59 protein-coding genes, 2 tRNA genes and 2 pseudogenes (2 of these 63 cut by a window edge) are annotated in these 54,690 nt (G+C 63.2%); 32 read left to right on the forward strand and 31 right to left on the reverse strand.

What is annotated here, in order from left to right:
• Together rnr and rlmB are read left to right on the forward strand one after the other, a co-directional pair.
• On the forward strand, positions 1-2,282 hold the 3' portion of the coding sequence (rnr, locus tag GWC77_RS06540) for a ribonuclease R (protein WP_173256166.1). 223 nt of this gene lie to the left of the window's left edge; the window shows 2,282 of its 2,505 coding nt (coding positions 224-2,505); the start codon falls outside the window, past its left edge; its stop codon occupies positions 2,280-2,282.
• Positions 2,283-2,450: 168 nt separating this feature from the next.
• Positions 2,451-3,194 carry a 23S rRNA (guanosine(2251)-2'-O)-methyltransferase RlmB gene (gene rlmB, locus GWC77_RS06545; RefSeq protein WP_173256082.1) on the forward strand — a complete coding sequence of 248 codons (744 nt, stop codon included), beginning with the start codon at positions 2,451-2,453 and terminating at the stop codon, positions 3,192-3,194.
• A 62-nt stretch (positions 3,195-3,256) separates the two neighbouring features.
• On the opposite strand, the gene GWC77_RS06550 is transcribed toward rlmB, so the two are convergent.
• The 7 genes from GWC77_RS06550 to GWC77_RS06580 form a co-directional block, all read right to left on the reverse strand.
• A complete protein-coding gene (locus GWC77_RS06550) occupies positions 3,257-4,207 on the reverse strand; it encodes an ABC transporter substrate-binding protein (RefSeq protein WP_254366850.1) in 951 nt (316 codons plus the stop codon).
• Between the two features lie 110 nt (positions 4,208-4,317).
• Positions 4,318-5,457, reverse strand: coding sequence for an FAD-binding oxidoreductase (locus GWC77_RS06555; RefSeq protein WP_173256084.1), 1,140 nt, complete (start codon positions 5,455-5,457; stop codon positions 4,318-4,320).
• Complete coding sequence (locus GWC77_RS06560) at positions 5,450-6,910, reverse strand: NAD(P)/FAD-dependent oxidoreductase (RefSeq protein WP_173256085.1); 1,461 nt, start codon at positions 6,908-6,910, stop codon at positions 5,450-5,452. The genes GWC77_RS06555 and GWC77_RS06560 overlap by 8 nt, the downstream gene beginning before the upstream one ends.
• Positions 6,907-7,305 carry a (2Fe-2S)-binding protein gene (locus GWC77_RS06565; protein ID WP_173256086.1) on the reverse strand — a complete coding sequence of 133 codons (399 nt, stop codon included), beginning with the start codon at positions 7,303-7,305 and terminating at the stop codon, positions 6,907-6,909. The genes GWC77_RS06560 and GWC77_RS06565 overlap by 4 nt, the downstream gene beginning before the upstream one ends.
• Entirely contained in the window at positions 7,305-8,099 is a 795-nt protein-coding gene (locus GWC77_RS06570; RefSeq protein ID WP_173256087.1) for an ABC transporter permease, read from the reverse strand. The genes GWC77_RS06565 and GWC77_RS06570 overlap by 1 nt, the downstream gene beginning before the upstream one ends.
• A gap of 15 nt (positions 8,100-8,114) precedes the next feature.
• Positions 8,115-9,059, reverse strand: a complete 945-nt coding sequence (locus GWC77_RS06575; RefSeq protein ID WP_173256088.1) for an ABC transporter permease — start codon at positions 9,057-9,059, stop codon at positions 8,115-8,117.
• Positions 9,056-10,144: an ABC transporter ATP-binding protein gene (locus GWC77_RS06580; protein ID WP_173256089.1), complete on the reverse strand. Its 1,089-nt coding sequence runs from the start codon at positions 10,142-10,144 to the stop codon at positions 9,056-9,058. Before GWC77_RS06580 ends, GWC77_RS06575 begins: the two co-directional genes overlap by 4 nt.
• Before the next feature lie 310 nt (positions 10,145-10,454).
• Here GWC77_RS06580 and GWC77_RS06585 point away from each other — a divergent pair, with 310 nt between their 5' ends.
• The 3 genes from GWC77_RS06585 (at position 10,455) to GWC77_RS06595 (ending at position 12,558) form a co-directional block, all read left to right on the forward strand.
• Positions 10,455-11,342 carry an IclR family transcriptional regulator gene (locus GWC77_RS06585; RefSeq protein WP_173256090.1) on the forward strand — a complete coding sequence of 296 codons (888 nt, stop codon included), beginning with the start codon at positions 10,455-10,457 and terminating at the stop codon, positions 11,340-11,342.
• Between the two features lie 73 nt (positions 11,343-11,415).
• A complete protein-coding gene (gene rpiA, locus GWC77_RS06590) occupies positions 11,416-12,114 on the forward strand; it encodes a ribose-5-phosphate isomerase RpiA (RefSeq protein ID WP_173256091.1) in 699 nt (232 codons plus the stop codon).
• Positions 12,115-12,306: 192 nt separating this feature from the next.
• Positions 12,307-12,558 (forward strand): hypothetical protein, encoded by a 252-nt coding sequence (locus GWC77_RS06595; RefSeq protein ID WP_173256092.1) that lies wholly within the window; start codon positions 12,307-12,309, stop codon positions 12,556-12,558.
• 59 nt (positions 12,559-12,617) lie between these two features.
• On the opposite strand, the gene GWC77_RS06600 is transcribed toward GWC77_RS06595, so the two are convergent.
• Positions 12,618-13,352 carry a Crp/Fnr family transcriptional regulator gene (locus GWC77_RS06600; RefSeq protein WP_173256093.1) on the reverse strand — a complete coding sequence of 245 codons (735 nt, stop codon included), beginning with the start codon at positions 13,350-13,352 and terminating at the stop codon, positions 12,618-12,620.
• Positions 13,353-14,458: 1,106 nt separating this feature from the next.
• Between GWC77_RS06600 and GWC77_RS06605 the strand changes: the two genes are divergently transcribed.
• Positions 14,459-15,175: a FadR/GntR family transcriptional regulator gene (locus tag GWC77_RS06605; RefSeq protein WP_173256094.1), complete on the forward strand. Its 717-nt coding sequence runs from the start codon at positions 14,459-14,461 to the stop codon at positions 15,173-15,175.
• Between the two features lie 38 nt (positions 15,176-15,213).
• On the opposite strand, the gene GWC77_RS06610 is transcribed toward GWC77_RS06605, so the two are convergent.
• The 9 genes from GWC77_RS06610 to GWC77_RS06650 form a co-directional block, all read right to left on the reverse strand.
• Positions 15,214-15,876, reverse strand: coding sequence for an amino acid ABC transporter permease (locus tag GWC77_RS06610; RefSeq protein ID WP_173256095.1), 663 nt, complete (start codon positions 15,874-15,876; stop codon positions 15,214-15,216).
• A gap of 139 nt (positions 15,877-16,015) precedes the next feature.
• On the reverse strand, positions 16,016-16,813 hold the full coding sequence (locus tag GWC77_RS06615; protein WP_173256096.1) for a transporter substrate-binding domain-containing protein: 798 nt from the start codon (positions 16,811-16,813) through the stop codon (positions 16,016-16,018).
• An 88-nt stretch (positions 16,814-16,901) separates the two neighbouring features.
• Positions 16,902-17,945, reverse strand: coding sequence for a quinone-dependent dihydroorotate dehydrogenase (locus tag GWC77_RS06620; protein ID WP_173256097.1), 1,044 nt, complete (start codon positions 17,943-17,945; stop codon positions 16,902-16,904).
• A 97-nt stretch (positions 17,946-18,042) separates the two neighbouring features.
• Positions 18,043-18,861 (reverse strand): arginyltransferase, encoded by an 819-nt coding sequence (locus GWC77_RS06625; RefSeq protein ID WP_173256098.1) that lies wholly within the window; start codon positions 18,859-18,861, stop codon positions 18,043-18,045.
• 52 nt (positions 18,862-18,913) lie between these two features.
• Positions 18,914-19,678 carry a leucyl/phenylalanyl-tRNA--protein transferase gene (gene aat, locus GWC77_RS06630; protein WP_173256099.1) on the reverse strand — a complete coding sequence of 255 codons (765 nt, stop codon included), beginning with the start codon at positions 19,676-19,678 and terminating at the stop codon, positions 18,914-18,916.
• Between the two features lie 16 nt (positions 19,679-19,694).
• Positions 19,695-20,240, reverse strand: coding sequence for an NUDIX hydrolase (locus GWC77_RS06635; protein ID WP_173256100.1), 546 nt, complete (start codon positions 20,238-20,240; stop codon positions 19,695-19,697).
• Between the two features lie 207 nt (positions 20,241-20,447).
• A complete protein-coding gene (locus GWC77_RS06640; RefSeq protein WP_173256101.1) occupies positions 20,448-20,579 on the reverse strand; it encodes an oxalate:formate antiporter in 132 nt (43 codons plus the stop codon).
• An 11-nt stretch (positions 20,580-20,590) separates the two neighbouring features.
• On the reverse strand, positions 20,591-21,988 hold the full coding sequence (locus GWC77_RS06645; protein WP_173256102.1) for an OFA family MFS transporter: 1,398 nt from the start codon (positions 21,986-21,988) through the stop codon (positions 20,591-20,593).
• A gap of 352 nt (positions 21,989-22,340) precedes the next feature.
• A tRNA-Met gene (locus GWC77_RS06650) sits at positions 22,341-22,417 on the reverse strand.
• 210 nt (positions 22,418-22,627) lie between these two features.
• Between GWC77_RS06650 and GWC77_RS06655 the strand changes: the two genes are divergently transcribed.
• From GWC77_RS06655 to GWC77_RS06665, 3 genes are all read left to right on the forward strand, one after another.
• On the forward strand, positions 22,628-23,125 hold the full coding sequence (locus GWC77_RS06655) for a heme-degrading domain-containing protein (RefSeq protein ID WP_173256103.1): 498 nt from the start codon (positions 22,628-22,630) through the stop codon (positions 23,123-23,125).
• Positions 23,126-23,130: 5 nt separating this feature from the next.
• Positions 23,131-23,478, forward strand: coding sequence for a multidrug efflux SMR transporter (locus tag GWC77_RS06660; protein ID WP_173256104.1), 348 nt, complete (start codon positions 23,131-23,133; stop codon positions 23,476-23,478).
• A 79-nt stretch (positions 23,479-23,557) separates the two neighbouring features.
• Positions 23,558-24,703, forward strand: coding sequence for an enoyl-CoA hydratase/isomerase family protein (locus GWC77_RS06665; RefSeq protein ID WP_173256105.1), 1,146 nt, complete (start codon positions 23,558-23,560; stop codon positions 24,701-24,703).
• Positions 24,704-24,754: 51 nt separating this feature from the next.
• On the opposite strand, the gene GWC77_RS06670 is transcribed toward GWC77_RS06665, so the two are convergent.
• Entirely contained in the window at positions 24,755-25,186 is a 432-nt protein-coding gene (locus tag GWC77_RS06670; protein WP_173256106.1) for a hypothetical protein, read from the reverse strand.
• A gap of 227 nt (positions 25,187-25,413) precedes the next feature.
• Between GWC77_RS06670 and GWC77_RS06675 the strand changes: the two genes are divergently transcribed.
• Together GWC77_RS06675 and GWC77_RS06680 are read left to right on the forward strand one after the other, a co-directional pair.
• Entirely contained in the window at positions 25,414-25,611 is a 198-nt protein-coding gene (locus GWC77_RS06675; RefSeq protein WP_173256107.1) for a hypothetical protein, read from the forward strand.
• A gap of 55 nt (positions 25,612-25,666) precedes the next feature.
• Positions 25,667-25,909 (forward strand): DUF6566 family protein, encoded by a 243-nt coding sequence (locus tag GWC77_RS06680; RefSeq protein ID WP_173256108.1) that lies wholly within the window; start codon positions 25,667-25,669, stop codon positions 25,907-25,909.
• 32 nt (positions 25,910-25,941) lie between these two features.
• On the opposite strand, the gene GWC77_RS06685 is transcribed toward GWC77_RS06680, so the two are convergent.
• Both GWC77_RS06685 and GWC77_RS06690 read right to left on the reverse strand, forming a co-directional pair.
• Positions 25,942-27,198: an MFS transporter gene (locus GWC77_RS06685; protein WP_173256109.1), complete on the reverse strand. Its 1,257-nt coding sequence runs from the start codon at positions 27,196-27,198 to the stop codon at positions 25,942-25,944.
• 11 nt (positions 27,199-27,209) lie between these two features.
• On the reverse strand, positions 27,210-28,205 hold the full coding sequence (locus tag GWC77_RS06690; protein ID WP_173256110.1) for a PRC-barrel domain-containing protein: 996 nt from the start codon (positions 28,203-28,205) through the stop codon (positions 27,210-27,212).
• Between the two features lie 181 nt (positions 28,206-28,386).
• Here GWC77_RS06690 and dusA point away from each other — a divergent pair, with 181 nt between their 5' ends.
• Both dusA and GWC77_RS06700 read left to right on the forward strand, forming a co-directional pair.
• Positions 28,387-29,400: a tRNA dihydrouridine(20/20a) synthase DusA gene (gene dusA, locus GWC77_RS06695; protein WP_173256111.1), complete on the forward strand. Its 1,014-nt coding sequence runs from the start codon at positions 28,387-28,389 to the stop codon at positions 29,398-29,400.
• A gap of 89 nt (positions 29,401-29,489) precedes the next feature.
• Positions 29,490-29,565, forward strand: a tRNA-His gene (locus GWC77_RS06700).
• A 76-nt stretch (positions 29,566-29,641) separates the two neighbouring features.
• Here GWC77_RS06700 and GWC77_RS06705 read toward each other — a convergent pair.
• The gene (locus GWC77_RS06705) at positions 29,642-30,631 is read right to left on the reverse strand and encodes a tyrosine-type recombinase/integrase (RefSeq protein ID WP_173256112.1); all 990 of its coding nucleotides are present in this window, start codon (positions 30,629-30,631) and stop codon (positions 29,642-29,644) included.
• A gap of 27 nt (positions 30,632-30,658) precedes the next feature.
• Between GWC77_RS06705 and GWC77_RS06710 the strand changes: the two genes are divergently transcribed.
• Genes GWC77_RS06710 through GWC77_RS06720 form a run of 3 tightly spaced genes read left to right on the forward strand, consistent with a single transcriptional unit; the run spans position 30,659 to position 31,907 of the window.
• The gene (locus GWC77_RS06710; protein WP_173256113.1) at positions 30,659-30,946 is read left to right on the forward strand and encodes a 3TM-type holin; all 288 of its coding nucleotides are present in this window, start codon (positions 30,659-30,661) and stop codon (positions 30,944-30,946) included.
• Complete coding sequence (locus tag GWC77_RS06715) at positions 30,943-31,167, forward strand: hypothetical protein (protein ID WP_173256114.1); 225 nt, start codon at positions 30,943-30,945, stop codon at positions 31,165-31,167. Before GWC77_RS06710 ends, GWC77_RS06715 begins: the two co-directional genes overlap by 4 nt.
• A gap of 2 nt (positions 31,168-31,169) precedes the next feature.
• Positions 31,170-31,907, forward strand: coding sequence for a hypothetical protein (locus tag GWC77_RS06720; protein ID WP_173256115.1), 738 nt, complete (start codon positions 31,170-31,172; stop codon positions 31,905-31,907).
• On the opposite strand, the gene GWC77_RS29540 is transcribed toward GWC77_RS06720, so the two are convergent.
• Together GWC77_RS29540 and GWC77_RS06730 are read right to left on the reverse strand one after the other, a co-directional pair.
• On the reverse strand, positions 31,904-32,956 hold the full coding sequence (locus tag GWC77_RS29540; RefSeq protein WP_254366847.1) for a hypothetical protein: 1,053 nt from the start codon (positions 32,954-32,956) through the stop codon (positions 31,904-31,906). The two genes, GWC77_RS06720 and GWC77_RS29540, sit on opposite strands and share 4 nt — an antisense overlap.
• 447 nt (positions 32,957-33,403) lie before the next feature.
• On the reverse strand, positions 33,404-34,114 hold the full coding sequence (locus GWC77_RS06730; RefSeq protein ID WP_173256116.1) for a thioesterase family protein: 711 nt from the start codon (positions 34,112-34,114) through the stop codon (positions 33,404-33,406).
• Positions 34,115-34,491: 377 nt separating this feature from the next.
• On the opposite strand from GWC77_RS06730, the gene GWC77_RS06735 reads away from it, so the two are divergent.
• Complete coding sequence (locus GWC77_RS06735) at positions 34,492-34,917, forward strand: hypothetical protein (RefSeq protein ID WP_173256117.1); 426 nt, start codon at positions 34,492-34,494, stop codon at positions 34,915-34,917.
• A gap of 17 nt (positions 34,918-34,934) precedes the next feature.
• Here GWC77_RS06735 and GWC77_RS06740 read toward each other — a convergent pair whose 3' ends face one another.
• Both GWC77_RS06740 and nodI read right to left on the reverse strand, forming a co-directional pair.
• Positions 34,935-35,780, reverse strand: coding sequence for an ABC transporter permease (locus GWC77_RS06740; RefSeq protein ID WP_173256118.1), 846 nt, complete (start codon positions 35,778-35,780; stop codon positions 34,935-34,937).
• Positions 35,781-35,811: 31 nt separating this feature from the next.
• The gene (gene nodI, locus GWC77_RS06745; protein ID WP_173256119.1) at positions 35,812-36,726 is read right to left on the reverse strand and encodes a nodulation factor ABC transporter ATP-binding protein NodI; all 915 of its coding nucleotides are present in this window, start codon (positions 36,724-36,726) and stop codon (positions 35,812-35,814) included.
• Between the two features lie 199 nt (positions 36,727-36,925).
• On the opposite strand from nodI, the gene GWC77_RS06750 reads away from it, so the two are divergent.
• The gene (locus GWC77_RS06750) at positions 36,926-37,423 is read left to right on the forward strand and encodes a universal stress protein (RefSeq protein ID WP_173256120.1); all 498 of its coding nucleotides are present in this window, start codon (positions 36,926-36,928) and stop codon (positions 37,421-37,423) included.
• Between the two features lie 58 nt (positions 37,424-37,481).
• On the opposite strand, the gene GWC77_RS06755 is transcribed toward GWC77_RS06750, so the two are convergent.
• From GWC77_RS06755 to lexA, 3 genes are all read right to left on the reverse strand, one after another.
• A complete protein-coding gene (locus tag GWC77_RS06755) occupies positions 37,482-38,108 on the reverse strand; it encodes a DUF2939 domain-containing protein (protein ID WP_254366848.1) in 627 nt (208 codons plus the stop codon).
• A gap of 108 nt (positions 38,109-38,216) precedes the next feature.
• Positions 38,217-38,561 carry a hypothetical protein gene (locus GWC77_RS06760; RefSeq protein WP_173256121.1) on the reverse strand — a complete coding sequence of 115 codons (345 nt, stop codon included), beginning with the start codon at positions 38,559-38,561 and terminating at the stop codon, positions 38,217-38,219.
• 23 nt (positions 38,562-38,584) lie between these two features.
• On the reverse strand, positions 38,585-39,232 hold the full coding sequence (gene lexA, locus GWC77_RS06765) for a transcriptional repressor LexA (RefSeq protein ID WP_173256122.1): 648 nt from the start codon (positions 39,230-39,232) through the stop codon (positions 38,585-38,587).
• 208 nt (positions 39,233-39,440) lie between these two features.
• Between lexA and GWC77_RS06770 the strand changes: the two genes are divergently transcribed.
• From GWC77_RS06770 to GWC77_RS06795, 6 genes and pseudogenes are all read left to right on the forward strand, one after another.
• Positions 39,441-40,478, forward strand: coding sequence for a sulfate ABC transporter substrate-binding protein (locus GWC77_RS06770; protein ID WP_173256123.1), 1,038 nt, complete (start codon positions 39,441-39,443; stop codon positions 40,476-40,478).
• 26 nt (positions 40,479-40,504) lie between these two features.
• Positions 40,505-41,398 carry a sulfate ABC transporter permease subunit CysT gene (gene cysT, locus GWC77_RS06775; RefSeq protein WP_173256124.1) on the forward strand — a complete coding sequence of 298 codons (894 nt, stop codon included), beginning with the start codon at positions 40,505-40,507 and terminating at the stop codon, positions 41,396-41,398.
• Entirely contained in the window at positions 41,395-42,369 is a 975-nt protein-coding gene (cysW, locus tag GWC77_RS06780) for a sulfate ABC transporter permease subunit CysW (protein WP_173256125.1), read from the forward strand. The genes cysT and cysW overlap by 4 nt, the downstream gene beginning before the upstream one ends.
• A gap of 10 nt (positions 42,370-42,379) precedes the next feature.
• A pseudogene (locus tag GWC77_RS06785) lies at positions 42,380-43,090 on the forward strand (sulfate/molybdate ABC transporter ATP-binding protein); the annotation flags it as partial.
• A 72-nt stretch (positions 43,091-43,162) separates the two neighbouring features.
• Positions 43,163-44,089 carry a CysB family HTH-type transcriptional regulator gene (locus GWC77_RS06790; RefSeq protein WP_173256126.1) on the forward strand — a complete coding sequence of 309 codons (927 nt, stop codon included), beginning with the start codon at positions 43,163-43,165 and terminating at the stop codon, positions 44,087-44,089.
• 101 nt (positions 44,090-44,190) lie between these two features.
• Positions 44,191-45,213: an asparaginase gene (locus GWC77_RS06795; protein ID WP_173256127.1), complete on the forward strand. Its 1,023-nt coding sequence runs from the start codon at positions 44,191-44,193 to the stop codon at positions 45,211-45,213.
• A gap of 351 nt (positions 45,214-45,564) precedes the next feature.
• Here the strand turns inward: GWC77_RS06795 and GWC77_RS06800 are convergent.
• From GWC77_RS06800 to gcl, 3 genes and pseudogenes are all read right to left on the reverse strand, one after another.
• A pseudogene (locus GWC77_RS06800) lies at positions 45,565-46,545 on the reverse strand (2-hydroxy-3-oxopropionate reductase); the annotation flags it as partial.
• 27 nt (positions 46,546-46,572) lie between these two features.
• Positions 46,573-47,355 carry a hydroxypyruvate isomerase gene (hyi, locus tag GWC77_RS06805; protein WP_173256129.1) on the reverse strand — a complete coding sequence of 261 codons (783 nt, stop codon included), beginning with the start codon at positions 47,353-47,355 and terminating at the stop codon, positions 46,573-46,575.
• A 59-nt stretch (positions 47,356-47,414) separates the two neighbouring features.
• The gene (gene gcl / locus GWC77_RS06810; protein ID WP_173256130.1) at positions 47,415-49,190 is read right to left on the reverse strand and encodes a glyoxylate carboligase; all 1,776 of its coding nucleotides are present in this window, start codon (positions 49,188-49,190) and stop codon (positions 47,415-47,417) included.
• 179 nt (positions 49,191-49,369) lie between these two features.
• On the opposite strand from gcl, the gene GWC77_RS06815 reads away from it, so the two are divergent.
• The 8 genes from GWC77_RS06815 to GWC77_RS06850 all read left to right on the forward strand — a co-directional run.
• A complete protein-coding gene (locus GWC77_RS06815; RefSeq protein WP_173256131.1) occupies positions 49,370-50,287 on the forward strand; it encodes a LysR family transcriptional regulator in 918 nt (305 codons plus the stop codon).
• A 171-nt stretch (positions 50,288-50,458) separates the two neighbouring features.
• Positions 50,459-50,836, forward strand: a complete 378-nt coding sequence (rpsF, locus tag GWC77_RS06820) for a 30S ribosomal protein S6 (protein ID WP_173256132.1) — start codon at positions 50,459-50,461, stop codon at positions 50,834-50,836.
• A gap of 50 nt (positions 50,837-50,886) precedes the next feature.
• The gene (gene priB, locus GWC77_RS06825; protein ID WP_173256133.1) at positions 50,887-51,186 is read left to right on the forward strand and encodes a primosomal replication protein N; all 300 of its coding nucleotides are present in this window, start codon (positions 50,887-50,889) and stop codon (positions 51,184-51,186) included.
• Positions 51,187-51,188: 2 nt separating this feature from the next.
• The gene (gene rpsR / locus GWC77_RS06830) at positions 51,189-51,464 is read left to right on the forward strand and encodes a 30S ribosomal protein S18 (RefSeq protein WP_018442035.1); all 276 of its coding nucleotides are present in this window, start codon (positions 51,189-51,191) and stop codon (positions 51,462-51,464) included.
• Positions 51,465-51,491: 27 nt separating this feature from the next.
• Positions 51,492-51,944, forward strand: a complete 453-nt coding sequence (gene rplI / locus GWC77_RS06835; RefSeq protein WP_173256134.1) for a 50S ribosomal protein L9 — start codon at positions 51,492-51,494, stop codon at positions 51,942-51,944.
• 121 nt (positions 51,945-52,065) lie between these two features.
• On the forward strand, positions 52,066-53,454 hold the full coding sequence (locus GWC77_RS06840; protein WP_173256135.1) for a replicative DNA helicase: 1,389 nt from the start codon (positions 52,066-52,068) through the stop codon (positions 53,452-53,454).
• Positions 53,455-53,586: 132 nt separating this feature from the next.
• On the forward strand, positions 53,587-54,213 hold the full coding sequence (locus tag GWC77_RS06845; RefSeq protein ID WP_173256136.1) for a DUF47 domain-containing protein: 627 nt from the start codon (positions 53,587-53,589) through the stop codon (positions 54,211-54,213).
• Between the two features lie 22 nt (positions 54,214-54,235).
• Positions 54,236-54,690, forward strand: the beginning of a protein-coding gene (locus tag GWC77_RS06850) for an inorganic phosphate transporter (RefSeq protein WP_173256137.1). Its footprint extends 556 nt past the window's final position; only the first 455 of its 1,011 coding nucleotides appear in the window; it begins with the start codon at positions 54,236-54,238; its stop codon lies off the right edge, out of view.

Here is a 54,690-nt window from a genome sequence, read left to right on the forward strand (position 1 = left end):
ACAAGCGCGGCTACTACCAGCTGACTCATCCGTCGAATTTTGTCGCCGGCCGCGTACAGGGTCATCGTGACGGATACGGCTTCGTCGTGCGCGATGACGGCCAGGACGATCTGTTCCTGCCCAACGCGGAAATGCAGAAGGTCATGCATAACGATCGCGTACTCGCGCGCGTCGTCGGCTATGACCGGCGCGGGCGGCCGGAAGGGCACATCGTCGAGGTCACAGACCGCGCCAACAAGCGGGTGATCGGCAGACTGCTGAGCGAAAACGGCGCGCTGATCGTCGCACCCGAGGACAAGCGGATCGGTCACGACATTCTGATCACGCAAAGCACGAAAAAAGCGAAGGTCGGGCAAGTCGTGGTGGTCGAGCTCACCGATTTCCCGAGCCGGCATTCGCAGCCGCTCGGCCGCGTGTCCGAGATACTCGGCGACATAGACGACCCGGGCATGGAAATCGAAATCGCGGTGCGCAAGTACGGCGTGCCGCACGAGTTCAATCCGCAGGCGCTCGCCGAAGCCGCGAAGCTGCCCGACGAAGTCAGGCCGGCCGATCTGCGCCATCGCGTGGACTTGCGCGATGTGCCGCTCGTGACGATCGATGGCGAAGATGCGCGCGACTTCGACGATGCCGTCTACTGCGAACCGATGAAAGTCGGCCGCGGCGACGGCTTTCGCCTCATCGTGGCGATTGCCGATGTCTCGCACTACGTCCAGCCCGAGACGGCGCTCGATGCCGATGCAATCGAACGCAGCACGTCCGTCTATTTCCCGCGGCGCGTGATCCCGATGCTGCCCGAGAAGCTGTCGAACGGTCTTTGCTCGCTGAACCCGCAGGTGGACCGGTGCGTGCTAGTGTGCGACATGGTCATCACGGGCCGGGGCGAGATCAAGGCCTATCAGTTCTATCCGGCCGTCATGCACTCGGCCGCGCGCCTGACCTACACCGAAGTTGCCGCGATACTCACCAACACGAAAGGTCCCGAGGCCGCACGGCGAATCGCACTGGTGCCGCAGTTGCAGAACCTCTACGGCGTATTCAAATCTCTGCTTGCGGCGCGCCAAAAGCGCGGGGCAATCGATTTCGATACGACGGAAACGTATATCGTCTGCAATGCGCAAGGCAAGATCGAGCAGATTTTGCCGCGTCAGCGAAACGACGCGCACAAGCTCATCGAAGAGTGCATGTTGGCGGCGAACGTCTGTGCCGCCGACTTTTTGAAGCGCAACAAGCATCCGGGGCTTTACCGCGTTCACGCGGGCCCGACCGCCGAAAAGCTCGAGAACCTGCGCACGTTCCTGCGTGGCATGGGGCTCTCGCTCGGCGGCGGCGAAACCCCGCACGCGAGCGATTACGCGGCGCTCATGGCACAAGTCCGCGACCGGCCCGACGCCCAGATGCTGCAAACGATGCTGCTGCGCTCGATGCAGCAGGCCGTCTACAGCCCCGATAACATCGGACACTTCGGTCTGGCCTACGAGGCTTACGCGCATTTCACGAGTCCCATTCGACGCTATCCGGATCTGCTCACGCATCGCGCGATCTATGCCATTCTGGCGGGCCGTAAATATCGGCCGCAGCCGCCGCTCGGCGTCACGCTGAATACGGCACTCTCGCCGAAAGCGCGTGCGTTGCAGCAGGCTGACGAATCGGCGCCGCGCAACAACGGTGGGCCGAATACGGCAATCTGGGAAGAACTCGGTTTGCACTGCTCGTCCAACGAGCGGCGTGCCGACGAAGCTTCGCGCGACGTCGAGACCTGGCTCAAGTGCTACTTCATGCGCGACAAGCTCGGCGAGGAATACGGTGGGATGGTGAGCGGTGTGACGTCGTTCGGCATCTTCGTGCAACTCGATGCGCTCTTCATCGAAGGGCTCGTGCATGTGACCGAACTGGGCGCGGACTATTTCCAATACGACGAGATCAAGAACGAGCTGCGCGGCGAGCGCACTGGTATTCGCTATCGATTGTCCGATCGCGTGCGCGTACAAGTAAGCCGTGTCGATCTCGACGCCCGCAAGATCGACTTCCGGCTCGTACGCGATACGGTGACCAAGACGGCAGTCGTGCAACACCGCGCGGCGCTGGCCGAGCGAGCGGCCGCAGAGCCGGCTGGCGCGCGCGTGCGAACGCTTGCAAATGGCGAATCCACGGCGCGCAAGAAGGCCGCGCCGGGCAAGACGCCGGCTGTGAAAGAGGCGCGAGCCGCACGCGGGCAAGCAGCCAGGAAACGTGGCGCTGCGACGAAGCCAGCTTCGAATTCGCGCGTGCGCAAGAAGTAACCGCGGTAGCTGCCGGCGCGGCGCGCGGCGGCTTACCGTCCACGCATGTCGGATGCTTCGGTGCCGGGCATCCCACCGTCGCATGTCAGCATGTCCGCATGCCCGTGATAGCGAGCGGCTTTTATCGGCTGCTCGCATCGCACATTCACACGATTTATCGATTCAGCTATGGCACGTCTCAAGGTTCTCTACGGATTTCACGCGGTGACGGCGCGTTTGCGTCACGACGCATCGACAGTCGAGGAAGTGTTTTACGATGCAACGCGGCGTGACCGTCGCATGCAGGATTTCCTGCACACGGCGAAGGAAGCGGGCGTCCGGTTGATTGCGGCTGACGAGACACGTCTTTGGGGCCTTGCGCATACCGAGCGTCATCAAGGCGTCGTGGCGCGCGCAAGCGATTTGCCGCTCGCGCAAAACCTTGCCGAATTGCTCGACGGGATTCAGGGCTCGGCGCTCTTGCTCGTGCTCGATGGCGTGACCGATCCTCACAATCTCGGCGCGTGTCTTCGCGTGGCCGATGCGGCCGGTGCGCATGCGGTCATTGCACCGCGCGACCGCGCGGTCGGGCTCAACGCGACTGCGGCCAAAGTCGCGAGCGGCGCGGCCGACACAGTGCCCTACATCACGGTGACCAACCTCGCACGCGCATTGCGCGAACTGAAGGATGCGGGCGTATGGGTGGTCGGCACGTCGGGCGATGCGTCGGCGAGCCTTTACGACACCAAGCTCGACGGGCCCGTGGCACTCGTCATGGGCGCGGAGGGTGAGGGCATGCGGCGTCTCACGCGCGATACCTGCGACGAAGTCATGCAGATTCCGATGGCGGGGACGGTGGAGAGCCTCAATGTCTCCGTGGCGAGCGGTGTCTGTTTGTTCGAAGCGGTGAGACAGCGGACGGCTAAGCGCTGACGTCGTCAAATGGCACGCCACCGAGCCACTGTAAGTGGCAGCGTTGGCGTGCGGATCCCTTATCAGCGCTCGATCTGCTGATTCCAGCGCTTATCCCATTCGGGCCGGCGCGCATTGATCGAATCCCAATCGACGACGGTGACCTTGCTCAGCAAGCTCTCGACGTTCCCGAGGCTCTTTTGCATCGATGCCGGCATCGTAGCCAGCCGGTTGGTCGGAATCTGTTTGCCCGCCTCCGCCGCTTTTTCCTGCGCGGGCTTCGACAGCAGGAACTGCGCAAGCTTCTGCGCGAGTTGCGGATCGGGGTTGTGCTTGACGACGCATACATCGACGAGCAGCAACACCGGCCCTTCCTTGGGCGAAACGTAGGCCACGGGCAAGCCCTTGTCTTGCAGATCGGCCACGGCGGTCGGTGTCAGCGGAAAGAGGCCGGCTTCGCCCGTTTGCACCATCTCCGAAATCTTCGCGGAATTCGGGACGTACTCGACGACGTTGGGCCCGACGGTATTCGGCCATTTGGTAAATCCCGGCTCGACGTTTTTCTCGCTGCCGCCCCAGAGGCGATTGAGCGCGAGAAAACCGTGCAGCCCGAACGTGCTGCTCGATTCGGACTGGAACACCACTTTGCCCTTGTATTTCGGATCGGCGAAATCGAGCCACGAGCTGGGGGCGGTCCATCCCTTCTGCGTAAACAGTTTCGTGTTATACGCGATGCCGGTCATGCCGAGTTGAACGCCCGCGCCGACATCGTCTTTCATTCGCGCAAACGGATAGAGCTCCTTGAGCACGGGCGAATCGTCGAGCTTTTCGCACAGGCCCATGCTGACGGCTCGCGCCATGACACCGTCGTCGAGAAAGGCGACATGAATCTGCGGCTTATCGCGATTGGCGAGCAGCTTCGCGAGAATGTCGGACGAAGTGCCGGGCGCGACAACCACCTTCGCATTGTTGGCCTGCTCGAACATCGGCAGGACCTGGCTCGTATAGGCCTTTTCCATCGGCCCGCCATTCATGCCGATATACAGCGTTTTCGATTGGGCGTGAACGGCTGTCGCGGCAGCGGCGAAGCACAGAGTGACGGCAACAGACGACAAGATCGACGACGGTTTCACGGCGGGTCTCCTCATGACGAAGTAATGCTGGGCAGCGAAGCTGCAGCGGGAACGAATCGGTCGACATCGAACGCGGCAAGCGGCGTTGCGGTTTCCCCGGAGATCACGAGCTCGGCAACCACTTCGCCGACGCCCGGGGCAAGCAAAAAGCCGCCGCCAGAAAAACCGAACGCATGTAACAGGCGCGGTACCCGGTGGCTCGCACCGATGATCGGGTTGTGATCGGGCGTGCATCCCTCGACGCCGCTCCATGAGCGGATCAAAAGCGCTTCCCGCAGCATCGGCAGCAACGCACACGCATCGCGCATGACCGTGCGCGTAGTGTCGGAACAAGGCTGTGCATATTGACCGTCGCCATAACCGCGGCCGCCTCCAATGATGCAGTTGCCGCGCGCGACTTGGCGTGCGTAGATGCCACCGCCGTAGACGCCCAGGTTGTGCGTGATGAATTGCGGTAGCGGTTCCGTCACCCACATGTTCGGGTAGATCGGCTGCATCGGGACTGCGTCGCCGAAGCGTTGCGCGATCGTATTGGCCCACGCGCCGGCGGCATTGACGAGCCAATCCGCGCTGAACCGCCGGCCGTTTGCCGACAATTGAAAACGCGCGCCGTCATACGTCACATCGTCGAGCGGGGTCAGCTCGAGTACATCGGCGCCCGCGCGGCGTGCCGCCTGCGCAAACGCCGGAGACACGAGCCGCGGATTGGCGTGCCCGTCGGTCTCGCAGAGCGATCCGCCGATTGCGGCTGAGCCGAGCCACGGATAACGCGTGCGAAACGCCCGGCCTGCGATGAGCTCGAGATGCAGTCCGTGCTCGGCGGCCATGCGCGCGTACTCGGCGAGTCCCGCCAGGTCGGCTTCGCTGCGGGCGAGCCGCAGATGGCCCGAGACGACGAACTCGCCATCGATACCGATCGATTCGGGCAAACGTCGCCAGACCTCGCGCGCGCGCATCGCGAGCGGCAATTGCTCGGCGGGCCGGCCTTGGCAACGTACGCCACCGTAATTGACACCGCTGGCCTGAGCGCCGCAGTAGCGGCGCTCGAACAGCACGACGCGCAAGCCGGCCCGTGCGAGCGCGAGTGCCGCCGAAGCCCCGACGAGCCCGCCGCCCGCTATCGCCACGTCATAGTGATGGAGCTCACTCATCGCGCGCATGCTCCGGAATGGCGGCGAGCGCAGCGTCCCCGAGCGCGGCTGCGAGCGGAATCGGCTTGACGGGCGCCTGCGCCCGCAAGCGCCCCACGGTTTGCATCGAACGATCGGTCTCGTAGGCGATCAGCGCAAGCGCTGCTTCACCGCACATGCGCCCTTGGCAGCGACCCATACCGACACGCGTCAACGCTTTCAGACGATTGATCTCCGTGGCGTCACCCGCGCGCACGCAGCGTCGCAGCGTGCCTGCGTCGATCTGCTCGCAACGGCACACGATCGTGTCATCCGGCCAAGATGCAGCACGACCAAAAGGCGGCGGGAACGCGGCTTCCAATCCCGAGCGGAACACAGCGATCCGCTTCAATGCGCGTTCGAGCGAGGCCGCTTCTTCACGATGCGCATCAGGCGAGGCTTCGCACTGCAAATCTTCGAGCACCGCGAGCGCCGCGCGCCGGCCGGCAAGTTCCGCAGCATCGGCTCCGGCTATCCCCGCACCGTCGCCCGCGAGATAGATCCCCGCAATTGAACTGCGTCCTGCCGCATCGCGCTCGGGCAGCCAGCACTGGGTGGTGTCGTCGAAGCGGAAGCTGCAACCCGCAATGTCGGCCAGTTGGGTTTCGGGACGCAGCCCAAAGCCGAGCGCGAGTGCGTCGCACCGGATCGTTTCGGCGATGGCCTGGTCGCCGTTCCCTGCGTCAGTTCGACGCCATGCGAGCCCCGTGACGGACCGCTCTCCGTGCACGCGCTCCAGCGTCACGTTGCGCTCGATCCGCACGCCGTGCGCCTGGAGCCAGCCGACGTAGTAGAGGCCTTTCGCCAACGTGGCTGGCTGGCGAGCGAGCTTCGGCAGCGCTCGAGCTTGCGCGGCGAGCGGGCTCGTATCGAGCACGGCGGCGACGCGCGCACCGGCTTTTGCATATTGGTATGCGACGAGGTAAAGGAGCGGCCCCGTACCGGCGAATACGATCTGTGAGCCGATCGCGCAACCTTGCGCCTTGAGCGCTGTTTGGGCACCGCCCAGCGTATAGACGCCGGGCAGCGTCCATCCGGGTATCGGCAAGACACGATCGGTCGCGCCTGTTGCGAGGATCAGGTGGGAGAAAGGCACGTTCTGCTCGCGTGCGTCATGCAGCGCCACGAGCCGGCCGCCTTGTCCATTGCGCGCTTCGCAGTCCCAGACCAGCGTATCGGACTGATAGTCGATATGGGGGAGCAGCGCCGCCATCGTCGAATGGAGCGCATGGGCTTTGGCTGCCTCGAACCCGTAGAGCGTACGCTTCGAGCGTTCGAAACCGGCACCGGCGGCCGGCTGCCGATAGACCTGCCCGCCGCAACGCGATTGCTCGTCGAGCACGAGCGGACGCAATCCAGCTGCCACGAGCGTTTCGGCCGCCCGCACGCCCGCGGGACCCGCGCCGACGATGACGATGCGCGCAGCGTCGGTCATCGTTCGCCGTTCCGCGTCATGCCGTCACCGGGCGCGGCCGCACGGTCCCCGTCGCATTTCATGCCGCTGGCCCTGACACGCGTGACGAGGCGCATGCCTGCCGCGATCGGCGTCGAGCATCCGCGTATGCGCTCGCCGGTTTCGGTGTGCAGCCAGCAGTCCTGGCATGCGCCGATGAGACAAAAGCCGGCACGCGGCTCGTCGTTGAATTCGCTGTGGCGCACGAACCGCTGCTGCAAAAGCACCGCGGTGAGCACCGTATCGCCGACCAGCGCTTGTGCCTCGCGGCCGTCGAGAAAGAAGGAGACGCTCGCACGACGCGTCTCGGCGATCCGAACGAATTGCGGATCGCTGCGGTCGCAGGCGTCGGCTTGCCGATCAGGAGTGCCAAGCATCAATGATTGCCGATCAGGACGCGGTTGAGCCCGTATATGCGGTCAAGCAGCAGCATCGCCGCGGCAGAGATCGCGATTACGAGCGTGGAGACGGATGCCATCATCGGATCGATGGATTCCGTCGCATACATGTACATGCGCACCGGCAAGGTGACGGTTTGCGGCGACGTGACGAAGATCGACATGGTCAGTTCGTCGAAGCTGTTGATGAATGCGAGCAACCAGCCGCCGGTGATGCCGGGCAGAATCATCGGCAACGTGATGCGACGGAACGTGGTCCATGCGCTCGCCCCGAGCGAGAACGCGGCGTGCTCGACGCTGCGATCGAGCCCGCTCGCGGCGGCCAGGATCAGACGCAATACGAACGGCGTGACGATGACCACGTGCGCGATGACGAGCCAGGCAAACGAGCCCGTCGCACCGATCACGGCAAAGAACCGCAAAAACGCGATACCGAGCACGAGCCCGGGAATGACGAGCGGCGAGAGCATCAACGCGTTCAGAAAGTTCCGCCCCGGAAAACGCGCGCGGGCAATCGCGAGTCCGGCCGGCAGTGCGATCGCGAGCGAGAGCGTTGACGCAAGGAACGCGAGTTTCACGCTGTTGAAGAACGCGCCAATGAAATCGGGGTAGTTGAGGATGGCGCGAAACCAGCGCAGCGAAAGCCCGTGCGTCGGCAACGTCAGTGTCTCGTCGGGCGTGAATGCCACGAGCACGACGATGGCGAGCGGTGCAAGCACGAACAGGATCACGAGCGTATGAAACGCGAGTGCGAGAGGTCCGTTACGTCTCATGGCGAAATTCCGGTCTCAACCCATGCTGCGCGCGTAACGGCGCTCGAGCACGCGGTAGTAAGTGAGCATGACGGCGAGATTGGCGGCAAGCAGCAAGAGCGCGATCGTTGCGCCGAGCGGCCAGTCGAGCGAGCCGAGAAATTGATCGTAGACCGCGGTGGCGGCCATTTTCAGGCGCCGCCCTCCCAGCAGGCCCGGAATCGCGAACGCACTCGCCGATAGACCGAACACCATCAGGCTGCCGGACAGAATGCCGGGCATCACCTGCGGCAGCACGATGCGATAAAGCGTGACCCAGGGCGTTGCCATCAGCGAGAGCGCGGCTTGCTCGGTTTGCGGATCGAGCCTTTGCAGGGCCGTCCAGACGGGAATGACCATGAACGGCAGCATGACGTGCACGAGTGCGATGACGATCGCGAACGTCGTATATTCGAGTTTGAAGGGCCCGAGGCCGAACAACGCGAACGCCTGGTTGACGAGGCCGTTCGTGTTCAGCAGCATGCTCCAGCCGAACGCCCGGACGACGACGGAGACGAGCAGGGGCGCCAGAATCGCGAGCAGGAACAACGAGCGCCATGGGTCGCGCATGCGCGAGAGCACGTAGGCTTCGGGCGCGCCGATCGCGACGCATGCCACCGTCGTCACGAGCGCGATGGCGAACGTGCGCGCGAAGATGGTCTGATAGTAAGGAGAGCTGACGACTTCGATGTAGTTGCCGAACTGAAACGCGGCGATGGGCCCGCTCGACGGGTCGAAGCGATAGAACGTCAGCACGAGCGTCATCGCGAGCGGCACGAACACGAGGGTCGCAAACAGCATGAATGCTGGCGCGCTCGCGAGCCACAGCGGCACATAAGCTCGCCATGGCGTGCCGGTCGACGGCAACGCCGGCGATGCGGCGACGGTCGATGTCGTGCGCGCCGGTGCGGGCTGCGAGGGCTTCGATGCAGCGATCGTCATTGTCGCGTCTCCGTCTCGACGAAACGGATTGCGTCGTTGGTCCAATCGACACCCACCTGCTGTCCCTCGGCGATCGGCTCCCCGCCCTCGTTCTGGCAACACACGAGCACCTCCCCAAGCGGGGAAGCCACCCGATAAAGCCATTGGCTCCCGAGAAAGAAACGGCTCGTCACGGTGGCGTCCAGGCGGCCGCGGCTCGACTCGCAAAGCTTGAGCTTTTCCGGGCGGATACAGACCGTCACCGCGTCGCCTGTGCCGGGTTCGCCACGGCCGTTCCCGCTGGGCACCGCGCGTCCCACGGCAACGACGTCATGCCCGAGATCGATGCGGATTTCGTCGCCGTCGTTCGCGAGCACCGTGCCCGCGAGCAGATTCGCCTTGCCGATGAATTGCGAAACGAAGCGGTTTTCGGGGCGCTCGTAGGCTCGATAAGGTGTATCGATCTGCGTAATGCGGCCTGCTTGCATGACGACGACGCGGTCGCTGATGGAAAGCGCCTCGGACTGATCGTGCGTGACCATGATGGTCGTCGTGCCGATGCGCCGTTGGATCGCGCGCAGTTCGAACTGCATCTCCTCGCGCAGCTTGGCATCGAGATTCGACATCGGCTCGTCGAGCAACAGGACCGGCGGCGCGATCACGATGGCGCGGGCCAGTGCCACGCGCTGACGCTGGCCGCCCGAGAGTTCGCGCGGGAAGCGGTGGGCGAGCGCGTCCAGATGAACGAGCGAGAGCGCTTCACGCACGCGCTCCTCGCTTTCCTTGCGATCGGTGCCGCGCATCTCGAGTCCGAACCGGACGTTCTGCGCGACGCTCATGTGCGGAAACAGCGCATAGCTTTGGAACACGACGCCGAGCCCGCGGCGATTGGGCTTCAAATGGGTGATGTCGCGTCCGTCGAGCGCGATGCTGCCGCTCGATACGTCGAGGAAACCGGCGATCATCTGTAGCGTCGTGGTTTTGCCGCAGCCGGACGGACCGAGCAAGGAAACGAATTCACCCTTCTCGACCGACAGGTTCAGGTTGCGTACGGCCTGCAGATCGCCGAACGATTTCGACAGATCGGTGAGCTTGAGAAACGACATGGCGGATCCTTTATAACCGCGACGCCGCGACACCATCGATGGCGATTTCGCCATGCGGCGCGAGGCACGGCTGATTCTGTCCAGCCAGATTTGTCGCGTCAATTTGGAATTCCGCTCAGCGGGAGAAAAATTGAAAAAATTCCGTTGAACGGAATGCCAATTCATCTTTTCGGTGCTTCATTCCATTGCGGGGGATCAGGGTTTGCCCGCTGTCTCAAGCTATATCTCACACATTCGCTCGAAAACTGAGATACTCGCTTTCGACGAGCCGGCAGAGATAGTTTCACTCAATGGAATAATGGTCGCATATATGAGGCAATCCTCCGTCTCGGATGGAACATCGGCGAGAGCAGCGTCGGAGCAGGCGGACGACGCGCGCGCGAGCGGCATGCTGCCGCGCGCATTCGCCGTGATTCGCGCGTTGGCGGCTGCGCAGGCCGATGGCGCGCGCGTGACGCAGCTCGCCAAGTCCGTGGGCCTGACGCAGGGCACGACGCATCGCATCCTGCACGCGTTGATGGCGGAAGGTGCGGTCGAACAAGACGAGCAAACCAAGCGCTACCGGCTCGGCCTCGATTTCTTTGCGCTGGCCGCGCTCGCGGGCAACCCCGGCGGGTTGCGCACGCTTTGCCGCCCATCGCTGTTGAGGCTATGCGCCAGTCTTGGCGAGACGTTTTTTTTACTGGCGAAGAGCGGGTTCGACGCAGTGTGTCTCGACATCTGCGAGGGACCGTTTCCGATTCGCTCGTTCACGAGCGACATCGGCGGACGAATCGCGCTGGGTGTCGGACAAGGCAGCCTCGCAATCCTCGCGTTCTTGCCTGAAGCCGAACGAGAAGAAATCATCCGCTTCAACGTGCCACGCATTCGCGGATACGGCGTACTCGACGAGGTCTACCTGCGCACCGAGATCGAACGCGTGCGGCAGCTCGGCTATGCCGGGCGCAACAGCGGCGTGCTCGACGGCATGGCAGGCGTGGCCGTGCCGATCCTCGACCGCGCGGGTACGGCCATTGCGGCGTTGAGCGTAGGCACACTGGCTTCCAGGCTCGGCGAGGAACGGCTGCCGATGATCGTGGAACTGCTGAAACGGCAGGCCGATGCGATCGGACCATTGGCCAATCCGTTCGACGTCGCGCTGCGGCGCCGGCCCACGCACGCGCTTGCCGATGTCGTGCCGCACCCGCGCAGCGTATGACGCGTGACGTCGCCGTGAGGGCGGGGGACTCCGGTAAAATCAGCGCTTTTCGCCTCACATCGAGCTGCTCCTCATGACCCAAGACGAACTCAAGCGCATGGTCGGCCAAGCCGCCGCCGACTACGTGAATGCCCACGCTCCGGAGGGCGCCGTCATCGGCGTCGGCACCGGATCCACGGCGAATTGCTTCATCGATGCGCTGGCGCCGCATCGGGCGCGTTACCGCGGCGCGGTATCGAGCTCGGTGGCCACCACGGCGCGGCTCGAGCAGCATGGCATTCGCGTGTTCGATCTGAACGAGATCGAATCGCTGCCCGTCTATGTCGACGGCGCCGACGAGATCGATGCGAGCGGCGCCATGATCAAGGGCGGCGGCGGCGCGCTCACGCGCGAGAAAATCGTTGCTTCGGTATCCGAAGTATTCGTCTGTATCGCCGATGCATCGAAGCGGGTCGATGTGCTCGGCGGTTTTCCATTGCCGATCGAGGTCGTGCCAATGGCACGCACGGCGATCGGGCGGCGAGTCATGGCGCTCGGCGGGGTGCCGGTGCTGCGCGTGCGGCCGGACGGTGCTCCTTATATCACGGACAACGGCAACGAGATTCTCGACGTCAAGGGCTTGCAGATCGCCGTCCCGCGCGAACTCGAGGCGACGATCAACGCGTGGCCCGGAGTCGTCACCGTCGGACTGTTTGCCGCACGAGGCGCGGATCTGTGCCTGTTGGGCTCCGAAACGGGCGTCGAATCGATTCTTTACGGCGCACCAAGGTAAGACGCGCGTCGGCCGCGAGCGCAACGGGAAGCCGTTCGCGCGCGGGCCCGACGCTTGCACACCGTTTCGCGGACGAAAAAAGATACGCTGACGCTGCACATTCGCTATGACCCGAGCGGGCCCGAAGAATGCGGCAAAACTTGCGAAATCCCGGCGTGCCCGGGGAGACCATCAGAGCGAAGGATTGCAACGATGCAACGCGAACTACGGTGCGCACTCGATACGGCGTATGCGCGATTGAAAGACGCCGAGGCAACGCCCACGGCGTTCGCCGGCAACTATGCACTCGGCCTCGGTATCGTCGTGGGCGCCCAGGCGTGCGGCGGTATGACGGACGCTGAAGCAGCCTGTGAGCGTGCGCGATTTGCGATGCTTGCCATCGTCTATGAAGCACGCGAGCGCGTGCGCAGCAATATCTCGACGCGCAACGATCAAACGCAATGACAGGCGTGTGGCAGTGCACCGCGGTTGACACCGCGGTGCGGACTACATCGCGTGCCCGCTCAGGTGACGGCGTTCGTTTGATGCAGGCTCGGCAGCAGCCGGTCGAATTCGCGTTTCACGAGCCCATAGCATTCGCAGGCACGCGATTCGAGACCTTTCCGATCAAGCACCTTGATATGCCCTCGGCTGTGATGGATGAGGCCCTGCTCATGCAGCTTGCCGGCGGCCTCGGTAATGCCTTCGCGGCGCACGCCGAGCATGTCGGCGATCATCTGTTGCGTCACGGCCAGCTCGTTCGTGGCGGCCCGGTCGATTTCGATCAGCAGCCAACGGCATAGTTGCTTGCTGAGCGAATGATGCCGGTTGCATGCGGCCGTTTGTGCGACCTGCGTGAGAAGGGCCTGCATATAAAGCAGCATCAGCCGGCGCAAGAGATCGGAACGCGCGATCTCCTGTTTCAATTGCTGAGCGCTCATTCGATAGGCGAAACCCGCGCATTGCACTTGGACACGACTCGGCATCGTCTCGCCGCCGGTCAGCACCTGTACGCCCGTCATGCCCTCGCGGCCGACGGCGGCGAGCTCGACAGAACCGCCGTCTTCCATCATCGAGAGGATCGAGATGATGGCCGTCGTCGGGAAGTAGACGTGATGGATCTTGTGTCCGCAGTCGCACAGCAACTGCTCTGTGCGAAGATGAACCAACTCGAGATGAGGCGTCAACGCTTGCCATTCATGCGACGGCAATGCCCCTAGCAGATGGTTGCCGTGAAGGTCGGATTGTAGTGTCAACATGATCGGTCCTCGAATAACAGCCACGTCATGCGGTTCTCGCGCATAGGCTCGTGCGGCTCTTTGTTGCTTAAGGCCTGGATGCTTGGATGTGTCGGACGATTGAGTTCGACATCGCCATTCAACCCGGCGCGGTTTTGGCCTTCTCTCCCTGGCCGTGCCACCGTCTGTGCGGCAGCGCTCAGTTGCGCGCCAGGATCAGCGAGGATCGTGCCATGCCCCGCGGGGCCCCGCCGCGCCGAAAGCGGCCTCTGTTGCGACGCGGGACTACGGAACCGAGCAACCTTTTTGTTTCAAATCTGCACAACGCGCCCGTGTGCCGGGACTCCTCAGATTCAGCTTCGTTTGATTGCCGTAAACCGTTGATCGGCCGGCTCTTTGCGCTCGAGGCGCACGGCCTTTGGCGGCTTGCACCCCCTCTCGATTGGCGGCGTGCAAGCACGGGCAGGATGGCGGAAATTGATTCAGTTGTGTTGCATCGGCCACATTCGTTGCTGCGTAACGCTGAGTTCCCTACGAGATCGAAGCCCCGGCTGACAAGGCTTCGGCTCGCTACAGCATGACGGCCAGCGGCTTGGCGATGCGGCTGCGTCGATCCTCCCGCGGACAACGCTTCGCAGAGTTGGCGTCCCTCGCATGTAAAAGCGACGAGCGTCGCGAATGACTCATTGTTGAGACATGTGCGTGCGGTGCAATTTGGCTCGTTGTATTGCCTCACGTCATGCAAACTCGGAAGAGTGAGTGCGATTGCGAACGGAACTGTACTTGTATGAGAAGTACCGTGCAGCATGACGATTCGTCTTACCTGGGCCCGCGGCTCGATGGTCGGCAAGCGGTGGTCGTATGCAGCGGTATGCAACCTGTACCGCGCCCGTCGTCAATGTGGAGACGACAGTGAGGTCTCCTAAACGATTGGCGCCCACGCCGCGAGGGAGCGGCAGCGCGCAAGCATAGTCACGTGGGATTCGTCAGAGGGATAACCCTGTTCAGGCGTATCCCAATAGCGTGGCGAATTTGAACGAAGCACCGTATCGCTATCGAAAGCGCGATGCGTAGCCGGGCAACGGATGAGGCGGGAGCAAGCGTCGATAGGCGCATCGGGGGGAGTCATGGAGCAGGGGAAGGATCGTTCGCTGGTCAGCAAGGTGATGGACGGGCTTGTCACAGGCATCGTCGAAGAGAAGTACGGGGCGATTCTTCCGCCGCAAGACGTGCTGTCGAAGGAGTTCGACGTCAGTCGCACAGTCATGCGTGAAGCGTTGTCGATGCTGCTCGCGCGGCACATGCTGGACGTCCGGCCGAAGGTCGGTACGCGCATTCGTTCGATGCGCGACTGGCGCATGATCGACGAAGATGTCGTGAACTGGCGCTTCAGGGCCAAGCCCGATCCACTGTTCATGCGCGATGTCATCGAGTTTCGTATGGTCATCGAGCCGCGGGCGGCTGCGCAAGCCGCGGTACGGGCGAGTGTGGCCGACGTGGCGACCATTCGCGAGGCGTTCGACCTGTTTCGCTCGCTTGCGCCGGGAGACGCAGGCTATGCGTCCGCGAACGAGATGCTGCATACGCGCATCGTCCATGCGAGCGGCAACCAGTTTTTCCAGCAAATGGCTGCGATCATTCGCGGAGCGCTTGCCGCGACGCAACCGATGCTGATGGAAAAGCAGGGCGCCTGGGAGATCTCGGTGCGCACGCACGAACGTCTGGTTTCGGCGATCGAGCGGCGCGACCCGAAGGAAGCCGAAGCTGCGGCGCTCGCGCTCGTCGAGCTGGCCGCCGATGAAGTCAGCCGGGAGTTCTCGGTCGAAATGCCGGGCCGGCGGTAGCGCGCAGGACGGCGGGCGCTCGCGGGCGACGCGATGCGTCAGTGACGCGTCGGCAGCGCCAGCCGGCGCTCGTACCAGCGCTGCACCCATTCGAGCGCTTGGCAGAGCACCCAATAGATCGCCGCCGCCGCGAGATAAAGCGGTAGCGGCTGATAGGTGGCCGCGATGATCTCCTGCGCGCTGCGCAAGAGTTCGGTCACCGTGATGACCGAGACGAGCGACGTATCCTTGATGAGGCTGATCAGGCTGTTCGAAAGGCTCGGCACCGCGATGCGCAGCGCCTGCGGCCCGATGATATAGCGCAGCGTCTGCTGCCTCGACAAGCCGAGGCTGTAGGCCGCGAGCCATTGGCCGCGATGAATGCCGTTGATGGCGCCGCGCATGCTCTCCGATAGATACGCGGCCACATTGGCCGACAGCGCGATGACGCCCGCGGGCGTCGGTTCGAGCGCGATGCCGACGCTTGGCAGCCCGTAATAAACGACGAAGATCTGCACGAGCATCGGTGTCCCGCGCATGAGACTCACGTAGACGCGCGCGATCCAGTTCAGGGGGCGACTATGGCTGATGCCCATCAATGCGAGCCCGACCGCGGCAACGAGCCCGCAGGCCATCGAAAGCACGGCGAATTTGACGGTGAGTGCGGCGCCCTGCAACAGCGCGGGCATCGACTGGACGAGCAGGGATGTTGTGGACGACATGACCTGTGATGGCGTGGGGGCTAAACGATTCGACGAGCCGCAACGGCGCGAGCGCACATCATATACGCTCGATAAAGAGAAAGGGCGGCATCGCCGTGACGCCGCCCTTCATCCGAAGCTGTGAAATAGTGAGGGGCGCTTACTTGCCCTTGGGCTTCGTCACGTCGATGCCAAACCACTTTTCCGAAATCTTCTTGAACGTGCCGTCGGCTTCGAGCTGGGTCATAGCATCGTCGATGGCCTTGGCAAATTTCGGATTGCCCTTGCGAAACGGAATGGCGGACGGCGTATCGCTGTTCAGCTGTGCACCCGCACGCAATGGCAGCTGCGAGCCCTTCAGCAGATAAGCGACCATGAGCTTGTCGTTGAGTGCGGCGTCGAGGCGTCCCGCGGCAAGGTCGCGCAAATATTCGGGCGCGCCCGGGTAGGTCTTGACGTCGATGCCGGGAACGGCCTTGGCCATCTGCTCGTAGTTCGTGCCCAGCCCGAGGCCGAGCTTTTTGCCCTTCAGGTCATCGAGCGATTTGAACTCGCGCGTATCATCCTTGCGCTCGATCAACTGCGGTCCCGAGTAGGTATAGGCCGGCGAAAAATCCAACACTTGTTTGCGCGCATCGGTCGCGCCAACCTGGTTGACGATCACATCGAACTTGCCTGCTTGCAGGCCGGCAATGATGCCGCTCCATTCGGTCGTCGTGAATTCGGGTTTCACGCCGAGCTTGGCCGCCACAGCCTTGGCGATATCGACATCGAAACCGACGAGCTCGCCGCTGGCATTCTTCGAATTGAACGGCGGGAACGTCCCTTCGAGACCGATGCGCAACGTCCCGCGTTGTTTGACCTCGTCGAGCAAATCCGCTGCGTGCGCGGTGACCGCAACGAACGCCGCGCCAAGCAGGCCGGCCGTCAGGATCTTCTTGAGCGTCGCCAATTTCATCGTGTCGATCTCCTCGCCCCGGGGGCATTGATTAGGTGCGTCATGATAGCGAAATACCAATCGGTCTAGAAATATCGTTTGTTTATGTCTATATGACAGGCGCATTCATGTGGGCGATCGCGTCCACGCACTCGCCCACCAGCGCAGGGCCCCGGTAGATGAAGCCGGTGTAGATCTGTACGAGCGACGCGCCCGCAGCAAGCTTGGCCACCGCGTCGGCACCCGACGCAATGCCGCCGACGCCGATGATGGCGACCGTTTCGCCGAGTTCGGCGCGCAGCTTGGCGATTACGGCGTTGGAAGCTTCGAACACCGGTTTGCCCGACAATCCGCCGGTCTCGTCAGCATGCGGCAGACCCGCGACGGCCGCGCGCGAGAGCGTCGTATTGGTGGCAATGACGCCTTCGACGCCATGGCGCAGCAGGGTGGCCGCGATCGCCTTGATCTGCTCGTCATCGAGATCGGGGGCGATTTTCAGCGCGAGCGGAACGAGCTTGCCATGCAGGTCCGCCAGCCGTTGTTGCTTGTCCTTGAGCGCGCCGACGAGCGCGTCGAGTTCGTCCGCCCCTTGCAACTGGCGCAGGTTTTTCGTATTCGGCGACGAGATATTGATCGTTACGTAGCTGGCGAACGGGTAGACCCTTTCGAGACAATAGAGATAATCGTCGGCGGCGCGCTCGATGGGCGTATCGGCGTTCTTGCCGATGTTCAGGCCGAGCGGGCCGCGGTATCGCGCCGCCTGCACATTGCGCACGAACTGATCCACGCCGCCGTTGTTGAAACCCATCCGGTTGATGAGTGCGCCGGCCTGCGGTAGCCGGAACATGCGCGGGCGAGGGTTGCCGGGTTGTGCGCGCGGCGTCACGGTGCCGACTTCGATGAAGCCAAAGCCGAGTGCGGCGAGTCCGTCGATGCAGGCGCCATCCTTGTCCAACCCCGCTGCGAGCCCGACCGGATTGCGAAACGCGATGCCCATCACCGTGCGCGGCAAGTCGGGCACGTGCGTGGCGAGCAACCGCGCGACGCCGGCACGGCCCGCGGCACTGAGTGCGCGCAGCGTCAGATGATGAGCGTCTTCCGCATCCATGCGAAAGAGTTGGGCTCGTGCAAACGGATAAAGGGAGCTGAGCACGGAACGATTGGAGCCGGAAATGGGAACGCGCTATTTTACCGGCTTCGCGGTGCGGGCCCCGAAATGCGAGGTCCGATGCCGGGCGCGCGCAAGGGCGTTACTCTTCGGCGGCACAGGCGGCACTGCCTTCGGACGGCGGGGCCTGATGCGACGATGTATCCAGCGGGCTCCAGCGCCCGCCGCTCAAGCCTTCGAGCGGCCGAAAGTTCGACTTGTAGGCCATCTTGGCGCTTTCCTGAATCCAGTAGCCCAGATAGACGTAGGGCAGCCCGAGGCTTCGAGCCTGCTCGATCTGCCAGAGAATGTTGTAGGTGCCGTAGCTCGCCCTCCCGGCGTCGGGTTCGAAAAAGGTATATACGGAGGACAGCCCGTCGCCGAGGATGTCGATCATGCTGACCATGCGCAGCGTTCCCGGTTGCGCCATGCCGAGATCCGCCGGCACCGGCTCGCGGAATTCGACGAGCCGCGAGTTGATGCGGCTATGCAACAGGAACTGTTCGTATTGATCGCGGCTGTCGCGGTCCATGCCGCCGCCCGCATGGCGGGCCGCCTGATAGCGCATATAGAGCGCGTAATGTTCCTCGTCGTAGTGCAGCGGCGAGACCGATGCGACGAGACTCGCGTGGCGCTTCCACACGCGGCGCTGCGTCCGGTTCGGCGTGAAGGCCGCGACGGGCACGCGAACCGGCACACAAGCACGGCAACCTTCGCAGTACGGGCGGTACGTGAACACTCCCGAGCGGCGAAAGCCCGCCTTGACGAGTTCGGTATAAACGTCGGAATTGATCAGGTGGCTTGGCGTGGCGACTTGCGAGCGCGCGATGCGTCCTTCCAGATAACTGCAAGGATAGGGCGCGGTTGCATAAAATTGCAGCGCGGAAAGAGGTGAAAGCGGCAGCTCATTCGGGTGAGTCATTGGCGGCTCTCGAAGCATCGTCCCTCGTTGGCAAGCTGCTCACGGTGCGTGGTCAGCGCGCGCGTTTTTCCGGCATCGCCTGCATCGTGTCAGGCAGGACCTCGAGCAAGGCGGATTTGTCGAAGCGCCACGGAATGGGTGCTTGCGCCACCGCTTCGCGCACATGTCCGAGAAAGCTCTTGCGCGCAATTTCGCGGCCGCCGAGCGATGCCAGATGCGACGTATTCTGTTGGCAGTCTATCATTTCTACTTCATTGCGGAGCAGGTGGCCGACGAGTGCGGCGAGCGCGATTTTCGACGCATCGGTCACATCGGCGAACATCGATTCGCCGAAGAACATGCGGCCGAGCGAGACGCCGTACAGACCGCCCACGCGGGCGCCTTCGTACCAGGTTTCCACGCTGTGCGCTTCGCCGGCGCGATGCAGCATCGAATAGGCGTCGATGATTTCGGCCGTGATCCAGGTGCCGCGCTGCCCTCGGCGCGGCGCTTGCGCACAGGCGCGCATCACCCCAGGGAAATCGCAATCGACGCGGACCTCCCAGCGCGGATCGCGCAGCACGCGCTTGAGCGTCTTTCTCAGTGAAGGGGATACCTTGAACTCCGCCGGCACGAGGATCATGCGCGGATGCGGACACCACCAGAGTACCGGCTGACCGTCCGAGTACCAGGGGAAAATGCCGCGCCGGTAGGCGTCGACGAGTCTCCACGGCAGCAGGTCCGAGCTCGCGGCCAACAAGCCCGGCGCACCGCTCGTTGCGCCGAGTGCCTGCTCGACAGGCGGGAACGGATCGTCAGGACCGAGCCAGGGGACCATCGGCGCGCGGGTTCGATCAGCCTTCGCGCAGCGAGCGGAAGATATCGCCCGTGTGCAGCCCATAATTGCCGGCCGAACGATCGGCAAAGAAAAAACGCAACGTCTGGCAGACGGTGGGAAACGCGATGTCGTCCCAGGGGATTTCGCCTTCGTCGAAAAGACGCACTTCGAGGCTTTCCTCGCCGGCTTCGATATCGATATCGAGCAGCCGCGCGAGATAGAAAATGTGCACCTGGTGGACGTGCGGCACATTGAGCAGCGAGAACAAGTGCTGGACTTCGACGCGCGCGCCCGCTTCCTCGAGTGTTTCGCGCGCGGCGGCCTCCGCGGTGGTCTCGCCCATTTCCATGAAACCGGCCGGCAGCGTCCAATAGCCATAGCGCGGTTCGATCGCGCGGCGGCAGAGCAGAATCTTGTCCTCCCACACGGGCACCGTCCCGACGACGTTGCGGGGGTTCTGATAATGCACGACGCCGCAGTGCTCGCATACGAAGCGCTCGCGATTGTCTCCGGCTGGAATCCGTAAGCTGACCGAGTGGCCGCAGGCTGAGCAGAATTTCATAGGTGTCGTGAGGGACGGCGCGGGCGCGGTGCAGGGCTGCTGCGTACTCGGCGCTCGCGCAAGCCGGAAAAAAACGCGCGCGTGAAAGTGATGCGAGTTTATCACTGGCCGCCCGCTCGGCGCGGGTCGCCCGACGTTTCGGATAGCGCACCGAAAAAGCGAAGCCGGGCGCATGGCCCGGCTTCCGATGCGGCTCGTCGGTGCGCTCTAGACGAACAGCTTGAGTGCCTGGCGCAGCGTGTTGATGACGCCCCAGGCGAGCGGGATCAGGACGTATGCCCAAAAGACGATCAGGCGGATGCGGCTCGATGGCGTCACCGCGGTGGATGTCTCGTTCATTGCGCCTCTCCTCACTGTTCGTTGGCGAGCTGGATCTCGCTCATATGATGTTTTTCGTTCACGCGCGATACGAGCAGATTGCAGACGAAGCCGATGACGAGCAGCACTGCCATGATGTGGACAGTCATCGTGTAAGCGTCGGCCTTGGCCACGCCGTGTGCTACCTCATAGGCGCGGATGTAGTTGACGAGCACCGGGCCCGCCACGCCCGCGGCGGCCCAGGCGGTCAACAGGCGCCCATGAATGCCGCCGACGAAGGCTGTTCCGAACATATCGGCGAGATAGGCCGGCACGGTCGAAAAGCCGCCGCCGTACATCGAGAGAATCACGCAGTAAGCCAGCACGAAAAGTGCAATGTTGCCCGTCGTCGCGAAGCTCGGAACGAGGTAGTAGAGCACGGCGCCCAGCGCGAAGAAGATGAAGTAGGTGTTCTTGCGGCCCACCCAGTCCGACGCCGATGCCCAGACGAAGCGCCCGCCCATGTTGAACAGGGAGAGAAGACCGACGAAGCCGGCGGCGGCGGCTGGCGTGACGGTGTTCTTGAAGCTCTCCTGGATCATGACCGAGGCCTGTCCGAGAATGCCGATGCCTGCGGTGACGTTCAGGAAGAGCACCAGCCAGATCAGATAGAACTGCGGCGTTTTCAAGGCCTCGTCGATATGGACGTGGTTGCGCGTGATCAATTTGTGCGACGTGTCGGGCGGCGTCCATCCCGCCGGCTTCCAGTCCGCGGGCGGCACACGGATGGCGAGGGCACCGATCGACATCGAGATGAAATAGGCGATGCCGAGAACGATGAACGTTTCGGCCACGCCGACGCTCGTGGCGCTCTTGAAGTGGTTCATCAGGGCGACCGACAACGGCGCCGCGATCATCGCGCCGCCGCCGAAACCCATGATGGCCATACCTGTTGCCATGCCGCGGCGGTCCGGGAACCAACGGATCAGTGTCGATACCGGCGAGACGTAGCCAAGCCCCAGCCCGATACCGCCGATCACGCCATAGCCGAGATAGAGCAGCACGATCTGATGCAGCCAGACCCCGAGCGCGGAAACGAGGAAGCCGCCGCCGAAACAGCAGGCCGCCGTGAACATCGTGCGTCGCGGGCCGACGTGCTCGAGCCACTTGCCCGCGAAGGCCGCGGAGAGCCCGAGGAACACGATGGCGAGCGAGAAAATCCAGCCGAGCGTGGTCAGCGACCAGTCGTCCGGCGCCGATTGGGTAATGCCGATTACTTTCGTCAGCGGACCGTTGAAGACGGAGAACGCGTACGCCTGGCCAATGCACAGGTGCACGGCGAGTGCCGCGGGCGGCACCATCCAGCGAGTGAAACCGGGGCGGGCGACCGTGGCCTGCTTCGAAAAAAATGTGGGGGGCCCGGCGTGTGCGGGTTCGGACATGCTTGTCATCGGTGGTCTCCGTAGCTGTCTCAGAGTGTCGGCCTTTCGCGCAGTCGTTCTGTTTTTTTGCGCAGCCGTTGATGTTGCCTCGACAACGATAGGGGCGCGTCCGATTATGCGCAATAGGAGCCGACACTACATAAAGAAAACGTTGCCACGGGCTCGGCGCATCGGCTGGGCGATCGCCGCCGCTTCGGTGGTCGATGCGGGTTTTTGCCGGTACGCCAGGCGCTCGCAGTCGTGCCAGCCTGCGCGGCGCGCACATAACTGTGGGCGTAAAAAAAGCCCGATCTGACGATCGAGCTTCAATGTTCCTGGACGGCAGCACATCGCTTGGAAGTGCTCGCAGATATGCTTATTTTGGTTGCGGGGGTAGGATTTGAACCTACGACCTTCGGGTTATGAGCCCGACGAGCTGCCAGACTGCTCCACCCCGCGTCCGTCGAAAAGAAGATTATAGAGAAATCGCAAAGACGACGCAAGGATGGATTCGCTTTTATCTATCGATCGCAGGTCTTCGCGGAGGCTGGATTGCTCGCCCGCACTTCGGCGCGGCCGCATGCACCTGCGCTAGAATCGGGTGCCGCGCCGCAGCACGACCGCGTCGTCCCGGTTCACGCGCATTACCCAACGTCATTTTGCTCTCTCATGGATATCGACCACGATCTGCGTACCATCGCAGCCCAGGAGCACACGCTGGTGTTCCCTCGTTTCGACGCCGCTCGCGCCTGGCAGCTCGGCGCTTATCTGCACGAAATTGGGACGGCGCGTTCGCTCGCGCTCGCCATCGATGTTTCGACCTTCGGCCAGTCGCTTTTCTTCTGCTCGCTGGAGGGGGCCACGCCCGATCACGCAGCTTGGGTGCGCCGTAAGCGCAACGTCGTCGCCCATTTCCGCCGCAGTTCGTATGCGATCGGACTACGTATGCAGCAGGCCGGAACGACGCTTGCCGATAAGCACGGCTTGCCCGGCGCCGAATACGCCGCCCACGGCGGCTCGTTCCCGATCACGGTGGCCGGTGTTGGATTCATCGGGTCGGTGACGGTGTCGGGACTCGCTCAACGCGCCGATCACGAACTGGTGGTCGAGGCGCTCAGCGCGGAACTCGGCCATGACTACACGCAGCTTGCGCTGGTCAAGGGCTGAACCCGATGCGCGGATCGAGCGGTTTCGGCTATCTCTGGCTCGCCATTGCGATCGTAGCGGAGGTCATTGGCACTTCGGCGCTGCGTGCTTCGGCCGGCTTCACGCGTCTCGCGCCTTCGCTCGTCGTGGTGGGTGGCTATGGCGTGGCGTTCTACTGCCTTTCGCTGACGCTCAAATCGATGCCGGTGGGCATCGTCTACGCAATATGGTCGGGCGTGGGCATCGTGCTCATCACGCTCGTGGCCATCGTGCTTTACCGGCAGGTTCCCGATGTCGGTGCGGTCGTCGGCCTTTCGCTGATCGTGGCGGGTGTCGTCGTCCTCAACCTCTTTTCCGGCATGCAAGCGCATTGATTAATAAGGCCTCGCTCGCTGTCGATGCCCGCGCGTGCTACCGTTTCGTGTGTCGCTTTCTCGGTTTCGACGTGCAGCCATGACTACGACTGATGATTCGGCTTTAGCTGCCACCTCGGCCGAGGTGCGCACCTTCATCGCCAACCGAATCGGTTTTATCGAACTGAACCGCCCCAAGGCGCTCAATGCGCTTTCTCTGGGCATGATTCGCACGATGCACGCCCGGCTCGACGAATGGCGCACGGATCCCGGCGTGCTCGCCGTCGTCGTTTATTCGCCGCACGAGCGCGCTTTTTGCGCCGGCGGCGACGTCCGTTCCTTCTACGAGATGTCGCAGCGCAAGGACATCGCCGCACGCGAGCGTTTCTTCATCGAGGAGTATTCGCTCGATCACGCGATTTTTATTTACCCCAAGCCTTATATCGCATTGATGAGCGGCATCGTCATGGGCGGCGGGATGGGCATTTCGCAAGGGGCGCATCGGACGGGCGGCCTGCGCGTCGTGACGAGCACGACGCGGATGGCGATGCCCGAGACGCGTATCGGGTTCTTCCCCGATGTCGGCGCCGGATGGTTCCTCGCCCGTACGCCCGGCGCGATCGGTCGGTATCTCGCCGTCACCGGTGTAACGATCGGCGCGGCCGATGCGCTCTACGCCGGGCTGGCCGATATCTGCATGAATGCCAGCGCCATTCCGACGCTTCTCGAAGCGCTGCGTCATGAATCGTTTGCCACTGGCACCGACGTGATCGCCTGCGTGAAGCGCATCGCGGACCAGGCGGTCTGCACCAGAAGCGATGAGCACGCCGACACGTCGCTCGCTGCCACGCGCGCATGGATCGACAGGCATTTCGGGCAGCCCGATGCCGCGGCCATCGCCGCTTCGCTCGCAGCCGAAAGGGAAGAGGGCGCGCGCGATTGGGCGGAGGATACGCTCGGCATGATGCATGAACGCTCGCCTCTATCGATGGCCGTTTCGCTGGAGGTGGTGGCGCGCGGCGACAGCACGATGGCGGAATGCCTGCGCCGTGACCTCGATCTCACTCATACGATGTTCGCGCTTGGCGATGTGCTGGAAGGAGTGCGTGCGCGGATCATCGACAAGGACAATCACCCTGTCTGGCGAATCGGGCGCATCGAGGATGTGACGGCGCAAGATGTCGAGCGCATGTTCATGAGCCCGTGGCGCGCGGACGAGCACCCGCTGCGCGCGCTTCACGGCTGAGTCGGCGCGGCACCGCGCGTTAATTATTGGCCGCCGCTTCGGAGAGAAATTTCAGGCCGATTCTTCGGCGCTTTCGGCCATGAAAGCGCGCATGAAGACGAGAGCGCCCCAGCCCCACATGGCGTTGGCGGCGAAACCGATGGCAAGGCGCGGCAGCATGTTGCCGCTCGGCCAAATGCCGCGTACGGGATCGACGACGAAGATTCGTGCCGCCGTCAGGACGATACCTCCGAATACGAACGCCTGAACCCACGGCGCGACGCGCTCCGGCGAAACGCGCAGCAGCCAGGCCATCAGTACGGCCCACACCGCGCCCCAGAGCGCGTTGGCGACGAACTCGGGGATGTCGAGCGGCGCGAACGGGGTCGTGGAAAAGCCCGTCATGTCGATGAGCCCCGCGGTATGCAGGAGGGCGAGCGTCGCTTCATGGAAAAAGAGCGCGGCGAGAAAGCCCGACACGAGAGGCAGGATGATTTTTTGCATGTAGTGCTCGGGCGGCGCGGGCATGACGCGATGCGCCCGTTCGTCTAACGGAACGAGCGTCATTATAGAGGCGAGGCCGTCTCGTGGCGCAGGCGTATTTGCGCACCTGTTTCGCGCGGAGGAAGTGCTACGATGGATTGACGATGCTCACGCGAGCGTTGCACGGCACCGGAGTCGATCGGAATCGACATCGGCGCGCAAGCGCTATCACTGACAAGGAGCCGGCCATGTCCAAACCCTTGAGCCCCGAGGCGATAGAGGCGCTGAGGCGCCTGAACGATGTTGGAATAGGCCAGGCGCCGCCGCTCGTCTCGATGTCGGTCGCCGCCGAGCTGCTTGGTGCGGGGCTTGTCGACGAGAATACCGAAGGCGCGATCGAAATCACCTGCGAGGGCCGAAAGTATTTGTCGGGCGATTGCGACTAGCCGAGCGTGCGGTCCCGGTTGTAGGTCTACCTGCAATGATCGTTGGGGGAGTGCGATGAAACCGACTGGCATCGACATGGGCGATTACGAGGAGCCTTATCGCGGTTTTGCACTGGAAGTCGCCGTGGAACAGGTGATGACGGGGGTGAAATCGCACTTTCGCGTGTTGAAGGACGGCATGGTGGTGCACGACTGGCAGCTCGTTCATGTCGACAAGCTGTGGCCGACCGAACGGCAGGCGGCTCGCGCCGCGCTCGACGCGGCGCGAGCGATCGTCGATGACCGGCTTGACGGGTGATCGTTCGCCCCGCGGGCGCGGGGCCGACGATTTCATTGCGCAGCCGGTGTGGGGCCTTGCCCGTCTTCGGTCGGTGAATCGACCGCATCGCGTGTCTCGGGCAGCGCCATCCATACGAGCAGGACGGCCAGCACGCCCGCCGCGGCGAGACCGAAAAAGCTGACCGTATTGCCGAAATGATCGGCGATAAACCCCGCGAGCAGCGTCGATAGCGTTGCGCCGATACCCGCCGTGAGCCCGAACAGGCCGATACAGAGGTTGTAATGTCCTTTGTCGCCGGCCACATCCGCCGCGATGAGCGGCAGCATGACGCCGAAGACTGCCGCGCTGATGCCGTCGAACAATTGCACGGGCACGAGCAGATAAGGGCTCGACACGCCCGCGAAGAGCAGCGCGCGCACGGGCAGCGCGGCAAAGCCGAACAAGAGGAGCGGACGCCGGCCCCAACGTTCGGCCGATCGTCCCACCCACGGCGAGAGCGCCGCGACCACCATCTGCGGCACGATGATGCACGCCGCGATCACGAGCTGCACGTTATCGCTCATATGCGTGGTGACTTCGCCGGCGGCCAGATTGAGCATGGCCGCGTTCGACAAGTGGAAAAGCGCGATGCACGCGGCGAAAACGAGTACCCGCCGATCGCGCAGCAGCTCGCTCATGCCTGCGCGGCGATGCGCGGCCACGGGCGGGCCGGCGGCAGGAACGGTGGCCGCGCCCGCGGCGGTCGCGGCGGCGCGCCCAGTATGCTCGACCATCGAAAGCGCGATGAGCGCGGGAACGTTCAGTGCCGCGGTCAACCAGAACACCGCCCGCGCCGACGAATACTCGCCGAACGCTCCCATGAGCGCGGCGGCGACAGCACTGCCGATCGATGCGAAGCGGGCGTTGCGCCCGAGCCGGTCGCCGAGGCCATGGCGTCCGACGAGCGCGAACGAAATGGCCGCGATGGCAGGCGTCAGCATGCAGCTCGCGAAACCATGAAACACCTCGGCGGCAAGCACCGGAATGGTCGTCGGGCTGGCGGCGAGCAAGAGCGCACATGCCGCGATGGCGACGATCGCGAGCGCGGCGGCGCCTTTCTTGTTGCGCAGCGCGTCGATCAACGCGCCGGCGGGCACCTGGCTCAGCATCGCGGTCGCCGTGCCGACGCTGAGCGCAATGCCGATCTCGCCCTGTGTCCATTTATGCGACGTCAGATACGACGCGATGAACGGGCCAAAACCCGTCTGGACGTTGGCGAGGAAGAAGTTGAGCCAATCGAGCGCGCGGAGACTGCGTGGGTTTGCCATCTGCGCGTTCGTCACCGTGAAGCGTCGTTGCCGGAGGCCGCAGGCTTGGCCCCCGCTGGGGCCGGCTGAGCGGCGACGGGCGGCTTGGGCGCGGGCGACACCGCACGCACCGGGCGATCGGGCTCGTAATCCGGCGCCGCGTCGACCTGCGCATCGGTCAGATCCGACTGAACGTGAAGTGCATCGTTTTTATGGACGAAGCGCAGCGCCGACCAGTCGATCGCGACACGGTGCCGATCCTGCATGAGCCGGCTGACGTCGACCACCGCGGCCTGGGGCGCGGCATGATTATCGATGAGTACATCGACGACGCGCCCCACTCGCGCGCCATCGCCGCGCTCGACCGTCGCATCGATCATGCGCGTGAGTTCGGGTTTCGAAGCGATGCCGCCGGGACGAGCCCCCTTCTTCTGCAACGCCTGCGCGGCAGGCGGCTGACCTTGCTTGACAGCCAGCGTAATAGCGGCTTTTTTCGCGCTCATATTGAACGTGAACGCATTCCACGGGAAGCGGACCTTGCGGTCGCCGATGCCGAGGAACCCCGATAGATTGACGAGCATTTCCTGCGGCCTGCCGTCCTTGTCGACGAACATGTCGATGGCACGCCCGAGCGCCTTGCCGTCGGGCCGCTGTATGCGGGCATCCAGCAGCCCGCGCGTATCGTTGGACGACAGCAACCGCGTGCTGATGATCGGCGCCGGCACGACGGGCGCAGGGGGCGGCGGCGTTTCGGGCGGCGCGGGGCGATGTGGAGGGGCGTGCCGATGGACCGGTTTGGGCGGTGCCCGTTTGACCTCGGGAACGGCGGGGGCGGACGCCGGCGCAGGCGCCGAGGCTTCCGGTTCCGGCGCCGCAGGCTCCGGTTCGGGTTGCGGCTCGGGCGCCGGCTGTTCCGTAACGGGAGGCGGTTTGGGGCCGAACAGCGCGCTGCATCCTGCTAGCATCGTCAGCAGCATCCAGACCAGGATGCACCGGCTCACGCCATGACGGTAGAGTCCGCCGCTCATCGATCAACGCTCCTTCGAAACGGGTTGGGCGCGCGAAAGCCGGCCGTCCTGCGACGCGCGGGCTACATTCTAGCGGGTCGGCTGCCTCGGGCGAGACCGATTGCTGCTTTGCGGGCGCTTCGACGGGCTTTCGCCTGCCCGCTGCGGTAAAATCGCGGTCTATTCTGTCGTTGGCCTTCCTATGTCGTCTCCTGCCGTTTCCCGCCCGCGCCGCGTCAGTGTCGCTCCCATGATGGACTGGACCGATCGTCACTGTCGGTACTTCCATCGGCTCATTTCGCGCCATACGTGGCTGTACACGGAAATGGTGACGACGGGCGCGTTGCTGTTCGGCGATGTCGCACGTCATCTTGCGTTCACGGCCCAAGAAGCGCCGGTCGCTTTGCAACTTGGCGGCAGCGAGCCCAGCGATCTGGCACGAGCGGCCAAACTGGGCGAGCAGTGGGGCTACGACGAAATAAACCTCAACTGTGGCTGTCCTTCCGAGCGCGTGCAGCGCGGCGCGTTCGGCGCTTGCCTGATGAACGAGCCCGCACTCGTGGCCGAGTGCGTGAAGGCGATGCGCGACGCGGTGGGCATACCGGTGACGGTCAAGCATCGGATCGGCGTCGATGCGCTCGAGGATTATTCGTTCGTGCGCGATTTCGTCGGTACGGTGGCCGATGCCGGCTGCGAAGTCTTCATCGTCCATGCGCGCAATGCGATTCTCAAGGGCCTGTCGCCGAAGGAGAATCGCGAGATACCGCCGCTCAAATACGACTACGCCTATCGCCTCAAGCGCGATTTTCCGGCGCTGGAAATCATCATCAACGGCGGCGTCAAGACGCTGGACGAAGTCGAATCGCATCTCGCGCATGTGGACGGGGTGATGCTGGGGCGCGAGGCCTATCACAACCCCTACGTTCTCGCGGAAGTCGACACGCGATTCTACGGTACGGCGGCGCCCCTGCCGAGTCGCGAGCAGGTCGAGGCGGGTCTCATCGATTACTGTGGTATCGAGCTGGCGCGCGGGACGTTCCTCGGTGCAATCACGCGTCACGCGTTGGGCTTGTATCGCGGTGTGGCGGGCGCGCGCGGCTGGCGGCGGGTGCTGTCCGACAGCAAGCGGCTCGCCGCCGCCGATTTGTCGATATTCAACGAAGCGCGTGCGCAATTGCGCGAGCCCCTCGAATCCGCGGTAGAAATTGTCGATTGAGGGGCTAGGCAAGTCGCGATGGTATTTGTATAATCTCGCTTCTTCGTCGGTGCGGCTGGTCTTGACGCACCGAACTGCAGATCCCAGTGGTGGCTGTAGCTCAGTTGGTAGAGTCCAGGATTGTGATTCCTGTTGTCGCGAGTTCGAGTCTCGTCAGCCACCCCAATAAAATCAACGATCTGCGCATTCTCCACCGTGTATACGAACAGGGCGAAATTCCCAAAAATTCCCATTTCGGGAACTATAGCGCTCTCCGCTTGACGATCTTCGTGCGATCGTAGACCCGCGCCGTCGTCTCCTTGTTCGCGTGCAGGTCCGGAAGTTCGCCACGTTTTGCCTTGTACTGCGTGGCGTAATATGCCCGTAAGTCATGAAAGGTGAAGCGCTTGGCGATCACCTTTTCCGCGAGTGCGGCTACGATCACCTTTTGCCACATTGCCTTGAACCCGGCGCTCGTGTAATGCGTCCGGTGTCGAGTCGAAAAGACGTATAGGCAATCGTCCTTGCGCGCTGCGCGCAGCCTCGACAGCAGTTCGGAGACGGCCGGCGTTATCTCGATATGCTCGATCACTTCGCCTCGCTTCTTGCCACGCTGTTTCGCGCGCTTGACGCGTATCACTCCCTTTTCCTCGTCGATCTGCGGCCAGGACAGGTCGAGAAACTCAGCCTTGCGGTTGCCGGCGAGCGCTGCGTATTCGGCAGCCATGCCCACCATTGCACGCTGCCCTCCCATCGCAGCAATCCATGCGACGAATGCCTCGAAGTCGGCGACATCGGGGGCCTCCGTGCGCGGCTGCTCTTCGTTACGGCGCACCTCGCGGCAGGGGTTGTGCTTGGCCTCGCCGCGGTCTATCGCAAGCCCGATTAAATTCGACAGTAGAGCTATTTCGCGGTTCGCACGCACCGGCGCGTCCGCCCGCTCGACCCTGAGATACCGCGCGACGTGCGTAGCATCGATGTCCGCTGCTCGCATGTCGCCGAATATAGCCAGTAGTGGGATGCTGCATTGTGCGTAGTCGGTGCGTGTGTCCTTCGCATATCGGTTCCATCGAGCCGATTCCTGGAATTGCTCCCATAGACGCTTGATCGTCCCGATGTCATCCCCGCCGCCGGTAATATCGAGCACCTTTCGGATCGCCGCGATTCGATCATGGCCGAGTTTGATCGGCTTCCCCTTGATCGGATGGTAGCGGTACGAGAACCCACCGCTTTTGAGCGGGCGAGCTTCCATGCGAGGCAATAGGCCGTCGCGCTCGCGATGATGCAGCAGCAGATGTCGGCCATCCTCGCTGAAGCACAGAGCAAAGATCCGTGGACAAGCCGCGCGCGTCCGAGCTTCATGTACGTCATGTACATCCTGATCCTTTGTGCAATCCCTATGGGAGTTCTGGCGGCCTTCAGTCCGGAGACCGCTGTCAGCATCGCCCGAGGCATGCAGGCGTGGCTGAAGGCCATTCCTGACGCACTATGGACGACGTTCGGCACTGGCTACGCGGGCTATGTCATCGCGCGCACTTATGAGAAGAAACGGGGGACTTCTAAATGAAACAGTTCCTCTGGAATCTGCTCATCCTGATTGATGAGATCGCCAACACGCTGACCGGCGGCGACCCGGGGGAAACGATCAGCTCGCGCGCGGGCAAAGCCATGAAAGAGGGTAAGCGCTGGGGCTGCATCCTCTGCCGCTTCCTCGATCTCTTCCAGAAAGACCACTGCATCCTTTCGATCAACGACGACGACGGCTCACGCGCTGTCATCAAGGACTGACCATGAAAAAGATCATCGGCGCCTTCATCGCGCTTTACTCGGCGTTTGCGTTCTCGGCGACTACTGTCCCGATCCAGCTTATTGCGCCCATCGCTGCGAATACGGTTATGGCGAACGGAACGGGGTCTACAGCTACGCCGACTGCCTTCACAATGCCAAGCTGCACCGGCGCGACGAATGCGCTAGGTTATACAAACGGAACCGGGATAGTTTGCAACTCGGCGATCAATGCTGCGACGCTCGGCGGGGCAACTTTTGCGGCGCCCGGCGCGATCGGCGGAACCACGCCGGCGGCCGGGACGTTTACGGCGCTAAAGGGCAACTCAAACAGCAAGTTGACTTATCAGAACAGTTCGTCGCAGAGTATTACCACGACGCTCACTACCGTCACGGGATGGACTTCGGTCTTCGATGCCAATAGCAACTTCAATGCAAGTACGGGGGTCTTCACGGCGCCTGTGACGGGCTATTATTTGATAAGCGGGCAGTTGCTTCTTTCTACGACGTCCCCGGTAGCGGGGGACCAGTTCGCTTGTAATGTTGTTGCCAATGCAGTGACCATTGCCCACGGCGTCACACTCGCGCCGAACGCGACAAATCTGCTGCAACCGTGCACCTTCTCTGTCGTCGTTTCGCTTTCCTCGGGCCAGACAGCTGCGGTACAGGCTTCCAATTCGCGTACGCAACCGTTGAATTCGGCCGCAAGCGCGAACTGGATCAGCATCCAGCAAGTGCCTTAACCGCGCTTGCGCACGACGATGCCCACCGAGGTTGTGACGAACTCGCCGAACTTGATCTTGAGGCTGGGCTCGTCGGCGTAAGGTGGAAGATCGACATAGCCGTCGAGGAAGTGGGAGTCGGGGGCCACGATAAACGGACTGACTTCATGGCCCAGCTTCTCCAGCCTGCTCACCAGTTCTTCCATGTCCCGGCGCCGGTACAAGACCGTGTGGCCGGTCGCGATCGTGTCATCGTTGGACGACAGGTTGAATTCGGTCGTGTGAACGGCAACCCCGCCCGGCTTGAGCGTATTCAGGCTATTGACCACGAACTGCATGCCCGCTTCCAGCGATCCAAGGTGCTCGAAACAGCAAGCCGACCAGGTGAAGTCAAACCCGGTCAGATCCGCACTGATCGCGTTCATGTCCTCGAAGCGGTGCGAAACCTTCGCGTCGAACACGTCCTTGTCGACCAGGGTGGGGTAGTAAAGCTCGCCCAGACTATCGCTGTGCTGGCCGGTTTCCGTCCAGCCGCTCGAAACGCCGATCTCGGGTGGAGCGTCAGTTGCGACAATCGCAGCGCCACAGCTCGCAAACACGGATGGCATTCTTTCTTGGCCGACGCCGAACCCTAGACCTCGACTTTCTTCCTTCAGCACTCCAGCCTGCTCAAGGTGATGGAAGATGAAAACCCATTCCCACAGCTTGCGATGAAACTGAACGCGGTGGTCAAGAAGCCCGCATATCTCGGCATAGCGCGGGTGCAGGAAGTCGGAAGCACTGCAAGTCGAGTAGGGCAGAAAGGGGCTGTCGTAGGATCGGGACGGCTGCGGCAGGAACAGGTGATCACGGATTGACCTGCTGATACGAGCCTCGATATCCCCTTCCAGCATTTCGAGTCTCGCACGGAGTTCGCTGACTTCAGCCGCAAGCCTGGCGTTGGTGGCGGATGATTCCACTGCCACCGTCTTGGCGGTTCCATGCAGGCCATGTAAGGATTCGTTGATGCCCAGCAGGGCGGAGTAAGCACGCGCCATCTGGCGGAATGGCGTGATCTGGGCAATCGACATTGTGGTTTGCTCCTCGGGATCTCAGGTGTGTTTGTTCCGGAATATTACATTAGTCGAAATTCCTGAATATCGGCGCCAGATCATGGATCTTCCGTTACAGGCTGCATGAGCGCTAGCGCGTCATGGGGCCGGCCCGGGCCAATCTCGCTGCTGCTCTCGCCACCGCGAGGGCCGAACTGGCGTGAGAATTCCGGCACAATGGACCGGGAACTACGTTAGAAAAATCCTTAAAAATCAACGCGTGCGTTTACGTTTCAGTTCCCAAAAGCATGCCTTAGCACAGCAGAATGGCGGCATGGATGGCTAGGATTGTGATTCCTGTCGTCGTGGGTTCGAGTCCCATCAGCCACCCCACCTAGATTGTCGAATCTCCCCTTTTTGTCGTCGATGAACCGCAGCGCTCGGCTGACGCTGGAACCGGCCCATCGAGTCGTGGGGCGCTTTCCTCTATGTCGATGCGGTGCCTTCGAGTGAATTGAGCGGCACCGGCATATTCCCGATCTCCTCATGCAGCGACGGCGCCTCTTCGGGCATCGGCACCCGTTCGTTCATCGCCGGATGCAACCCCCAGCGCCGCCAGTCGAGTTCGTCGGAGCGCTGAGCCGCATCCTGCTGTCGCTCGATCGCGGACGCCTCCTTGCGCATCTGGCTGTCCGATTCATTCCATGTCCGCACGAAGAACGGCAGGGCAGGCGACTTGGCGTGGCCATGATCGGCTGCGACGTGGTCCGCTGGGACGAGCGATCTGCTCGCCCGGTCGGCAATCGCCGCTCTTGCGGTGCCGAGCGCAACGAGCCGCCCCTTGCTGTTTTCGAAGCGATGCTCGATATAGAAAAAGCGCCGGTCCCATCCGAGGATGCGGGTGCGCAACGCATAGCGCTCGAATGGACGAAGCTCGTGAACATACCGAATCATGACGCCGCTCAGCAACATTCGCCAACCTTTCGACATGGCGTTCTGCAGTACGCCATTGCGAAGCAGCAGATCGATTCGTCCGAGGTCCATGATCTGCAGGAAACGGCCGTTGTTCATATGCAGTTGCACGTCCAGGTCGGTCGGCAGCACGCGGAAATGACATTCCGAGGCATCGAGCGCCGCAAGGTTGGGACGTAGCATTGCGCGAATCGAAACGAATGCAAGGCGGGCGAGCAGTTTCAATTTATCCCTCGATGAAAGCGTCCCGTTTATTGGCCAATATATTGAGTCGTTTTTTTACAGGGAGCACGCGAGCCGCTTTCCGTTTTTCGGTTACGTCTCGTTACGCGGCCACAAGGCCAGTATAGAAGCGCCGCTTTATCGGCCATCATCCGAAACCTGTAGGTACCGTATTGCAGACGAATCGGAATTTACGGGATCGTCGAGCGGCCTCGATGAGCGCGTTTCAAACGGGAATGCGGCTTGCGTCGCACCGAAGCGCATGGCGAATATGCGTTGGGGCCGGATGTATGCCCACCGGTGGTACGATGCGTTCGACGGCCACGCATGCCCCGCGCGGCGGTGGCGGTCGTCCTGTATCGAATTCATTGGAAGACGAAATGAGCAAGCAAAAGAAGACCGATCCGAAACTCGAACAAGCATTGACTCGCGGCGACCTCGCTATTCGTCAAGCGAACTCGGCGCGCGCAACTGCTGTACTTCGAGCCCTGGCGAAGATGGTGGTGGATGCCTGCGCCACGATCGGCGTCGAGGCGCATACCTCGATTCCCGACGGCGACCGAGTCTACGATCCCGTCAACGGCGTGTGGCCTCAAAAGCTGCTCGTTTCGCTCGACGGCCCCGTCGAGACGTCGGATCCCGAAGAACTGCGCACGGTACGGCTGCTCGCCGACACGCCCGAGGTCAGATTCCGCGTCGAATGGCATCGCGCCGATGGCAAGATGGGGCGTCACGAGGCGCAACCGTTTTCGATGGTCGCGTTCATCACCGATGTGGAAATTCCCTGGGACGACGATGAACAGTGACGGCTGTTTGGCTCGCCCTAACGCATCATGCGGCGGGAAAACAGCGCCGAACAGACCAGAAACGATGTAACGGCATACGCCGCGAGCACGGCCACGTGCAGCGGCGCATCGGCCATCGGGCGCCCGAGCATGGCGGGCCGGATCAGCTCCACCGCATGCGCAAGCGGCAGCGCGAGCGCGGCGTGCTGCACGGCAGCCGGGAGCTGACCGAGCGGAAAGAACACACCGGAAAGCAGCAGCATCGGTGTGATCACGAGCGTCTGGTAGAACATGAAGAAGTCGTATGACGGTGCCATCGCCGTCACGATCATCGCGAGGCTCGCGAAAGCGAGCCCGGCCAGCGCAACGACGGGCAGCGCGAGCAGCATCGATGGGAAGTGCGCATAGCCCAGCGCGCCCGCCACGAGCATGATCGCAGCGCCCGACAGTACTGCCTTGCTGGCCGCCCACGCGATTTCGCCTACGACAATGTCGCCGAGCGTGAGCGGCGTGTGCATGATCGCCTCCCACGTACGCTGCACGTGCATCCGGGAAAATCCAGAGTACATCGCTTCGAACGTGGCGGACATCATGACGCTCGACGCAACCGTGCCCGCCGCCAGAAAGTCGATATACGGGACACCGGCGACGTGTCCCACCATCAAGCCAAGTCCAAAGCCTAGTCCGAAGAGATAGATCATCGGGTCGGCCAGATTGCCGAACATCGACGCCAACGCCAGCTTGCGCCAGACCAGGTAATTGCGCCGCCATACGGCAATCCAATGCGTTCCGTTGGACGGCCACGCGAACCGCACCCGCACGGTGTGCCGCTCGTGCGTGCGGCGCTGCCCAGTTTCGGTGCGATGGGAAGAAGACGTATCCATCAAAGCTTGTCCGGTTGACGTTGCCCGTGGCTCATTCCTGCATTTCTCGCCCGGTCAGGCGCAAGAAGACGTCCTCGAGGTTCGCCGGCCGGTGAAGGTAGCGCAGTCCCTGGCGGCCTGCGAGACGAGCATTGACGGGCCCCGGATCGTCGACATAGCAAAAAAGCGTTTCGCCGCTGATTTCGGTGCGCACCGCAAAAGGCGACAACTCCTCGCGCAGGGCTTCCGGTGCCGCGCCATAAACTTCAATGACATCGCAGCCGATCTCCTTGGCGATCAATGCGTGCGGTGCGCCTTCCGCGATCTTTCTGCCTTCCTCGATGATGCAGAGCCTGTCGCAGAGCCGCTCCGCTTCCTCCATGAAGTGTGTCGTGAGCATGATGGTCTTGCCGCGAGACAACAACGAGCGCAACCGTTCCCAAATCAGGTGCCTCGCTTGCGGATCGAGCCCGGTTGTGGGCTCGTCCATGACGAGCACGTCCGGGTCGTTGATCAGTGCCCGTGCAAGCGTCAAACGTCGCTTCATGCCGCCCGAGAGCTCGGCCACGCGTGCATCGGCCTTGTTTTGGAGGCGCGCGAATTCCAGCAGCGGATCCACTTTGGCCCGGGTCTTGCTCGCAGACAGCCCGAAGTAACGGCCGAACACGAGCAGGTTTTCGCGCACGGTGAAATCCGGATCGAGATTGTCGAATTGGGGAACTACGCCGACGCGCTGCCTGGCGATGCGCGACCGCGCGGGGATCGATTCGCCGGCAAGCATGATCGTCCCCGCATCGGGGTTCGCGATGCCCAGCAGCATCTTCAGTGTCGTGGTCTTGCCGGCCCCGTTCGGCCCTAGCAGTCCAAAGCATTCGCCGGTGCGGACATGAAAACTCAGTCCATCGACGACCGTCTTATCGCCGTAGCGTTTTTGGACGTCAGAAAATTCGATCGCGTTTTGCGGCATCGGGAGTCGAATGTGGCAGGTACGAGAATAGGTCCGTTGGCGCTCCATTCTATTGCATCGTCTGAAAGCGTCGCGCAAGGAAGCACAAAAGGACGCGTGGGCGGCGGCGCACTAGGCGTTTTCCATCTCTTGCAACCGCGAGTGCGCCGCACCATGATTCAAACAAACGTCTGCGGTTAACGCAGGAAGGGAGGCCATCATGGCAAGCTACAACAAAATTCTGCTCTGTTACGACGGGACGCGCGAAGGCCGTAAAGCACTGCGCTGCGGCGCCGATCTCGCGCTCGACCTGAAGGCCGAAACGCACCTCTTGTCGGTTGTCGACATGCGCACGAGCATCGCCCAAAGCGCTGGGCTATTGACCGACGTGGCGTGCGGCCGCTTCGAGGACGCAGCCCGCGAAATCCTGCAGGAAGGCGTCGATTGGCTCACGGAGCGGGGTGTCAAAGCACAGGGGCATTTCGCGTTCGGTCATCCAATCGATGAAATCGCCCGGCTCGCCGCCGATCTGAAGGTAGACCTCGTCGTGGTCGGGCATCGCGCACGGAGCGGTCTGTCCCGCTGGTGGATGGGGGCAGGTAACACGCTGTTGCTCGATCGCGTGTCGTGCAGCATTCTCGTGGCCGTGTCGACCGCGCATGAACAAGAGCCCGTGACTGCAGCGCCCGCCAAGGCCGGTGCCGGAACGGAAAGCTGAGCGCCGGCAGTCAGCGCCTCGCACTGCGCCTCGGCCGGTACGGCGTCTGGCACGCACGCTACTGATTCAGGTTGACCGCGAAGAGCTTCCACGAGAACCAGCCGTCGCGCCGCAGCAGCACGCTATAGGGCCGGCTCTGCTCATCGCGCCGATAGGTGACGACGAATTGATCGATGCCGTCATATCCCGCGCTCGCGCGCGGCGGTTGAGTAGGGGCGGGCGCGGGCGCGTTTGATTGCCCTTGGCCCGACGCGGCAGCGTCCTCGTCCCGTTGTGCGCCCGGCTGCGGCGGCGTTTCGCCCGGTTCGCCGCGGGGCGGCAACCCATTCAAGAGTGCCGCGACGCCGTCGGGCGTGGCATAAGCGTCAACGAGCGGACCAATCAGCGCCATACCGACCAGCGCACCGAGCGCCGCGAACGGATGCTCCCGTTTTTGTGCATCGATGCGCCGAGCCAGCATCTCCGTCACCTGCTGCTTCAGGCTCGTGCGCAGCGCCGGATAGTCGACGTAGCGATTGACGATTTCGGCATTCCGAGCGTCCGCCGCGCGCTTGAGTCGATCCAGCACAAGATACGGCGAGGCGTACGACAAGGCGGCCGCCGCGAGGACGATAACGGGAATGAGGACGGCGACAGCGGTTGCGAGCCGATGCGGGCGGCCGGGACTCCTTTGATCGTTCATCATTCGATAGGTCAGCTCATTCGGATGGAATTCAGATTGACTGCTTCCGACGCGAAACGATCCCGGCCGTTATCGCCAGCGGTAACAACCCGTTTCAGCGGGCTGCGGGATTCAACCCAAACTGGCTGAGCGCAGCCCGGCGCGCTCCTCGTCGATGCATCGATCGATCATGCGGCACACGGCGTCGATCGTGCCGACAAGGATTACGCGCGAAGCGCCGTGATAAACCCGGACAGGAGCCCGGCGCGCCGGCTCCGCGTGCAGGCCGCTGTTGAGCGAGACCCGGGCGAACGCGGGCTGTGTCGACGGCTGGAGGCCCGAAGAGGACGCAAACGTCGATTCACGCCCGACGGTGCGCAACGGAGCCGCCTCGAGCGGCGGGCAGGGAATGAGGCCGCGCAAACGGCGCAGGCGGCCGAAGGCGCGAAACGGAATGAGGCGGGCAAGGCGGTCCATGGCGTCTCCGTAATGTTCGTAATTCAAAATTCGGTGGGACGAATCAAGCCGACGGCAATCCCCTCGAGCGCGAACTCCGCGCTGCCTGCATGCACGAAGATGTTCTCGTAATCGGGGTTTTCGGCGATCAGTTCGAGACCGTCGGGGCGGCGCTTCAAGCGCTTGACCGTAACGTCGTCCCCAAGACGCGCGACGATGATTTGACCGTCATTCGCTTCCGTGCGCTTTTGCACCGCCAGCAGGTCGCCATCGAGAATACCGGCGTCGCGCATCGACAGGCCTCGCACCTTGAGCAGGTAATCCGGTTTGCTCGAAAAGAGCGCCGGGTCGCAGGCGTAATGCTGCGAGATATGCTCCTGCGCCAGGATGGGGCTGCCCGCTGCGACGCGCCCGACGAGCGGCAGCGACAACTGCATGAGCGCCGCATGCGGCAGCGAAAGCTGGCGCGGTGCATCGTCCAGGCCCAGCAGCCGGATTCCGCGCGACGCCCCCGCGGCCAATTCGATGACACCCTTTCGCGCCAGCGCGCGCAAGTGTTCTTCCGCTGAGTTTGCCGAGCTGAAACCCAGCGCCGCGGCAATTTCGGCGCGGGTGGGCGGAAAACCACTGTGCTCGATCGATTGCCGGATCAGATCGAATACCTGCTGCTGCCGTGCGGTGAGTTTGGTCATAGGGCCACTGTATGTATGAACAGGTTGCTGTATTTTTATACAGTATCGCGCGGATTTCAAGCAAAACGTTGCGACCCCGCTCAGAAAGCGCGCGCCGCCTTTAGCATCTTTTCGTATAAAAAAATGAAAATCCATTCGTTCCGCTCATAAGGGCGACCGTCTAGACTGGCCCGACTTCATAGAAACGCCAGTAGGCAAAGGGGAACGCATGAGCACACGGGGAACGGCGCGCTCGGGCACGCGCAGACGCTGGTTGGCGGGGATGGCCGTCGGCACGGCGGCGCTGATCCTGGGGGCGCCGAGCGCATTTGCGCAAACGACGCTGCTCAATGTGTCCTACGACCCGACGCGCGAGCTCTATCAAGACGTCGACAAGGCTTTCGCCGCCCAATGGAAAACCCAGACGGGCGAAACGCTTTCGATCCGTCAGTCGCACGGCGGCTCCGGAGCGCAGGCGCGCTCGGTGCTCGACGGCCTGCAGGCCGACGTCGTGACGCTCGCGCTGGCCTATGACATCCAGGCGCTGGCCGACCGCGGCCTCGTGGCACAGGACTGGCAAAAGCGGTTGCCGGACAACGCCTCGCCCTATACGTCGACGATCGTCTTCCTCGTGCGCAGCGGCAACCCCAAGCACATCAAGGATTGGGACGATCTGGTGAAACCCGGTGTTTCGATCGTGACGCCGAACCCCAAGACTTCGGGCGGGGCGCGCTGGAATTATCTGGCCGCCTGGGCCTATGCGCTCAACCGGCCGGGCGGCGACGCCGCCAAGGCCCGTGCGTTCGTCACGGCGCTCTATCGCAATGCGGGCGTGCTCGATTCCGGAGCGCGCGGCGCGACGACGAGCTTCGTGCAACGCGGTCTCGGCGATGTGCTGATCGCGTGGGAGAACGAAGCGTTTCTCGCACGCAAGGAATTCGGCGCGGACAAGTTCGAGATCGTGGTGCCGTCGGCCAGCATCCTGGCGGAGCCCCCGGTGGCGGTCGTGGACCGCGTCGTCGAGCGGCGCGGGACGCGCAAGCTCGCCGAAGCGTATCTGCGCTTTCTCTATACCGACGAAGGACAGCGGATCGCGGCGCGCAACTACTATCGGCCGCGCGCCACCAATTTGCCCGCCGATCTGACCGCGCAGTTCCCGAAGCTCAAGCTCTACACGGTCGATGCCACATTCGGCGGCTGGACCAACGCGCAAAAGACGCACTTTGCCGACGGTGGAGTGTTCGATTCGATTTATCAGCCGCATTGAGCGGTGCCCGCCTATCGGTCGACAGCATGACGAAATTCGCTTTTCGCAAACCCGGCGCCTTGCCAGGCTTCGGTCTGACACTCGGTCTCACGCTGACCTACCTGGGTCTCGTCGTGCTGATTCCGCTCGCCATGGCTTTTTTGAAGGCGGCGACGCTCGGGCCCGCGCCGTTCTTCGCGGCCATCGCTTCGCCGCGCGTCGTTGCCTCGTATCGTCTGACGATCGGCGCGGCGGCGCTCGGGGCAGTCATCAACGGCGCCTTCGGTCTGCTCGTCGCATGGGTGCTCGTGCGCTATCCGTTTCCTGGCAAACGGTTCGTCGATGCGATCGTCGATCTGCCGTTCGCGCTGCCGACCGCCGTGGCCGGTATCGCACTCGCCGCGGTCTACTCCGAGCACGGATGGATCGGCCGGTGGCTCGCGCCGCTTGGCCTCAAAGTGGCATTCACGCCGCTTGGCGTGCTCGTCGCGTTGACGTTCATCGGCCTGCCGTTCGTCGTGCGAACGGTGGAGCCGGTCCTTGCCGATTTCGAGCGCGCGCAGGAAGAAGCCGCCGCGTGCCTTGGCGCCTCGCGCGCCCAGACGTTCGTGCGCGTCGTGCTGCCCGCGCTGGTGCCCGCCTGGTCCACGGGGGTCGCGCTCGCGTTCGCGCGCGCCCTCGGCGAATACGGCTCCGTCATCTTCATCGCCGGCAACATTCCGATGAAATCCGAGGTCACCTCGCTCATCATCATCACCAAGCTGGAACAGTACGACTACGCCGGTGCCACTGCGCTCGCCACGGCAATGCTCGTCGCTTCGTTCCTGATGCTTTTCGCGATCAACGCGCTGCAATGGCATTGGCAGCGGCGCACGAGTCCGCGTGGGCGCCGCCGGTCGGGTCCGCCGGCCGGTACGACGATTTCGGGAGCGCTCACATGAACCTACTTGCCGCGACCGCCCGTTCGGCTCGCGCGCCGGCAGCGGATGGCGTGCGTGCGCGTGCCGATGTGCAAGAAAATCGGGAGCCTGCCCAAATCACCGGCATCCGCCGACCGACCGCATCGGCGCGCCGGCTCGCACCTGCGGCGCAGTGGGTGCCGCGCTGGACGCTCATCGGCATCGCGCTTGTTTTTCTGTCGCTGTTTCTCGTCGTTCCCTTGGCCGCCGTCTTCACCGAGGCGTTCAGCAAAGGTGTGCGCTTTTATTTCGAATCGCTCGTCGAGCCCGATGCACGCGCGGCGATCGCGCTGACGCTCGGTGTCGCCGCGATCGCCGTGCCGCTCAATCTCGTGTTCGGGCTTGCCGCTTCGTGGGCGATCGCGAAGTTCGAATTCCGAGGCCGCGCACTGCTCACGACGCTGATCGATCTGCCGTTCTCGGTCTCCCCGGTGATTTCGGGCGTCATTTACGTGCTGCTGTTCGGCGCCCAAGGCTGGCTCGGTCCGTGGCTCGAGCGGCACGGCCTTCAGATCGTGTTCGCGGTGCCGGGCATCGTGCTCGCGACACTGTTCGTGACGTTTCCGTTCGTCGCGCGCGAGCTGATTCCGCTCATGCAGGCGCAGGGTAAGGAGCAGGAGGAAGCGGCGCGGGTGCTCGGCGCATCGGGCTGGCAAATCTGGCGCCGGGTCACGCTGCCGAACGTGAAGTGGGGCTTGCTCTACGGCGTGATCCTCTGCAACGCGCGGGCAATGGGCGAGTTCGGTGCGGTATCGGTGGTCTCGGGCCATATCCGCGGGCTGACCGACACCATGCCGCTGCACGTCGAGGTTCTCTACAACGACTACAACTTCGCGGCCGCCTTCGCAGTCGCGTCCCTGCTTGCTTTGATCGCGCTCGCGACGCTGGTGGCGAAGATCGTCGCCCAGCGCCGGATGGCGGCCGCCGGCGTGAGCCGCACGCATCATCGATGAAAGGATCGTCATGAGCATCACCGTTCGCAATCTGGAAAAACATTTCGGCGAGTTCAAGGCGCTCGACGACGTATCGCTCGAGTTCGGCCGCGGCGAGCTCGCGGCACTGATCGGACCGTCGGGCTGCGGTAAGACGACGCTTTTACGCGTGGTGGCCGGGCTCGAGTCGGCCGATGCCGGCGAAATCGTATTGAACGGCCGCGACGTCACCGCCCTCGACGCGCGCGATCGGCGCGTGGGGTTCGTGTTCCAGCATTACGCGCTCTTTCGCCATATGACGGTGTTCGAGAACGTTGCGTTCGGACTGCGCGTCAAGCCGCGTCGCGAGCGACCCGCGGCCGCGGCGATCGACGCCAAAGTGCGCGAGCTGCTCGAACGCGTGCAGCTCGCGCAGCTCGGCCAGCGCTATCCCGCAGAACTTTCGGGTGGGCAGCGGCAGCGCGTGGCACTGGCGCGCGCGTTGGCCGTCGACCCGTCCGTGCTGTTGCTCGACGAGCCGTTCGGCGCGCTCGACGCCAAGGTGCGTAAAGAGCTGCGCAATTGGCTGCGGCGGCTGCACGACGAGCTTGCGATCACGACACTCTTCGTCACGCATGATCAGGAGGAGGCGCGCGATGTGGCGGATCGTATCGTCGTGCTCAATCATGGGCGCGTCGAGCAGCAGGGCACTCCAGAGGAAGTCTACGAGCGTCCGGGCACACCGTTCGTCAGCGAGTTTCTCGATGTCGCCGCATACTGAGTGCATCGCGCCGTACCGAACCGACCGCCGTACCCCTGAACCTGCGAGACTTGCATGAACTTCCAACAACTGCGATACGTACGCGAAGCGGTGCGCCGCAATCTGAACCTCACCGAAGTCGCCAATGTGCTGTTCGCCTCGCAATCGGGCGTCTCCAAGCAGATCAAGGATCTCGAGGACGAGCTCGGCGTCGACATCTTCGTGCGGCGCGGCAAGCGCCTCACCGGCCTGACGGAGCCGGGCAAGGCAGTGCATCGCCTGATCGAGCGAATGCTGCTCGATGCCGAGAACCTGCGCCGCGTCGCGCGCCAGTACGCTGACGAGGACACGGGCCATCTCGTCGTCGCCACGACGCATACGCAGGCGCGCTATGCGCTGCCGCCCGTCATTCGCCAGTTCAAAGAGGCGTTTCCGAAGGTCCATCTCGCCTTGCGCCAGGGTAGTCCGCGTCAAATCGGGCAGATGCTGGTCGACGGCGAGGCCGATATCGCGATCGCGACGGAAGGCCTCGACAGCTATGCCGATATCCTCACGTTCCCGTGCTACACGTGGCATCACGTGATCGTGGTGCCGAAAGACCATCCGTTGGCCACGCGGACCAACGTGACGCTCGAGGAAGTCGCCGATTTCCCGATCATTACGTACGAGCGCGATATCACCGGCCGCTCGCATATCGATGAAGCATTCGAAAAAACGGGCCAATTGCCCGATGTCGTGCTGACGGCCATCGACGCGGACGTGATCAAAACCTACGTCGAGCTTGGCATGGGCGTCGGCATCGTGGCGGCGATGGCGTACGATCCCAAGCGCGACACCGGCCTCGTCGCACTCGATTCGCAGCATCTGTTCGAGGCGAGCACGACGCGCGTCGGGGTCCGCAAGGGCGCTATTTTGCGGGCCTATGCGTATCGGCTCATCGAAATGTTCGCCCCTCAGCTCGCTGGCACGGACATCATCGGCAAGCTGCGTGAAGCGGCCTGAGCCGTAACGGGCGGCGCCGTGCCGAGCGGTTGCGAAGCCCCCCGCCCGCCGCAGCGGCAACAGGCTCGGCGAGCGGCTTTTGCGCGTATAGAATGGCGGCCATGAACACGACCGCTACCTCCGCATCCTCCTTGCCGTTGCCCCGTATCGCCGTGCTGGCGACAGGCGGCACGATTGCCGGCGCCGCGCCCGACGCGGCGCAAACGGCCGGCTATCAGGCCGGCGTCGTCGGCGTCGACAAGCTGCTGGCCGCCGTGCCCGCGCTCGCCGGCGTGGCAGCCATCCAGGCCGAACAGGTCGCCAGCATCGACAGCAAGGATCTCGATTTCCCGCTCTGGAATGCACTGCTCGCGCGCATTCATACGCTCGCTGCACGCGACGACATCGACGGCATCGTCATTACGCACGGCACGGATACGCTCGAAGAAACTGCTTATCTGCTGCATTTGACCGTCAAAACGGCCAAGCCGGTCGTGCTCACGGCCGCGATGCGGCCGTCCTCGTCGCTTTCCGCCGATGGTCCGCTTAACCTGCTGGGTGCGGTGACGGTGGCGGCCGCGCGTGCCGCACATGGCCAAGGGGTACTCGTCGCATTCAACAACCGGATTCACAGCGCGCGCGATATCGTCAAGACGAGCACCTACGCCGTCGATGCGTTTCAATCGCATGAAGTCGGCGTGCTCGGGTGGGTACAGGATGGGCGCGTCGAGTTCCAGCGCGCCGTCGTGCGGCCGCATACGGCGGCGACACCGTTCGACGCCGCGAACGGGTGGCCCGCAGTCGAGATCGTCGCGAGCTACGCTGGGGCGTCGCGTACGGCCGTCGACGCGTTGATTGCTGCCGGAGTGCGCGGCATCGTCGTGGCCGGGACCGGCAACGGTTCGATCCATGCCACGTTGCAAGCGGCGCTCGCGCAAGCCGCGGAGCAGGGCGTCGCGGTCGTGCGCGCGTCGCGGGTCGGCTCCGGCCATGTCATGCGCAACGGCGCGGCACCCGACGATGCGCTGGGATTCGTGAGCGCCGGCTCGCTCAACCCATATAAGGCGCGCGTGCTGCTGATGCTCGGGCTGGCAGCGGGTATGAAGGAGCGCACGGTGCTGCAGCTGGCCTTCGACACTTACTGAGTCCGGGTACTGCGCCCGGTCCAGCACGCCGGCATTTTGCCGAGCGCTCGGCATCCGGCAGGCGGACACCCGGCGACGACGTCTGACCGACCAAGGCTTCCCCGACGTCGCCGGGTGCCGCTGACGGACCCCGCTCGCCGCTCTCAGCCCGAAAGCGGCGTTTTGCCCGCCACGGCGCGCGACGCCGGCCGCAAACGGCACGACGAATACACACGCCGGGCGTAGCGCCCCACCAGCCGGCCGCCCCCGCATGCGAGGCGCGGCCGATATCCCCCTTCGCCGTGATTTCCGCAGCATCCGGGCGGCGCGAAGGCCGCACGCAGCGTGCCTCTTGGCGTGCGTCTCCCGTTTTCAGGCCGCAAGCGCGGTGCCGTCGTCGACCTGGGCGATCTCGAAGCCGGCCATGATCTCGAGCGCGCGCAGCATGGCGGAGTGGTCCCAGGCATTGCCGCCGTGCGCCGCGCACACGCTGAACAGTTGTTGCGCGCTGGCCGTATGCGGCAGCGAAATGCCGAGCTTGCGCGCGCCGTCGAGCGCGAGGTTCAGATCCTTGCGATGGAGTTCGATGCGAAACCCCGGCTTGAAAGTACGCTTCGTCATACGCTCGCCATGCACTTCGAGAATGCGCGACGAGGCGAAGCCGCCCATCAGTGCACGGCGCACGCGCTCGGGATCGGCACCCGAGCGTGCGGCGAACAGCAGCGCTTCGGCCACCGCCTCGATATTGAGCGCCACGATGATCTGGTTTGCGACCTTGCAAGTCTGCCCGGCACCGTTGTCCCCGATCAGTGAAATGTTCTTGCCCATCAACTCGAACAGCGGCTTGGCGCGCTCGAAAGCGGTGTCGGGGCCGCCGACCATGATCGTCAGCGTGGCGTCGCGGGCCCCGAGCTCGCCACCGGAGACAGGGGCGTCGAGATAGTCGCAGCCGAGTGCGTTGATGCGTTTGGCGAAGGCTTGCGTGTCGAGCGGCGAAATGGAGCTCATGTCGATGACGAGCTTGCCGGGGGCCAGGCCGGCTGCGACGCCGTCATCGGCGAAGAGCACGTTTTCGACGTCGGGCGTGTCCGGGACCATCGAGATGACGATGTCCGATGCGCGGGCGACCGCGGTGGAATCTTCGACCACGGTCGTTGTGTCGCGCAGATCGTCAGGTACCGGGTACTTGCCATTGACGATGAGCGTATGGCCGCCCTTGAGCAGGTTGCGCGCCATGTGCGCGCCCATGATGCCGAGTCCGATGAAACCGATCTTTGCCATTTCCGTAGTTCCGTTGATCTGAGGTTGCGGGGCGGATGGGGTATGCCGTTTTCCGAGCCGTTGCAGTCGATTGGCAGCGCGTGCCGGCCGGCAGCCGGCCTACTCGCGTACCGCGCGTTCGAGCCAGCCGAGTCCGGCTTGCGTCGTCGTGAGCGGCTTGTACTCGCAGCCGATGTAGCCGTCGTAGCCCAGTTTGTCGAGCCACGCGAACAGGAACGGGTAGTTGATCTCGCCCGTGCCCGGTTCATGCCGGCCCGGGTTGTCGGCCAGCTGGATGTGCGCGATGCGCGGCAAATTGCGTTCGATGGTGGCCGCGAGCTCGCCCTCCATCCGCTGCATGTGATAGATGTCGTATTGCAGGTAGAGATTGTCGGAGTCGACCGCTGCAATGACATCGAGCGCTTCCTTCGAGCGGGTGAGCGCAAACCCGGGGATGTCGAACGCGTTGCAGGGCTCGACGAGCAGCCGGATGCCTTCACGCTTGAGCGCCGCTGCGGCGAATCGTAGGTTTTCGACGAGGGTGTCGAAGCTGCGCCGGGCGTCCACCTGGTGCGGCCGGATGCCGACGAGGCAGTTCAGCTGCGGCACGCCGAGCGCTTTGGCGTAGTCGATCGCGCGCCCCACACCGTCCTGGAACTCGGAGACGCGATCGGGCAGGCAGGCAATGCCGCGCTCGCCCGCATCCCAATTGCCGGCCGGCAGGTTGTGCAGCACGAGCCGCAGCTGGTTGGAGGCGAGCCGCTCAGCCAGTTCGGCGGCGGGATACGGATACGGGAACAGGAATTCGACGGCGGTGAAACCCGCCTTCGCGGCTGCCGCGAAGCGCTCGAGAAACGGCACTTCGTTGAACAGCATGGTCAGGTTGGCTGCGAATTTCGGCATGGTGGTGACTCGTCGGTCGGTCAGTCAGGTCAGTCAGTTCAGGATGCGCAAAAGCGGTGTCATTCGAACGCGGCGATGGCCGTCGGCGCGTCTTCGAGCGTTTCGGCGAGCGGCTCGAATTCGTTGACCGCATCGATCTCCGCGCCCATGGCGATATTCGTCACCCGCTCGAGAATCACCTCCACGACAACCGGCACCTTGAACTCCGAGAGCATCGCCTGCGCTTTTTTCAGCGCGGGCTGGATGTCCTCGGGTTTGAATACGCGCAGTGCCTTGCAGCCGAGGCCTTCGGCCACGGCGACATGATCGACGCCATATCCGTTGAGCTCCGGAGCATTGATGTTTTCGAAAGCGAGCTGCACGCAGTAGTCCATGTCGAAGGCGCGCTGCGCTTGACGGATGAGGCCCAGGTACGAGTTGTTGACTACCACGTGCACATAGGGCAGGTTGAACTGCGCGCCGACGGCGAGTTCCTCGATCATGAACTGGAAGTCATAGTCGCCCGAGAGCGCGACGATCGGACGCTGCGGGTCCGCCGCGCGCACGCCGAGCGCCGCGGGAATCGTCCAGCCGAGTGGCCCGGCCTGACCGCAGTTGATCCAGTTGCGGGCCTGGTAGACGTGGAGGAATTGCGCGGCGGCGATCTGCGAGAGTCCGATCGTGCTGACGTAGCAGGTATCGCGGCCGAACGCCTTGTTCATCTCCTCGTAGACGCGCTGCGGCTTGATCGGCACGTTATCGAAATGCGTCTTGCGGTGCAGCGTGCGCTTGCGTTCGCGGCAGGCCTCGGCCCACTCGGCGCGATCCTTCAGGCGGCCCTCGGCACGCCACTCGCGCGCCACTTCCACGAACACTTCGAGCGCGGCCTTGGCGTCCGAAACGATGCCCAGATCCGGGCCGAACACGCGCCCGATCTGCGTGGGCTCGATGTCCACGTGCACGAACTTGCGGCCCTTCGTATAGACCTCCACGCTACCGGTATGCCGATTGGCCCACCGGTTGCCGATCCCGAGCACGAAATCCGAGGCGAGCAGGGTGGCATTGCCATAGCGGTGCGACGTTTGCAGACCCACCATGCCGGCCATGAGCGGATGGTCGTCGGCGATCGCACCCCACGACATCAGCGTCGGGATGACGGGCACGCCGAGCGTCTCGGCGAATTCGACGAGCAAGGCCTCGGCTGCCGCGTTGATGACGCCGCCGCCGGACACGATGAGGGGGCGCTCGGCGTCATTGAGCAGGGTCAGCGCGGCCTCGATCTGGCCGCGTGTGGCCCGCGGCTTGTAGACCGGCAGCGGCTCGTAGGTCGCGATGTCGAATTCGATTTCGGCCAGTTGCACGTCGATCGGCAAATCGACGAGCACGGGGCCCGGGCGGCCCGAGCGCATGAGGTGAAACGCCTGCTGAAACACGCGCGGCACGAGCGCCGGCTCGCGAACGGTCACGGCCCACTTCGTGACGGGCTTGGCGATCGATTCGATATCGACGGCCTGGAAGTCTTCCTTGTAGAGCCGCGAGCGCGGCGCCTGGCCCGTGATGGCGAGAATCGGAATCGAATCCGCCGACGCCGAGTAGAGCCCGGTGATCATGTCCGTGCCAGCCGGCCCCGAAGTGCCGATGCATACGCCGATGTTGCCCGGCGCGGCGCGCGTATAGCCCTCGGCCATGTGCGAAGCGCCTTCGACGTGACGGGCCAGCACATGGCTGATGCCGCCGGCTTTTTTCAATGCCGAATAAAGCGGATTGATCGCGGCGCCGGGCACACCGAAGGCGGTATCGATGCCTTCTTTCTCCAGCACGAGCACGGCGGCATCGATAGCTCTCATTTTCGGCATGAGTGTCTCCTGGTTCCTGTTCCTGATAGTTGAGTACTTCGTTGCGATCACTGTAAGTGGCCGAGAAAGGTTTGATAAGATCGCTTCGTGTCGATTGATCCGATACAAAAAGTATTGAATCAAGTTGGGGGATCGCCTGCTGGCCGTTCGGCCAGCCCGGCGTGACAGGGAGGCTGAAAATGGATCGCTTCAAGCAGATCGAGACGTTCGTGCGCGTGGCCGACGCGGGCAGCCTTGCCGCGGCGGCGCTGGAAGAGGGCGTATCGCCGGTCATTCTCGGGCGACGCATCGACGCGCTCGAAAAACGGCTCGGCGTGAAGCTGATGTACCGTTCCACGCGCCGGCTCGTCGTGAGCGAGGAAGGGGCATCGTTCCTCGAACGGTGCAGAGGGCTTCTGACGGAATGGGAACAGGCCGAAAACGAGCTGGCCGCAGGCCTGCGCGCCGTCGGCGGCCATCTGATCGTCTCCGCGCCGGCAGCCTTCGGGCGCAAGCATGTCGCGCCGCTCGCGCCGGCGTTCCTCGCGGACAAGCCCGAGCTGAAAATTTCGTTCAATCTGACCGACAGAGTCGTCGATCTCGTGCGCGAGGGCTACGACTTGTCGATCCGTATCGGCGGGGCGGTCGATCCGTCGTTCGTGGCCGTCAAGCTCGCCTCGAATCGCCGTGTGGTCTGCGGCACGCCCGCCTATTTCGAGAAACATGGCCGGCCGAAGACACTCGAGGACCTGCTCCAGCACAATTGCCTGGCGTTCAACCTTCAAGGCGGTCAAAACCGCGGGTGGAACTTTCGGCGCAACGGCAAGCTCGTGACGATGCGCGTCACTGGTACGCTCGACTGCAACGACGGCGAACTGCTGCACCGTTGGGCGCGCGAGGGGCTCGGGCTCGGCTGGCGTTCGACGTGGGAGATCGCGGAAGACCTCGAACGCGGCGAGCTCGAAACCGTCCTCGACGAGTTTGCGCTACCGGATTACGACATTCTGGCGGTCTACCCGCAGCAGCGCTATGTGCCGGCGAAGGTCCGGTACTTCATCGATTACCTGAAGGCCGTCTACGCACGGCCCGGCTACTGGATGGGCGGCGCGGGGCAATGAGCGGATAGGGTAAGCGCCAAGTCATTGAAATATCACGGCAATCGCCGGCCGAAGGGTGAATGCAATTGCGTCACCCGCACAATTGGGTTACACTTTCCGGCTTCTCACTTGCCACACCGGTTGGTTTTTTACCATCGACGCCCGGGTGGCTTCAATCCACAAGGAGTGTGTATGCGTCATTACGAAATCGTATTCGTCGTGCACCCCGATCAGAGCGAGCAGGTGCCCGCCATGATCGAGCGGTACAAGTCCACGATCACCACGCGCGGCGGTCAGATCCACCGCATCGAAGACTGGGGCCGTCGCCAACTGGCCTACATGATCGAGAAACTCGCGAAGGCTCACTACGTCTGCATGAACATCGAATGCGATCAGGCAACGCTCGAAGAGCTCGAGCACGCGTTCAAGTTCAACGACGCCGTGCTGCGCCACCTCATCGTGAAGATGAAGAAGGCCGAAACCGGCCCGTCGCCGATGATGAAGGAAGTGCAGCGCGAAGAAGCCAAGAAGGCGGCTGTTTCGTCGCAGCCGTCCGAAGCGCAGGCTTAACGGATTCACGTTAGAAGCCGCCAAGGTTTTTCAGGCTCTTTGCCGCTTTCGTGAACAGGCTGCAACTCACGGCCAGTGTGATCGAGCGCGAACCGCTGCGCTATACGCCGGCTGGCGTGCCGATCGCAAGCTGCACATTGCAGCACCGCGCGGAAGTCGTCGAAGCCGGTATCGCCCGGCAAGTCGAATTGACGATGCCCGCGGTGGCCGCGGGCGCCGCGAGCGGACAGCTCGAAAGCTGCGAGATGGGCGTAGAGGCGCTCTTCACGGGCTTTCTGGCCAAGAAAAGCCGTAATGCGAGAACCTTGGTGTTTCACATCACAGAATTGCAGGACATTGGAAAGGACTGAACATGCCCCGCCCTACTGGTAAGAAGTTCGACAAGCGCCGTCAGCAACAAAACCCGCTCTTCAAGCGCAAGAAGTTCTGCCGCTTCACGGCTGCTGGCGTCGAGTACATCGACTACAAGGACATCGAAACGCTGAAGGACTTCATCGGCGAAAACGGCAAGATCACGCCGGCTCGTCTGACGGGTACGAAGGCCCACTATCAACGCCAGCTCGATACGGCAATCAAGCGCGCGCGCTTTCTCGCGCTGCTGCCGTACACGGATCTGCACAAGGCCTAAGCGGACGACGGCACAAGGAGAATTCGAATGCAAATCATTCTTTTGGAAAAAGTCGTCAACGTGGGCAACCTCGGCGACATCGTCAAGGTGAAGGACGGTTACGCCCGTAACTTCCTGATCCCGCAGAAACTGGCCCGCCGCGCCACGAAGGACGCGATCGCCGAGTTCGAGGTGCGTCGCGCCGAGCTCGAAAAAATCGCCGCCGAAAAGTTTGCCGCCGCGCAAGCGCTCGGTGAAAAGATGTCGGGCCTGACGGTCCAGATCGCACAGAAGGCCGGCGTCGACGGTCGCCTGTTCGGTTCGGTCACGAACGCGGACATCGCCGAAACGCTGACGAAGCAAGGCTTCGCTGTCGAGAAGGCGCAAGTGCGCATGCCGGCGGGACCGCTGAAGATGGTGGGCGACCACCCGGTGCAGGTTTCGCTGCATACGGACGTCGTAGTCGACGTCAACGTCTCGGTGCTCGGCGAGCACGCCTGACGCAGGCTTGAACGCCGCACATGCTGCGGCGCCAAGCGAACGAGGGCAGGAGCCGGTGTCGGCTACTGCCCTTTTTCGTTTCTGTGGCGGACGGCTCGCCATTTCGCGATAATTCCTCCCCATGAACGCACCGTCCAAAGACCCACAGCTCGAGTCGCTCAAAGTCCCGCCGCATTCGATCGAGGCCGAGCAGTCCGTATTGGGCGGGTTGCTGCTCGACAACGCGGCGTGGGACCGCATCGCGGATTTCCTCTCACAGAGCGATTTCTACCGCTACGACCACCGCCTGATTTACGAGCACATCGGCCGGCTCATCGCGTCGACGCGCCCTGCCGACGTCGTGACCGTCTACGAAGCCCTGTCGAGCGCGGGCAAAGCGGACGAGGTGGGCGGGCTCTCCTATCTGAACGCACTGGCGCAGAACACGCCGAGCGCGGCGAACATTCGCCGCTACGCCGAGATCGTGCGAGACCGCGCCGTGTTGCGCCGCCTGGTCTCCGTGGCCGACGAAATTTCGGCGGACGCCTTCAATCCACAAGGCAAGGAGGTTCGGCAACTGCTCGACGAAGCCGAATCGAAAGTTTTTTCGATTGCGGAAGACGGCGCGCGCGGTACGCAGGGCTTCCTCGAAATCGGTCCGCTGCTGACGCAGGTCGTCGAGCGTATCGACACGCTCTATCACACGGCCAATCCGAGCGACGTGACGGGCACGCCGACGGGCTTCGTCGATCTCGATCGAATGACGTCGGGCATGCATGGCGGCGAGCTGATCATCGTCGCCGGCAGACCGTCGATGGGTAAGACCGCGCTCTCGATGAACATCGGCGAGTACGTGGCGGTGGAATACGGTTTGCCGGTAGCGGTCTTTTCGATGGAAATGCCGGGCACGCAGCTCGTCATGCGGATGCTGGGCTCGGTCGGGCGGCTCGATCAGCACCGCATGCGCACCGGGCGACTTACCGACGAAGATTGGCCCAAGCTCACGCACGCCGTGCAAAAGATGAGCGAGGCACAACTGTTCATCGATGAGACGGGCGGCCTCAATCCGATGGAGCTGCGCTCGCGCGCGAGGCGGCTCGCGCGTCAGTGCGGCAAGCTCGGGCTCATCATCGTCGATTATCTGCAGCTGATGACGGGCAGTTCGCCCGGCGAAAACCGCGCGACCGAAATCTCCGAAATATCGCGTTCGCTCAAGAGCCTGGCCAAGGAACTCGATGTGCCGGTGATCGCGCTGTCGCAGCTGAACCGAAGCCTCGAACAGCGGCCGAACAAACGGCCAGTGATGTCCGACCTGCGCGAATCCGGTGCAATCGAACAAGACGCGGACGTCATTCTGTTCATTTACCGGGACGAAGTTTACAACCCCGACAGCCCCGACAAAGGGACGGCCGAAGTCATCATCGGCAAGCAGCGTAACGGCCCGATCGGGCCCGTCAGACTTACATTCGTGGGCCAATACACGAAGTTCGACAACTTCGCCGGCGCACAGACTTTCCACGGCGGCGAGTGAGGGCGGCCAAGTGCGGCCCGAAGACGACGAATTGCCTGTCAGAAACAGTTGCAACCATTGGGGGAAGCGGCGCTACCCGGTACAATGTTGCGATTTTGTGTCAGTCACAGACGTCTCTCTTCCGGGATAGCCATGTTCGGTCGTTTCATGCCCACCGAGGGCAAATTCTTTGAAATCTTCAATGAGCACGCGAAGTGCATCGTTGCTGCGAGCGAAGAGCTCGAACTGCTGATCGACAACCTCGGCGAAGCCGAAGTGCACAAGCAGCGCGTACAGGTCAACGAAAAGGCGGCGGACAAGCTCACGCACGAAACCATCGACCTGCTGCACAAGACCTTCATCACGCCGCTCGATCGCGACGAAATCCATAAGTTGATCACGACGATGGACGACATCCTCGATCTCATGGAGGACGTCGCCACCGCCATCTCGCTCTACGATGTCCAGGCGCTGAGTGCCGAGGCACGTCAACTCGCGCACATCTGCACGGGCACCGCCAAGCACGTTCAGCAGGCTGTCAACATGCTGTCGGACATGAGTCAGGCGCGTGCCATTCTGACCGCTTGCGAAGAGATCGATCGCCTGGAGTCGGAGGCTGACAGAGTCCTGCGCTCGGCCATGTCGAAGCTCTTTCGCGAGGAGGACGACGTCAAGACGCTGATCAAGGTGAAGGCGGTCTACGAACTGCTCGAAGCGGTCACCGACAAGTGCGAGGATGTCGCGAACATCATCGAAGGCATCGTGCTGGAAAACGCCTGAACGAGCCGACCGGACCTGACCGATGCATTCGATACAGATTGCGCTGTGGGCGCTTGCGACGCTGATCGCCGTTGCCCTTGTTTTCGATTTCATGAACGGCTTTCACGATGCGGCGAACTCGATCGCCACCGTCGTGTCGACCGGGGTGCTGAAGCCTCAACAGGCGGTGGCATTCGCGGCGGCCTGCAATGTCATCGCCTATTTCATCTTCCACCTGAAGGTCGCCCAAACAGTCGGCAAAGGAACGATCGATCCGCAGATCGTCGACCATTACGTCGTCTTCGGCGCGCTCGTCGGCGCCATCATCTGGAACATTTTGACTTGGCGTTTCGGCATTCCCTCGAGTTCATCGCATGCCTTGATCGGCGGTCTCGTCGGTGCTGCGCTGGCGAAGTCGGGGTGGTGGTCGCTGAACGTCAACGGGCTCATCAAAACGGTCGCCTTCATTTTCATTTCGCCGCTGCTCGGCTTCGTGCT

The organism is Paraburkholderia sp. NMBU_R16, assembly GCF_013282575.1.
GTDB lineage: Bacteria > Pseudomonadota > Gammaproteobacteria > Burkholderiales > Burkholderiaceae > Trinickia.

Bases quoted from the DNA above. Each gene is read 5' to 3' on its own strand.
- GWC77_RS06615 (WP_173256096.1), bottom strand. From the start codon at position 16,813: ATGAAATTGGCGACGCTCAAGAAGATCCTGACGGCCGGCCTGCTTGGC.
- GWC77_RS06625 (WP_173256098.1), bottom strand. From the start codon at position 18,861: ATGACTCACCCGAATGAGCTGCCGCTTTCACCTCTTTCCGCGCTGCAA.
- GWC77_RS06715 (WP_173256114.1), top strand. From the start codon at position 30,943: ATGAAACAGTTCCTCTGGAATCTGCTCATCCTGATTGATGAGATCGCC.
- GWC77_RS06555 (WP_173256084.1), bottom strand. From the start codon at position 5,457: ATGAGTGAGCTCCATCACTATGACGTGGCGATAGCGGGCGGCGGGCTC.
- nodI (WP_173256119.1), bottom strand. From the start codon at position 36,726: ATGCCGCAAAACGCGATCGAATTTTCTGACGTCCAAAAACGCTACGGC.
- GWC77_RS06610 (WP_173256095.1), bottom strand. From the start codon at position 15,876: ATGTCGTCCACAACATCCCTGCTCGTCCAGTCGATGCCCGCGCTGTTG.
- GWC77_RS06570 (WP_173256087.1), bottom strand. From the start codon at position 8,099: ATGAGACGTAACGGACCTCTCGCACTCGCGTTTCATACGCTCGTGATC.
- GWC77_RS29540 (WP_254366847.1), bottom strand. From the start codon at position 32,956: ATGTCGATTGCCCAGATCACGCCATTCCGCCAGATGGCGCGTGCTTAC.
- GWC77_RS06720 (WP_173256115.1), top strand. From the start codon at position 31,170: ATGAAAAAGATCATCGGCGCCTTCATCGCGCTTTACTCGGCGTTTGCG.
- GWC77_RS06845 (WP_173256136.1), top strand. From the start codon at position 53,587: ATGTTCGGTCGTTTCATGCCCACCGAGGGCAAATTCTTTGAAATCTTC.
- lexA (WP_173256122.1), bottom strand. From the start codon at position 39,232: ATGACCAAACTCACCGCACGGCAGCAGCAGGTATTCGATCTGATCCGG.
- GWC77_RS06760 (WP_173256121.1), bottom strand. From the start codon at position 38,561: ATGGACCGCCTTGCCCGCCTCATTCCGTTTCGCGCCTTCGGCCGCCTG.
- hyi (WP_173256129.1), bottom strand. From the start codon at position 47,355: ATGCCGAAATTCGCAGCCAACCTGACCATGCTGTTCAACGAAGTGCCG.
- rlmB (WP_173256082.1), top strand. From the start codon at position 2,451: ATGGCACGTCTCAAGGTTCTCTACGGATTTCACGCGGTGACGGCGCGT.
- GWC77_RS06605 (WP_173256094.1), top strand. From the start codon at position 14,459: ATGGAGCAGGGGAAGGATCGTTCGCTGGTCAGCAAGGTGATGGACGGG.
- rpiA (WP_173256091.1), top strand. From the start codon at position 11,416: ATGACCCAAGACGAACTCAAGCGCATGGTCGGCCAAGCCGCCGCCGAC.
- GWC77_RS06770 (WP_173256123.1), top strand. From the start codon at position 39,441: ATGAGCACACGGGGAACGGCGCGCTCGGGCACGCGCAGACGCTGGTTG.
- GWC77_RS06550 (WP_254366850.1), bottom strand. From the start codon at position 4,207: ATGAATGGCGGGCCGATGGAAAAGGCCTATACGAGCCAGGTCCTGCCG.
- GWC77_RS06735 (WP_173256117.1), top strand. From the start codon at position 34,492: ATGAGCAAGCAAAAGAAGACCGATCCGAAACTCGAACAAGCATTGACT.
- GWC77_RS06690 (WP_173256110.1), bottom strand. From the start codon at position 28,205: ATGAGCGGCGGACTCTACCGTCATGGCGTGAGCCGGTGCATCCTGGTC.
- GWC77_RS06660 (WP_173256104.1), top strand. From the start codon at position 23,131: ATGCGCGGATCGAGCGGTTTCGGCTATCTCTGGCTCGCCATTGCGATC.
- GWC77_RS06815 (WP_173256131.1), top strand. From the start codon at position 49,370: ATGGATCGCTTCAAGCAGATCGAGACGTTCGTGCGCGTGGCCGACGCG.
- GWC77_RS06840 (WP_173256135.1), top strand. From the start codon at position 52,066: ATGAACGCACCGTCCAAAGACCCACAGCTCGAGTCGCTCAAAGTCCCG.
- GWC77_RS06790 (WP_173256126.1), top strand. From the start codon at position 43,163: ATGAACTTCCAACAACTGCGATACGTACGCGAAGCGGTGCGCCGCAAT.
- GWC77_RS06635 (WP_173256100.1), bottom strand. From the start codon at position 20,240: ATGAAATTCTGCTCAGCCTGCGGCCACTCGGTCAGCTTACGGATTCCA.
- GWC77_RS06795 (WP_173256127.1), top strand. From the start codon at position 44,191: ATGAACACGACCGCTACCTCCGCATCCTCCTTGCCGTTGCCCCGTATC.
- GWC77_RS06740 (WP_173256118.1), bottom strand. From the start codon at position 35,780: ATGGATACGTCTTCTTCCCATCGCACCGAAACTGGGCAGCGCCGCACG.
- GWC77_RS06585 (WP_173256090.1), top strand. From the start codon at position 10,455: ATGAGGCAATCCTCCGTCTCGGATGGAACATCGGCGAGAGCAGCGTCG.
- GWC77_RS06655 (WP_173256103.1), top strand. From the start codon at position 22,628: ATGGATATCGACCACGATCTGCGTACCATCGCAGCCCAGGAGCACACG.
- GWC77_RS06580 (WP_173256089.1), bottom strand. From the start codon at position 10,144: ATGTCGTTTCTCAAGCTCACCGATCTGTCGAAATCGTTCGGCGATCTG.
- GWC77_RS06640 (WP_173256101.1), bottom strand. From the start codon at position 20,579: ATGAACGAGACATCCACCGCGGTGACGCCATCGAGCCGCATCCGCCTG.
- gcl (WP_173256130.1), bottom strand. From the start codon at position 49,190: ATGCCGAAAATGAGAGCTATCGATGCCGCCGTGCTCGTGCTGGAGAAA.
- GWC77_RS06675 (WP_173256107.1), top strand. From the start codon at position 25,414: ATGTCCAAACCCTTGAGCCCCGAGGCGATAGAGGCGCTGAGGCGCCTG.
- GWC77_RS06705 (WP_173256112.1), bottom strand. From the start codon at position 30,631: ATGGAAGCTCGCCCGCTCAAAAGCGGTGGGTTCTCGTACCGCTACCAT.
- GWC77_RS06755 (WP_254366848.1), bottom strand. From the start codon at position 38,108: ATGATGAACGATCAAAGGAGTCCCGGCCGCCCGCATCGGCTCGCAACC.
- GWC77_RS06680 (WP_173256108.1), top strand. From the start codon at position 25,667: ATGAAACCGACTGGCATCGACATGGGCGATTACGAGGAGCCTTATCGC.
- GWC77_RS06595 (WP_173256092.1), top strand. From the start codon at position 12,307: ATGCAACGCGAACTACGGTGCGCACTCGATACGGCGTATGCGCGATTG.
- GWC77_RS06645 (WP_173256102.1), bottom strand. From the start codon at position 21,988: ATGACAAGCATGTCCGAACCCGCACACGCCGGGCCCCCCACATTTTTT.
- GWC77_RS06600 (WP_173256093.1), bottom strand. From the start codon at position 13,352: ATGTTGACACTACAATCCGACCTTCACGGCAACCATCTGCTAGGGGCA.
- rplI (WP_173256134.1), top strand. From the start codon at position 51,492: ATGCAAATCATTCTTTTGGAAAAAGTCGTCAACGTGGGCAACCTCGGC.
- rpsR (WP_018442035.1), top strand. From the start codon at position 51,189: ATGCCCCGCCCTACTGGTAAGAAGTTCGACAAGCGCCGTCAGCAACAA.
- GWC77_RS06710 (WP_173256113.1), top strand. From the start codon at position 30,659: ATGATGCAGCAGCAGATGTCGGCCATCCTCGCTGAAGCACAGAGCAAA.
- rpsF (WP_173256132.1), top strand. From the start codon at position 50,459: ATGCGTCATTACGAAATCGTATTCGTCGTGCACCCCGATCAGAGCGAG.
- GWC77_RS06685 (WP_173256109.1), bottom strand. From the start codon at position 27,198: ATGGCAAACCCACGCAGTCTCCGCGCGCTCGATTGGCTCAACTTCTTC.
- dusA (WP_173256111.1), top strand. From the start codon at position 28,387: ATGTCGTCTCCTGCCGTTTCCCGCCCGCGCCGCGTCAGTGTCGCTCCC.
- cysW (WP_173256125.1), top strand. From the start codon at position 41,395: ATGAACCTACTTGCCGCGACCGCCCGTTCGGCTCGCGCGCCGGCAGCG.
- GWC77_RS06750 (WP_173256120.1), top strand. From the start codon at position 36,926: ATGGCAAGCTACAACAAAATTCTGCTCTGTTACGACGGGACGCGCGAA.
- GWC77_RS06565 (WP_173256086.1), bottom strand. From the start codon at position 7,305: ATGCTTGGCACTCCTGATCGGCAAGCCGACGCCTGCGACCGCAGCGAT.
- aat (WP_173256099.1), bottom strand. From the start codon at position 19,678: ATGGTCCCCTGGCTCGGTCCTGACGATCCGTTCCCGCCTGTCGAGCAG.
- GWC77_RS06575 (WP_173256088.1), bottom strand. From the start codon at position 9,059: ATGACGATCGCTGCATCGAAGCCCTCGCAGCCCGCACCGGCGCGCACG.
- cysT (WP_173256124.1), top strand. From the start codon at position 40,505: ATGACGAAATTCGCTTTTCGCAAACCCGGCGCCTTGCCAGGCTTCGGT.
- GWC77_RS06665 (WP_173256105.1), top strand. From the start codon at position 23,558: ATGACTACGACTGATGATTCGGCTTTAGCTGCCACCTCGGCCGAGGTG.
- GWC77_RS06670 (WP_173256106.1), bottom strand. From the start codon at position 25,186: ATGCAAAAAATCATCCTGCCTCTCGTGTCGGGCTTTCTCGCCGCGCTC.
- GWC77_RS06560 (WP_173256085.1), bottom strand. From the start codon at position 6,910: ATGACCGACGCTGCGCGCATCGTCATCGTCGGCGCGGGTCCCGCGGGC.